General features: G+C 63.7%; 49 protein-coding genes (2 of these 49 only partly in view). 24 read left to right on the top strand and 25 right to left on the bottom strand.

Annotation, left to right across the window (positions count from 1 at the left end; all coding sequences use genetic code 11):
- The 4 genes in view from kdpC to NFJ07_RS09200 are tightly spaced (at most 9 nt apart) and all read right to left on the bottom strand, a layout consistent with a single transcriptional unit that may run on beyond the window.
- On the bottom strand, positions 1-346 hold the 5' portion of the coding sequence (kdpC, locus tag NFJ07_RS09215) for a K(+)-transporting ATPase subunit C (protein ID WP_269993803.1). The gene continues 266 nt to the left of window position 1, outside the view; 346 of the gene's 612 nt are visible here — the first part of the coding sequence; its start codon is at positions 344-346; the stop codon falls past the left edge of the window.
- A gap of 9 nt (positions 347-355) precedes the next feature.
- Positions 356-2,494, bottom strand: coding sequence for a potassium-transporting ATPase subunit KdpB (gene kdpB / locus NFJ07_RS09210; protein WP_269993802.1), 2,139 nt, complete (start codon positions 2,492-2,494; stop codon positions 356-358).
- Positions 2,491-4,158: a potassium-transporting ATPase subunit KdpA gene (gene kdpA, locus NFJ07_RS09205; protein ID WP_269993801.1), complete on the bottom strand. Its 1,668-nt coding sequence runs from the start codon at positions 4,156-4,158 to the stop codon at positions 2,491-2,493. The genes kdpB and kdpA overlap by 4 nt, the downstream gene beginning before the upstream one ends.
- A 6-nt stretch (positions 4,159-4,164) precedes the next feature.
- Positions 4,165-4,263: a potassium-transporting ATPase subunit F gene (locus tag NFJ07_RS09200; RefSeq protein WP_078107172.1), complete on the bottom strand. Its 99-nt coding sequence runs from the start codon at positions 4,261-4,263 to the stop codon at positions 4,165-4,167.
- A 357-nt stretch (positions 4,264-4,620) separates the two neighbouring features.
- Between NFJ07_RS09200 and NFJ07_RS09195 the strand changes: the two genes are divergently transcribed.
- Positions 4,621-6,597, top strand: a complete 1,977-nt coding sequence (locus NFJ07_RS09195) for an amino acid transporter (RefSeq protein WP_269993800.1) — start codon at positions 4,621-4,623, stop codon at positions 6,595-6,597.
- A 33-nt stretch (positions 6,598-6,630) separates the two neighbouring features.
- Here NFJ07_RS09195 and NFJ07_RS09190 read toward each other — a convergent pair whose 3' ends face one another.
- Positions 6,631-6,867, bottom strand: coding sequence for a hypothetical protein (locus tag NFJ07_RS09190; protein ID WP_269993799.1), 237 nt, complete (start codon positions 6,865-6,867; stop codon positions 6,631-6,633).
- Positions 6,868-7,007: 140 nt separating this feature from the next.
- Between NFJ07_RS09190 and NFJ07_RS09185 the strand changes: the two genes are divergently transcribed.
- From NFJ07_RS09185 to NFJ07_RS09145, 9 genes are all read left to right on the top strand, one after another.
- The gene (locus NFJ07_RS09185; RefSeq protein ID WP_269993798.1) at positions 7,008-7,691 is read left to right on the top strand and encodes a hypothetical protein; all 684 of its coding nucleotides are present in this window, start codon (positions 7,008-7,010) and stop codon (positions 7,689-7,691) included.
- Between the two features lie 136 nt (positions 7,692-7,827).
- Complete coding sequence (locus NFJ07_RS09180) at positions 7,828-8,508, top strand: hypothetical protein (RefSeq protein ID WP_269993797.1); 681 nt, start codon at positions 7,828-7,830, stop codon at positions 8,506-8,508.
- Between the two features lie 68 nt (positions 8,509-8,576).
- Positions 8,577-9,341 carry a hypothetical protein gene (locus NFJ07_RS09175; protein ID WP_269993796.1) on the top strand — a complete coding sequence of 255 codons (765 nt, stop codon included), beginning with the start codon at positions 8,577-8,579 and terminating at the stop codon, positions 9,339-9,341.
- Positions 9,342-9,747: 406 nt separating this feature from the next.
- Positions 9,748-10,131, top strand: a complete 384-nt coding sequence (locus NFJ07_RS09170; RefSeq protein ID WP_269993795.1) for a hypothetical protein — start codon at positions 9,748-9,750, stop codon at positions 10,129-10,131.
- Between the two features lie 300 nt (positions 10,132-10,431).
- Positions 10,432-14,085 carry a beta strand repeat-containing protein gene (locus tag NFJ07_RS09165; RefSeq protein WP_269993794.1) on the top strand — a complete coding sequence of 1,218 codons (3,654 nt, stop codon included), beginning with the start codon at positions 10,432-10,434 and terminating at the stop codon, positions 14,083-14,085.
- Entirely contained in the window at positions 14,082-15,551 is a 1,470-nt protein-coding gene (locus tag NFJ07_RS09160; protein WP_269993793.1) for a SpaH/EbpB family LPXTG-anchored major pilin, read from the top strand. Before NFJ07_RS09165 ends, NFJ07_RS09160 begins: the two co-directional genes overlap by 4 nt.
- Positions 15,552-15,652: 101 nt before the next feature.
- A complete protein-coding gene (locus tag NFJ07_RS09155) occupies positions 15,653-16,681 on the top strand; it encodes a class C sortase (protein ID WP_269993792.1) in 1,029 nt (342 codons plus the stop codon).
- 63 nt (positions 16,682-16,744) lie between these two features.
- Positions 16,745-18,331, top strand: a complete 1,587-nt coding sequence (locus NFJ07_RS09150) for a zf-HC2 domain-containing protein (RefSeq protein WP_269993791.1) — start codon at positions 16,745-16,747, stop codon at positions 18,329-18,331.
- A 157-nt stretch (positions 18,332-18,488) separates the two neighbouring features.
- Positions 18,489-18,743 (top strand): YegP family protein, encoded by a 255-nt coding sequence (locus tag NFJ07_RS09145; RefSeq protein WP_269993790.1) that lies wholly within the window; start codon positions 18,489-18,491, stop codon positions 18,741-18,743.
- Between the two features lie 22 nt (positions 18,744-18,765).
- On the opposite strand, the gene NFJ07_RS09140 is transcribed toward NFJ07_RS09145, so the two are convergent.
- Positions 18,766-19,800, bottom strand: coding sequence for a LacI family DNA-binding transcriptional regulator (locus NFJ07_RS09140; protein WP_269993789.1), 1,035 nt, complete (start codon positions 19,798-19,800; stop codon positions 18,766-18,768).
- A 287-nt stretch (positions 19,801-20,087) separates the two neighbouring features.
- On the opposite strand from NFJ07_RS09140, the gene NFJ07_RS09135 reads away from it, so the two are divergent.
- The 7 genes from NFJ07_RS09135 to NFJ07_RS09105 are packed head-to-tail and all read left to right on the top strand — an operon-like array spanning position 20,088 to position 27,333.
- On the top strand, positions 20,088-21,407 hold the full coding sequence (locus NFJ07_RS09135) for an extracellular solute-binding protein (RefSeq protein ID WP_269993788.1): 1,320 nt from the start codon (positions 20,088-20,090) through the stop codon (positions 21,405-21,407).
- A 3-nt stretch (positions 21,408-21,410) separates the two neighbouring features.
- Positions 21,411-22,313 carry a carbohydrate ABC transporter permease gene (locus tag NFJ07_RS09130; RefSeq protein ID WP_059388769.1) on the top strand — a complete coding sequence of 301 codons (903 nt, stop codon included), beginning with the start codon at positions 21,411-21,413 and terminating at the stop codon, positions 22,311-22,313.
- Positions 22,313-23,236 carry a carbohydrate ABC transporter permease gene (locus NFJ07_RS09125; protein WP_269993787.1) on the top strand — a complete coding sequence of 308 codons (924 nt, stop codon included), beginning with the start codon at positions 22,313-22,315 and terminating at the stop codon, positions 23,234-23,236. The genes NFJ07_RS09130 and NFJ07_RS09125 overlap by 1 nt, the downstream gene beginning before the upstream one ends.
- 35 nt (positions 23,237-23,271) lie before the next feature.
- Positions 23,272-24,465: a Gfo/Idh/MocA family protein gene (locus tag NFJ07_RS09120; RefSeq protein ID WP_269993786.1), complete on the top strand. Its 1,194-nt coding sequence runs from the start codon at positions 23,272-23,274 to the stop codon at positions 24,463-24,465.
- A 12-nt stretch (positions 24,466-24,477) separates the two neighbouring features.
- The gene (locus NFJ07_RS09115) at positions 24,478-25,482 is read left to right on the top strand and encodes a sugar phosphate isomerase/epimerase family protein (RefSeq protein ID WP_269993785.1); all 1,005 of its coding nucleotides are present in this window, start codon (positions 24,478-24,480) and stop codon (positions 25,480-25,482) included.
- Between the two features lie 46 nt (positions 25,483-25,528).
- A complete protein-coding gene (locus NFJ07_RS09110; protein WP_269993784.1) occupies positions 25,529-26,227 on the top strand; it encodes a ThuA domain-containing protein in 699 nt (232 codons plus the stop codon).
- Entirely contained in the window at positions 26,212-27,333 is a 1,122-nt protein-coding gene (locus tag NFJ07_RS09105; protein ID WP_269993783.1) for a Gfo/Idh/MocA family protein, read from the top strand. Before NFJ07_RS09110 ends, NFJ07_RS09105 begins: the two co-directional genes overlap by 16 nt.
- Here NFJ07_RS09105 and NFJ07_RS09100 read toward each other — a convergent pair.
- The 5 genes from NFJ07_RS09100 to NFJ07_RS09080 form a co-directional block, all read right to left on the bottom strand.
- Entirely contained in the window at positions 27,315-28,511 is a 1,197-nt protein-coding gene (locus NFJ07_RS09100; protein WP_269993782.1) for an ROK family transcriptional regulator, read from the bottom strand. The two genes, NFJ07_RS09105 and NFJ07_RS09100, sit on opposite strands and share 19 nt — an antisense overlap.
- Positions 28,512-28,647: 136 nt before the next feature.
- Positions 28,648-31,266, bottom strand: a complete 2,619-nt coding sequence (locus NFJ07_RS09095; protein ID WP_269993781.1) for a glycoside hydrolase family 78 protein — start codon at positions 31,264-31,266, stop codon at positions 28,648-28,650.
- A 101-nt stretch (positions 31,267-31,367) separates the two neighbouring features.
- Positions 31,368-32,645 (bottom strand): ABC transporter substrate-binding protein, encoded by a 1,278-nt coding sequence (locus NFJ07_RS09090; protein WP_269993780.1) that lies wholly within the window; start codon positions 32,643-32,645, stop codon positions 31,368-31,370.
- A gap of 103 nt (positions 32,646-32,748) precedes the next feature.
- Positions 32,749-33,570, bottom strand: coding sequence for a carbohydrate ABC transporter permease (locus NFJ07_RS09085; protein ID WP_269993779.1), 822 nt, complete (start codon positions 33,568-33,570; stop codon positions 32,749-32,751).
- On the bottom strand, positions 33,567-34,526 hold the full coding sequence (locus NFJ07_RS09080; RefSeq protein WP_269993778.1) for a carbohydrate ABC transporter permease: 960 nt from the start codon (positions 34,524-34,526) through the stop codon (positions 33,567-33,569). The genes NFJ07_RS09085 and NFJ07_RS09080 overlap by 4 nt, the downstream gene beginning before the upstream one ends.
- Positions 34,527-34,785: 259 nt before the next feature.
- Between NFJ07_RS09080 and NFJ07_RS09075 the strand changes: the two genes are divergently transcribed.
- Positions 34,786-35,865 carry a LacI family DNA-binding transcriptional regulator gene (locus NFJ07_RS09075; protein ID WP_269993777.1) on the top strand — a complete coding sequence of 360 codons (1,080 nt, stop codon included), beginning with the start codon at positions 34,786-34,788 and terminating at the stop codon, positions 35,863-35,865.
- Between the two features lie 41 nt (positions 35,866-35,906).
- On the opposite strand, the gene NFJ07_RS09070 is transcribed toward NFJ07_RS09075, so the two are convergent.
- From NFJ07_RS09070 to xylA, 6 genes are read right to left on the bottom strand one after another with little or no spacing between them, the layout of a single operon-like run.
- Positions 35,907-36,353: a hypothetical protein gene (locus NFJ07_RS09070; protein ID WP_269993776.1), complete on the bottom strand. Its 447-nt coding sequence runs from the start codon at positions 36,351-36,353 to the stop codon at positions 35,907-35,909.
- A 5-nt stretch (positions 36,354-36,358) separates the two neighbouring features.
- The gene (locus tag NFJ07_RS09065; protein ID WP_269993775.1) at positions 36,359-36,799 is read right to left on the bottom strand and encodes a helix-turn-helix domain-containing protein; all 441 of its coding nucleotides are present in this window, start codon (positions 36,797-36,799) and stop codon (positions 36,359-36,361) included.
- A 47-nt stretch (positions 36,800-36,846) separates the two neighbouring features.
- On the bottom strand, positions 36,847-37,164 hold the full coding sequence (locus tag NFJ07_RS09060) for a hypothetical protein (RefSeq protein WP_269993774.1): 318 nt from the start codon (positions 37,162-37,164) through the stop codon (positions 36,847-36,849).
- A 13-nt stretch (positions 37,165-37,177) separates the two neighbouring features.
- Positions 37,178-38,221, bottom strand: coding sequence for a Gfo/Idh/MocA family protein (locus tag NFJ07_RS09055; RefSeq protein WP_269993931.1), 1,044 nt, complete (start codon positions 38,219-38,221; stop codon positions 37,178-37,180).
- A gap of 16 nt (positions 38,222-38,237) precedes the next feature.
- Positions 38,238-39,737: a xylulokinase gene (gene xylB, locus NFJ07_RS09050; protein ID WP_269993929.1), complete on the bottom strand. Its 1,500-nt coding sequence runs from the start codon at positions 39,735-39,737 to the stop codon at positions 38,238-38,240.
- Positions 39,738-39,756: 19 nt separating this feature from the next.
- The gene (gene xylA / locus NFJ07_RS09045; RefSeq protein WP_269993773.1) at positions 39,757-40,947 is read right to left on the bottom strand and encodes a xylose isomerase; all 1,191 of its coding nucleotides are present in this window, start codon (positions 40,945-40,947) and stop codon (positions 39,757-39,759) included.
- Positions 40,948-41,152: 205 nt separating this feature from the next.
- Between xylA and NFJ07_RS09040 the strand changes: the two genes are divergently transcribed.
- The 3 genes from NFJ07_RS09040 to NFJ07_RS09030 are packed head-to-tail and all read left to right on the top strand — an operon-like array spanning position 41,153 to position 44,647.
- The gene (locus NFJ07_RS09040; RefSeq protein ID WP_269993772.1) at positions 41,153-42,418 is read left to right on the top strand and encodes an FAD-binding protein; all 1,266 of its coding nucleotides are present in this window, start codon (positions 41,153-41,155) and stop codon (positions 42,416-42,418) included.
- A 13-nt stretch (positions 42,419-42,431) separates the two neighbouring features.
- Positions 42,432-43,634 carry an ROK family protein gene (locus NFJ07_RS09035; RefSeq protein ID WP_269993771.1) on the top strand — a complete coding sequence of 401 codons (1,203 nt, stop codon included), beginning with the start codon at positions 42,432-42,434 and terminating at the stop codon, positions 43,632-43,634.
- 11 nt (positions 43,635-43,645) lie between these two features.
- Positions 43,646-44,647 (top strand): aldose 1-epimerase family protein, encoded by a 1,002-nt coding sequence (locus NFJ07_RS09030; RefSeq protein WP_269993770.1) that lies wholly within the window; start codon positions 43,646-43,648, stop codon positions 44,645-44,647.
- Between the two features lie 85 nt (positions 44,648-44,732).
- On the opposite strand, the gene NFJ07_RS09025 is transcribed toward NFJ07_RS09030, so the two are convergent.
- The 5 genes from NFJ07_RS09025 to NFJ07_RS09005 all read right to left on the bottom strand — a co-directional run bounded on the left by NFJ07_RS09025 (position 44,733) and on the right by NFJ07_RS09005 (position 49,305).
- Positions 44,733-45,920: a 4-hydroxybenzoate 3-monooxygenase gene (locus NFJ07_RS09025; protein ID WP_269993769.1), complete on the bottom strand. Its 1,188-nt coding sequence runs from the start codon at positions 45,918-45,920 to the stop codon at positions 44,733-44,735.
- A 113-nt stretch (positions 45,921-46,033) separates the two neighbouring features.
- Positions 46,034-46,786, bottom strand: coding sequence for an IclR family transcriptional regulator (locus NFJ07_RS09020; protein WP_269993928.1), 753 nt, complete (start codon positions 46,784-46,786; stop codon positions 46,034-46,036).
- A 65-nt stretch (positions 46,787-46,851) separates the two neighbouring features.
- The gene (locus tag NFJ07_RS09015; RefSeq protein ID WP_269993768.1) at positions 46,852-47,415 is read right to left on the bottom strand and encodes a hypothetical protein; all 564 of its coding nucleotides are present in this window, start codon (positions 47,413-47,415) and stop codon (positions 46,852-46,854) included.
- A gap of 109 nt (positions 47,416-47,524) precedes the next feature.
- Positions 47,525-48,307 (bottom strand): GAF and ANTAR domain-containing protein, encoded by a 783-nt coding sequence (locus NFJ07_RS09010; RefSeq protein ID WP_269993926.1) that lies wholly within the window; start codon positions 48,305-48,307, stop codon positions 47,525-47,527.
- A 146-nt stretch (positions 48,308-48,453) separates the two neighbouring features.
- Complete coding sequence (locus tag NFJ07_RS09005) at positions 48,454-49,305, bottom strand: M55 family metallopeptidase (protein ID WP_269993767.1); 852 nt, start codon at positions 49,303-49,305, stop codon at positions 48,454-48,456.
- Between the two features lie 206 nt (positions 49,306-49,511).
- On the opposite strand from NFJ07_RS09005, the gene NFJ07_RS09000 reads away from it, so the two are divergent.
- From NFJ07_RS09000 to menC, 3 genes are read left to right on the top strand one after another with little or no spacing between them, the layout of a single operon-like run.
- Positions 49,512-52,910: a serine hydrolase gene (locus tag NFJ07_RS09000; protein WP_269993766.1), complete on the top strand. Its 3,399-nt coding sequence runs from the start codon at positions 49,512-49,514 to the stop codon at positions 52,908-52,910.
- Positions 52,907-53,791: a hypothetical protein gene (locus NFJ07_RS08995; RefSeq protein WP_269993765.1), complete on the top strand. Its 885-nt coding sequence runs from the start codon at positions 52,907-52,909 to the stop codon at positions 53,789-53,791. The genes NFJ07_RS09000 and NFJ07_RS08995 overlap by 4 nt, the downstream gene beginning before the upstream one ends.
- Positions 53,772-54,932 (top strand): o-succinylbenzoate synthase, encoded by a 1,161-nt coding sequence (gene menC, locus NFJ07_RS08990; RefSeq protein WP_269993764.1) that lies wholly within the window; start codon positions 53,772-53,774, stop codon positions 54,930-54,932. Before NFJ07_RS08995 ends, menC begins: the two co-directional genes overlap by 20 nt.
- On the opposite strand, the gene NFJ07_RS08985 is transcribed toward menC, so the two are convergent.
- The 3 genes from NFJ07_RS08985 to NFJ07_RS08975 form a co-directional block, all read right to left on the bottom strand.
- Entirely contained in the window at positions 54,913-56,562 is a 1,650-nt protein-coding gene (locus NFJ07_RS08985) for a PucR family transcriptional regulator (RefSeq protein ID WP_269993763.1), read from the bottom strand. The two genes, menC and NFJ07_RS08985, sit on opposite strands and share 20 nt — an antisense overlap.
- Before the next feature lie 126 nt (positions 56,563-56,688).
- Positions 56,689-57,576: a GNAT family N-acetyltransferase gene (locus NFJ07_RS08980; RefSeq protein ID WP_269993762.1), complete on the bottom strand. Its 888-nt coding sequence runs from the start codon at positions 57,574-57,576 to the stop codon at positions 56,689-56,691.
- Positions 57,573-57,671, bottom strand: partial view of a M20 family metallopeptidase gene (locus NFJ07_RS08975; protein WP_269993761.1) — the 3' end only. The gene runs 1,035 nt beyond the window's last position; the window shows 99 of its 1,134 coding nt (coding positions 1,036-1,134); its start codon lies beyond the right edge, outside the window; it ends in the stop codon at positions 57,573-57,575. Before NFJ07_RS08975 ends, NFJ07_RS08980 begins: the two co-directional genes overlap by 4 nt.

Below are 57,671 nucleotides of genomic sequence, written 5' to 3'. Positions count from 1 at the left end.
TGGCGGCACGGTTGGCTTTGACGGCGTCGAGCAGCTTGGAATCGTTGGGGCCCAGGTTGCTGGCGCTTGACGCCCCCGGGTCCCACTTGGCCGCCGAGGGGCGGGCGTGGAACCACAGCGGGTTCTGGGCGCCGGCATCGTTGGCAGAGACCTGTGCAATCAAGGCAGAAGCGGCGGGCTTGCCTGCCGTGTCTTTCACGATGGAGCCATTGGCTTGGAAGGGCGCAACGGCCTGGCCGATACCGAAAATCGCCAATGGGTAGATCAATCCAAGGACCACGGTGGCCAGGAGCAGGAAGCGCAGGGCCGTTCCTGCTTGCCGAAGGTAGCCGGGAAGGGTGTTCATGGTTGTCTCCTAGCCGATGCCGGGGATGAGGGAAATGAGCAGGTCGATGAGCTTGATCCCGATGAATGGTGCGACGAGTCCGCCAAGGCCGTAGATGGCCAGGTTTCTGGCCAGCGCGTGGTTTGCCGAGACGGCACGGTACTTGACGCCGCGCAGGGCGAGCGGAACCAGGGCGATGATGATCAAGGCATTGAAGATCACCGCGGACAGGATGGCCGAGGACGGCGTGGCCAAGCCCATGATGTTCAAGCGGCCAAGCCCAGGAAATACTGAGGTGAACAGGGCCGGAACGATCGCGAAGTACTTTGCGACATCGTTCGCCACCGAGAACGTGGTCAGGGCGCCGCGGGTGATGAGCAACTGCTTGCCGATCCCTACGATGTTGATGAGCTTGGTGGGATCCGAGTCCAGGTCCACCATGTTGGCAGCTTCCTTGGCGGCCGGGGTACCGGAGTTCATGGCGACGCCGACATCCGCCGCGGCCAGCGCGGGGGCATCGTTGGTGCCGTCGCCGGTCATGGCCACCAGCCGTCCTTCAGCCTGTTCTTCCTTGATGACGGCCATCTTGTCTTCCGGGGTGGCTTCGGCGACGAAATGATCCACCCCGGCTTCGGCGGCGATCGCCTTGGCCGTGATCGGGTTGTCACCCGTGATCATCACTGTCCGGATACCCATCCGCCGCAGTTCGGCGAAGCGGGCGTGCATGCCCGGCTTGACCACGTCGGCGAGGTGGATAGTGCCGAGGACCCGAGCTCCGCCGTCGTTCCCGACGCTGGCCACCAACAGTGGAGTGCCGCCCTGGGCCGAGATCTCCTGCACCTTGTGGTCCACCTCGGCAGGCGTGTGGCCGCCCGCCTCCGCGACAAAGTTGGCGACGGCGGTTGCGGCGCCCTTGCGGATCTTCTGTCCGTCGAGGTCCAGTCCGCTCATGCGCGTGCTGGCGCTGAATTCGACCACCGCCAAATCTTCCGAGCCCTTTAAGAGAGCAGCCAGGTCCGGACCACCGACGCCCTTTTCCGCTGCGAGATCCACGATCGAACGGCCCTCGGGCGTCTCGTCGGCCAGGCTTGAGAGCCGGGCCGCTTCGATGAGTTCGGTCCGCTCGACGTCGTGGGCAGGGAAGAAATTGACCGCGCGGCGGTTGCCGTAGGTGATGGTGCCGGTCTTATCGAGCAGGAGCGTGGTGATGTCTCCGGCGGTCTCCACGGCGCGGCCGGAAGTGGCCAGGACATTGTGCTGCACCAAGCGGTCCATGCCTGCGATGCCGATGGCGGGCACAAGCGCCCCGATCGTCGTGGGGATCAGGCAGACCAGCAGCGCCACCAGCACGATTGGCGATGGCGTTGCGCCCGGCAAGGAAGCGAAGGGCGCCAAGCTCACGGTGACGGCAAGGAACACGATGGTGAGGGAGACAAGGAGGACGTGGAGTGCGATTTCGTTGGGTGTCTTTTGCCGAACGGCGCCCTCCACGAGCTTGATCATCCTGTCGATGAACGTTTCGCCCGCTTCAGCCGTAATGCGAACCGCGATGCGGTCTGAGAGGACCTTGGTGCCGCCGGTCACCGAGGAGCGGTCGCCGCCGGATTCACGGATCACGGGCGCCGATTCACCGGTGATGGTGGATTCGTCCACGCTCGCCAAGCCTTCGACGATCTCGCCATCGGAGGGGATGACGTCCCCGGCTTCGCAGATGACGACGTCGTTCTTCCGCAGTTCCGTTCCCGGCACTTCCTTGAGGGTGCCATCCTCAAGCCGAAGCCGGGCAACAACCCCTTTCCTGCTGGCTCGGAGGCTATCGGCTTGGGCCTTGCCGCGGCCCTCTGCGATGGCTTCTGACAAGGTACCGAAGAGCACCGTCAGCCAAAGCCAGATTGTCACCGAGATGCCGAACACCGCTGGTTTGAGGATGCAGATGGCCGTGCAGAGAACCGCCCCAACCAACACGGTGAACATCACCGGCGAGTGGATCATCTGGCGTGGCCCCAGCTTCCGTACTGCGACCGGCAATGCGGTCCGGATGCTGGCAAGGTCCAACTTGGCTGGTGCCTTGGTGTGGTGCTTGTGCTCCCCGGGAGTGCCCAGGGGATTGCCGTCCGCGTAGGTCTGGGCGGCGGCGTCCTTGGCGAGTGCCGTGCTGGACCGGGTCATTTGAGGATTCCTTCTGCGAGGGGGCCCAGGGAGAGGGCCGGGAAGTAGCTCAAAGCGGTCATGATCACTGTGACGCTGAGCAAGAGGGAGCCGAAGAGCCAGCCATGGGTCGGGACGGTTCCGGACGACTCCGGGATCCGGGGTTGTTTGGCCAAGGAACCGGCCAGGGCCAGCACCAGCACCATGGGCAGGAAGCGGCCAAGCAGCATGGCGATTCCAAGCATCGAGGAGAAGTACGGTCCGGAGCTGGTGATCCCGCCGAAGGCCGAGCCGTTGTTGTTGGCTCCGGAAGTGAAGGCGTACAGCACTTCGCTGAATTGGTGCGGCCCGGAGGCCGGGGCGTTGGCCATGGCGTCCGGTAGCAGGACCGTGACTCCAGCCGTGGCCAGCACGATTGTAGGCGTCACGAGGATGTACATCGCCGTGAGCTTCATTTCCCGGGGTCCGATCTTCTTGCCCAGGAATTCCGGCGTGCGGCCCACCATGAGCCCAGCGATGAACACGGAGACAATCGCAAGGATCAGCAGGCCATAGAGCCCTGATCCCGTGCCGCCAGGGGCCACTTCGCCGAGCATCATGTTCACCATGGTGATTCCACCGGCCAGGGGCGGAATGGAATCGTGCGCGACGTTGATGGCCCCTGTGGAAGTAAGCGTTGTGGCCGTTGCAAAGATTGAACTTTGGGCCGCGCCGAAGCGCTGTTCAAATCCCTCACCCAGACCGCCCGCCGCTGCGGTTGCCGTTCCTTGGGCGCCGGCAAAGGCCCAGCCCATCAGTACCGTGGACGTCAGCCAGAGCGTACCCATGACACCGACTACCGTGTACCCCTGCCGCTGGTCCCCCACCATGCGGCCATAGGCGTACGGCAAAGCAGAGGGGATGAGAAGGATCAAGAAGACCTGGAACATGCTGATGAAGACGTTCGGGTTCTCGAACGGGTGCGCAGAATTGGCGTTGAAATAGCCGCCGCCGTTGGTGCCCAGGATCTTGATCGCTTCCTGGGAGGCCACTGGCCCACCGGGAATGGTCTGGGTGACACCTGTTGCTTGGTTGATGACGTCGGTGGACCAGAAATTCTGTACCACGCCACCGATCACCATCACGATCGCCGCGAGGACAGCCATCGGGAGCAGTACACGGAACGAGGTGCGGGCCAGGTCAACCCAGAAATTTCCCAACCTGTCCGTCCGGGTTCGTGCGATGCCTCGGATCAGGGCGACCACCACCACGATTCCGACGGCGGCAGAGAGGAAGTTCTGCACGGCAAGGAGGCACATCTGCACAAAGATGCCCATGGTGGCCTCAGGGGTGTACGTCTGCCAGTTGGTGTTCGTCGCGAAAGAGATGGCCGTGTTCATGGCCGTCCAAGGATCTACACCGGGGAGGGAATTGTTCCCAGGCAGGACCCCTTGGAGCCGCTGGAGAAGGAACACCACCAGGATGGACACGGCAGAGAAGACCAAGACACTGCGCAGGTAAATCGACCAGCTCTGTTCGGCGCCCACGTCCACTCCGGACAGCCTGTAGAACAACCGCTCCACCCGGCTCGACTTCTTGCCCTCAAAGACGCGGGCAAGATAGACGCCCAGCGGCTTGTGTACCAAGACCAATAGCAAGATTAGAACGGCCACCTGGGTGACGAAGGAGGCAATGCTGAAAACCATCCGGAATCACCACTTTTCCGGGTGGATCAAGACGGCCAGCAGGTAGCCGAACAGACACAGGCCTGCAATGAACAGGACCAACCACATCACGGCGTCCGCGCTCACTGCTCGTTCACCGGCCCATCGCCGTCGACAATTTTGCCCAGAAGGTGGGCAATCCACATCACGATCCCCATGGACACCACGAAGATCCCCACAACAGCCACGTCGGCCACTGGAACGTCCTTTCATCCGCGCCCCGTTTGCGGGGCTGCTGCCAGTCAACTCCTTGGCAGGCGGGAAAAAGCGGTTCCTAATGGTTCCTTAACACGGCAGGGCCGAATCTTGACGGCTTCTTAACAGACCGTCCGGTCACGGACGTTAAGGATTCATCAAGATCGGCTTAAACCAGCAAAAAGACGTGCAGTCGGTGCTATGTTCAGCAATGATCGCGGTGCCTGCGCGTCGCGCGGAAAGGACACCATGACTACCTTGAGCAGGCCGCCGGCTGATCCTTCGGCACCACGGCCCGGGGGCATGGCCTCCTTGCGGACATGGCTGCTGTTCGGACTGCAGGACTCCAAAGGATCGCATCAGGGCCCCGGCGCGGCGAGCGACGCCCATTTGAAGAAGCATTCGTGGTGGCAGGTCATGTGCCTCACCGGCGTCGACTACTTCTCCAGCCTGGGTTACGCGCCGGCGATTGCGGTCCTGGCCGCGGGGTTGATTTCCCCGATCGCCACCTTGGTCCTGGTTGGACTCACTTTGCTTGGCGCCCTGCCTGTCTACCACCGGGTTGCGGGCGAAAGCCACCGCGGTGAGGGATCCATCGCCATGTTGGAGCGCCTGATGCCGCGCTGGACCGGCAAATTCTTCGTCCTGGTGCTGCTGGGCTTCGCCGCGACCGACTTCATGATCACCATGACCCTATCCGCAGCGGATGCCACTGCCCACCTGATCCAGAACCCGATTGCGCCCGGCTGGCTGCAAGGTCAAAATGTCGCGGTCACGCTGTTCCTGCTAGCACTGCTCGCCGCCGTGTTCCTGCGGGGATTCAAGGAAGCGATCGGTGTCGCTGTTGCCCTCGTCGCCCTTTATCTGGGGTTGAACGTCGTGCTCGTGGTGGTCACATTGGCTGAAGTCGTTGCCCATCCCGCAGCCGTCAGCGACTGGTGGACGGCGCTGTCCACCTCCCATGGAAACCCGTTGATGGTGGTCGGCATTGCCTTGGTGGTTTTCCCCAAACTGGCACTTGGCATGTCCGGCTTCGAGACCGGCGTCGCTGTCATGCCGCAGATTAAAGGGGCCCCCAGCGACACCGACGACAATCCCGTCGCCCGCATCAAGGGCGCCCGGAGACTCCTCACCTCAGCCGCGGTGATCATGAGCTCTTTCCTGCTTGCCACCAGCTTCATCACGGTGGTGCTGATCCCGGAGCAGGAATTCCAGCCCGGCGGCCAGGCCGATGGACGCGCCCTGGCTTTCCTGGCACACCAGTACCTCGGGGTGGGGTTCGGCACCGTTTACGACTTGAGCACCATCGCCATTCTCTGGTTCGCCGGGGCCTCGGCCATGGCCGGCCTGCTGAACCTCGTTCCCCGCTACCTCCCCCGCTACGGCATGGCACCGGGATGGGCCAAAGCAGTGCGTCCGCTGGTCTTGGTCTTCACTCTCATCGGGTTCCTGATCACTTTCCTGTTCAACGCCGACGTCGACGCCCAGGGCGGCGCCTACGCCACCGGCGTTTTGGTCCTGATGACCTCCGCCGCTGTCGCGGTGACCCTCTCGGCCCGGCGATCAAGGCAAAGGAAACGCACCATAGGGTTCGGCATCATCGCCGTGGTCTTCATCTACACCACCATTGCCAACATGTTCGAGCGTCCCGAGGGCATCCGGATCGCCGCGATCTTCATTGTGGGCATCATCGTCATCTCACTCCTGTCCCGCATCCGAAGGTCTTTCGAACTGCACGCAACGCACGTCCATCTGGACCGCCAGGCTTTGGAATTCATGTCCACCAATCTGAACGGGCCGATCGCGCTCATCGCCCACGAACCGCTCCGCCTCACTGCAGAGGCCTACCGCGACAAACTCACCTCCGCCATCGAAGTCAGCCACATTCCGGTCGACTACCAGGCGCTCTTCCTGGAAGTGATCGTGGACGATTCCTCCGACTTCGAAACCGCACTCGAAGTCCGCGGGGTGGTTCGGCACGGACACCAGATCCTCGAAGTGCATGGACCCGTGGTGCCCAACACCATCGCTTCGGTACTGCTGCACATCCGCGACGTGACCGGCCTTATGCCGCACATCTACTTCCGCTGGACAGAAGGCAACCCCGTCATCAATCTCCTTCGCTTCCTGTTCCTCGGTGAAGGGGAGATTGCCCCGGTCACCCGGGAAGTCCTGCGCGAAGCCGAACCCGATGTCAGCCGCCGCCCGTGGGTCCACGTCGGCTAAGCGCGGCTACAAGGTGCCCTGACGGCGCTGCTGTCAGGGCCGCTCGGGCACCTCGCCGTTCCCTACAGCCTCGATCCAGTCGACCGCCTCGTCCGAGAAATAGAACCCCGAAGGCCCACTCTGACCAGCCCACCATGCGTCGGAAGTTATGGGGCCGCCAGCCTGGATGATCTCGGCGACCACTTCCGGCGGCACCGCATCGCCATTGTTCTCGATCAACCATTCCTGGGTCGACTGCTTCAGCTTCGGCCACCAGTGCTCGATACTCATGGCCGAAGTCTGCCACGTCTGCCGTCATCGCTCGAGCCCCGCTCATTAAGAGAGTGCTAAATCTTCACCTGCAGGCATATGGAACCCATTAAGATCCGGGAGGCCACCTCGTTTGGTGATGTGATGAAAGGGAGGAATCCATGGCCATCCGGGCTGTGGACTGGTCCTCCGCAGGAGATGAATTCACCATGAAGCGCATCGCGTTGATCAAGGGATCGGCACCAGATGCCACGGTCCCGGGAACGCGCCCGAAAGACTACGTCGTGGTCGATGACATCGGCGAGTTCACCTACTACCCGTCCGAGACCGCCATGCTGGAAGACCTCGAGTACGTGGACGAAGCAGCCTGCGTCCTTGACCGGGCCGGCAACGACTGCCGCCTCACCCTGGATAAGGACAGGAACCTGAGCCTTGGCCCCTCGTTCGGGCCAGTGGAATTCAACTGGCTTCGCCAGGCATGGATGAACAACCGACACCGGAACCTGCAGGCCCATCGTTTGCAGCGCTTCTTCCCCACAACCCGGGAAGCCCTTGTGGCCGAATTGTTTGAAACCCTCACCCTCGAACACGCCAGCAAGGCCAACGGGACACCGTGGGTGCTGGATGTTGGTGGAGAAGAAACGCACCCAGCGACGCTGAGGGACGTCGATGGGCTCCTCGCGGGGCTGGATCACCTTGAACAGGCCACGGTGCGGGACCCTTTCGGCCATGACTACCGGCCGGTCCGCCACCAGACACACCGGCGCGTCGCCCCCGGAGCGGGCTCCATCTACTACGTCGAGATCCACCCCCGCGGGCGGAACCTCCAGCACTCAGGCGCCTAAGGCTGAGGCACCACTCTCGATGGCAAGGTGGCTCCCAGCTGTTAAGAGAGTGCTAAATCTCCGTCCTGCAGCATATGAAAACCATTAAGACCGACGGCGGCCGGCCTCTTCGGTGATCTGATCGAGGGAAGAATTCATGGCCATCCGGGCCGTGGATTGGTCCTCCGCAGGAGCTGACGTAACCATGAAGCGTATTGGCTTTACTAAGGGAACGGCACCCGACGCCACGGTTCTGGGCATGCGTCCAAACGGCTACGTGGTGGTCGATGAGGTCGGTGATTTCTCGTACTATCCGTCCGAGGCCGCCATGCTCAAAGACTTGGAATACGTTGACGAAGCAGCATGCATTCTTGACCGGGCGGGCAACGACTACCGCCTGACGATGGACAAAGACCGGAACCTGCGTCTTGGCCCTTCATTGGGCACGGTGGAATTCAACTGGCTCCGCCAAGCGTGGACGAACAACCAACATAGGAACATGCAGACCCATCCCTTGCAGCGGTTCTACCCGACGACGCTGGAAGCCCTCCTCGCTGGATTGTTTGAAATGCTTTACCTCGAACATGCCGGCAGGACCACGGACGCGCCGTGGATCTTGGATGTGGACGGCGAAGTAGCCCACCCAGCGACGCTCCGGGAAGTCGACGCCCTCCTCACCCGCTTGGATCACCTCGAACGAGTCACGGTGCACGACCCCTTCGGACACGACTACCAGCCAATCCGACATGCAGGGCACCGCTTCTTCTTTCCCGCCGCAGGGTCCGTCTACTACGTCGAGATTCCTGGGAGATTCAAGCGGAGCGGCGCCCACCACTGAGGCGCCATGGCACTCAAATTCTTCTGGCACTTGCGTCATGAATCGTCTGCACCCACCACACAGTAGGCATGAAGATTCAAACAGCGGCTGCGGCGGCCGTCGCGGATGGCATGTGGCAGCTTCTGGCCCGGTGGCGGGACCAAAGCTTGCGCGATGGCTGGCGGTACGTTCGGGATTGGTTCGTACCGGAAGTCGAAGGAATGGCGTTCTCAGTGATGAACGGGGCTTCTTCTGACGGCTCAGCTCGGCTCCTGGGCGCATCGCGTTCCTTCCACGGCGTGGGCATTGGTGAAACGATGGCCGATCTGAGCTCCCTTTTCGCGGCCGCCGGACTGCCCGTGGATCAAAGCGCACTTCAGGAAATCGCCGTCGGGTGGGTAGAGGCCAGTGAGCAAAACCAGCCTTCATCCTGTACGGATGTCAGAACAGGCCTGGCGACCACAGCCCATTTCGAGCGCGTACTTCAAGACGCGCGCCAGGCGGCGAACGGGGCCGGCAAGTGCATGCTAGGGACGATGTTGTTTTCTCTCATGGACAAACAACTGAAGGGCTCGTGGGCGCTATCCGCGGAAGTGGGCCGAATATGTGTCGAGGAATTCACTGGCGAATCAGCGATCCAGGTGTACCGCGATGCCAGGGTGGACTTCCTCATAAGGGGTTCAACAAAAGATCTTGCTGATGCACTCAGGTGCAAGAAGCGGCTTGAGGTGCTCCGGAACGGGGCCCTTGGCACCTGTGAACTCCAGTACCGGCCTTTGCCGTCAACGGATGCCGAGGCCATGAGCCTTGTGGCGCAGCTCAGAGGTTTCCCGGTCAGGCGGCAGTCGCGATGACATGCTACGAAAGTCCGACGAATCTGCTCCCTTCGGCCGCGAGCATGGCCCGACGCGTGGACGGGGGCTCACTACGGCTCATTGCCATCATCGATGCTGTTCGCACCCTCGAAAGCAGAGACACGGTCAGCGTTCAAGACGCCGAAACGGGCACGCGGCGATTCACATCGTCAATAGACACGGTCCCCGAACCGATAACACCTCCTGAGAACGTCGTCGACCAGGTACCCGTCCGCGGGCGCCACCGGGCGGAACGGCTGAGGAACAAATGGCTGATCACCCTTTTCGCGAGGCGGGTCTAATGCTGCATCTACCAGGCAGTCCGCAGAAGCGACTTAGACGACAACCCCACGAAACCAAACACGCGTCGCATCCATCGGATGCCACCGCTTCCAGGGTCTTCTTGGTGCGTCCGCTGAACAGTACCGGGGTACGCCTGGTTCACTACGCGGACAAGGCCACCGCGACTCCTCACGACCCCTTGGCCTATTCCGCCTGGATCATCAATGACTCCGGGGAAGAGCTCACCACCGTCGTTCTTGTCCTGCGGTCCTTCACCAACGCAGGAATGGAAAAACTGCACTACACGACCGGCCCGTCGATCTTGAGCCTCGGCCCGATACCCGCCGGAGGGGAAACCGAGCTCGTCTTCACGTATGTCGTCACCGAAAACGACCAACGACATGCGGGAGAGCTCATCAGCGCCATGGCTGTCCACGCCGAGACCGCCTCCGGGACGAAACTCTGGGATGAACACGACGCCATCACGCCCATTTCCTTGCCCGAATAGCCTCTGCATACACTCCGGATCCCACTCGGGTGCACAGAGCAGTTCGATCGACCCAGAGCTACTGGCACAGGAGTGATGCGGCCCTGCCATGCCGTTTTGCGGATGGTACGTGGCGAATCTCAGGAGCCCCCGAAAAAATTGAGAGTTTCCTACCGGACCCACGTCACGTTCTGCCGGTGCCGACACTAACCAGTCAGATTCGAAGTTCCGGGCGCAGGCCCGGTCGTGACTACTAGTGAGGTGTCCGGTGATATTGAGCAAATTCACCACAGCAAGGCCTGGGATCAGGGGCGGTTCCTGATGACTGTCTGGAATTTCCTGAAGATCTTCAAGAAGGCCTCAAGCAGGTGGCCCGTGAAGGCATTCCGAGCCCGGTCACGGTTGCACCCCAAGTCAGCGGCGTTTTTCGCTGTTATGGCGATCTTTGCGACCATGTTGTCCTTCAGCGGGCTGGGACCCGCGTATGCGACGACGCCGGGTACACCAGGGGTACCCCAGACGGGTACGCCCATCTACACCGAGGACTTCAACAATCTTCCGAATACAACGGCAACCGGGGCAAAGTCGTACTCAGCAGCCGGATCAACGACGTATGTGGGTTCGACCGGCCAGACTTATACGGGATCGCCCCAATGGATCAACGGCAGCCGCTGCAACGGTCTCATTCTGAATTACTCCAACTCGACCACCCCCTCTTGGGCTCAGTCGGGTACGAGCGCCTCTGACTCAGGGGTCAACGGCCGGTGCTCAGACTTCTCCGGGGTCCGCAGTTACCAGTTCCTTAGGATGTTGGCATTGGCGATGGGGCAGCAGTTCGCCCCGGCTTCTCCTTCGAGCTACAACGTGGTGAGCTCCTACACCGAATGCCAGTCCACCTCATCGACAGGCGGAACCTGTGACATCCTGCCTGTCGGCCCGAATGTCGCCACCGGCAGCGTCATGTTCAAGACCGTCCAGCCGATCACGACGATCCCCGGTCACTACTACGCGTTCAGCGTCAACACCGCGTACATAAACTGCGGCATGCCAGGCGCTGACCCTGGATACCAGTTCGCCACCGTGGATCCAGTCACCGGCGCGGTCATCAGCAACCTGGGCACCCCGCTCAACGGCTGTTCAACTGCCACAAGCCCCAACGTCACGACATACACCCAGTCGGTGACAAGTAATGTCGGCGGAGCGTTTGGGACCGTCACCAAAACAGTGAACCTCGCGTCGATGACCACCAACCAGTCGTTCCAAGCCACCGGCACCAGCATCGGCCTGGAAATGTACAACACGAATGGCACTACCAACGGCAACGACGGCGCATTCAGCAACATCAAACTCGTAGATGTCACGCCCCAGCTGGACAAGTCCTTCTTGCCCGCCCTGATCGCACCGGGCCAAACGTCCACGACCACACTCACAATCACCAATACCAGCGAGCTGAACGCAAAGACCGACTGGAGCATCACCGATACCCTGCCCGCCGGACTCGTGATCGCCCCGAATCCCGCCATCGGCGGAACCTGCACCCAAGTCACGGGCGCCCCATTCGTCAAAACAGGAACCGTCGGGTCGAGTGTCTTCACAGCCACGGGCGGTGACCTCGCCCAGGGCCAATCGTCCTGCACCATCACGTTCAACGTGACAGCAGCCGCGGAGGGGACGTATGTCAACGGACCCGGGAACATCGCGACCAACCTCAACCCGCCGGCGAACGCCACCCTTGTCGTCCGCGCGCCGCGGATTACCCTGATCAAGGCGCTCGGAGCACCGCGCGAGGCGGCAACGGACCAGTTCACGATGCAGATCCGCACCGGCGGGGCGACAGGCACGGTGGTCAACAACCCCGCGAACTCGACCACGGCCGGCGCGGGGTCAACCGTCACGCCCGGAACCGGCACCACAGGGGCCTACATTGCGTCGGCCGGAACAACGTACACCCTGACCGAAGCGGCCGCCGGGACGACCAACCTTGCGAACTATTCCGGCACCGTCACCTGTACGGACTCGTTCGGGCTCCAGACCGGTCTGCCCAACGGCGCCGCGTACACCGGTTCCCTTGCCATCACGCCGGTGGTTGGGGCGAACATCACCTGCACCTTGTCAAACAACGCACTGCCCATTATCAACGTCGCGAAACAGACGGGTACCGTTACCGGCCCGGATACGAACGGCACCTACCTCGCCAACTACACCATTACCATCGCCAACAGCGGCTCAGTTGCCGGCGCGTACGGTGCACTGACCGACACCCCGGCGTTCGCTTCGAATCTGGCCCCCACTGGCGCCGTCTGGACGACGTCCGGGACCGGGGCCCCTGCCGGCGGCTCGTCGTCGACCGCCGGACCCTACACGCTCGCCCCCGCGGGTTCCGGCATCGGTGCGGGGGTCACGCAGACTTTCAACCTCGCGGTGACGTTCCACTTCACGAACACCTCGCAGGCGACCGCCTGCGCCGGCCCCGGGACCGGCCTGTTCAACTCAGCGGCCCTGCCTGCGGGCCAGGAGCAGGGCCCGACGACGGACAACGCCGCCTGCGATACGCCGCCCGCTTCCAATCTGGTGGCCTCCAAGAGCGTGAATCCGACGGCCGGGACCATGGTCCAACCCGGGCAGGTTCTCACGTACACGTTGACTTTCGACAACACCGCCGGTACTGCTCCCGCTGCCATCGGTTACACCGACTGGCTCGGGAACGTCCTGGACGACACAACCTTCGTGGCCAACTCCATCACCACGACTACCACGAGCGGGATTCCCTTGGTTGTCGCGAACAACTCGGGTGCAGCAACGAAGACCCTGGGCATCACCGGCACCGTGTCGGCCGGCACGAAGAGCGTGGTGACCTATCAGGTGAAGGTCAATAGCGACGGCAGCCTGGGCAATGCCTCGATCGAGAACTACCTGACGCCCTCGACCATCATCACTCCCCCGACGTCCTGCCCGGCCGGCAGCACTACCTGCACCGTCAATCCCGTGGGCTCGTGGACACTGGGCAAGACCGCGTCCCCTGCTTCAGGAACTTACATCAATCCGGGCGACCCTAGCGCAAACCGGGTGATCACCTACTCGGTGACTGCCACCAGTTCCACCGTGAATCCCATCACCGGTGTCATCCTCAGCGATGACCTGAGCCAGGTCTTGAACAACGCCACGTTCACCGCCGGGTCGGCGAAGCTGACCATCAACGGCGGCACACCCCTCGCGGTTGCGGATCCTGGCGCCGGTAACAAGCTGATCACACCTTCTTTCACCCTCCCGGGCAACGGCACGGCGGTGTTGACCTACTCGGTGACGGTCAACACGAATGCGTGGCTCGTCACCCTGAAGAACGGGGCAACGGGCAACGGTGTCATCCCGCCGGCACGATGCGTCACCGGAAACCCGGCGCCGCTTGACCCGGCGTGTTTCACCACCAACCCCACCACGGGCCACCTGTTCGTGCAGAAGGCAGGACCTGGTCCAACCCAGGGTTCCACCGTCCCGCTGACCGGCTCGAGCTTTGAGATCCACAACGATGCTGCCGGGCAAATGGGCACAACCCTGATCGGCGTCAACAGCACTGTGTCCGGATCTCCCGGACTGGTAGAGGCCAGGAACCTGCTTCCGGGAACGTACTGGCTGCTTGAGACCACGGCCCCGAACGGCTACTCGCTGCTGGCGACTCCCGTGAAGTTCACCGTAGCGGCCAACGGCAGCATCACCTTGGACCCGGCCACCGCGGGCACCTCCGTGACAGCAAACGGCGTGACCATCACCGTCCTGGACATGGCGGCCGTCAAGCTTCCAGCCGCCGGCGGCCCAGGCTATGCCGGCCCCTTCGGGGGCGCCCTTCTGGGGATCCTCCTCCTCATGATTTCGCTCGCCCTCATCGTTATCAGGCGAGCGGACAAAACCCCACATACCCAGATTGCTGAGAGTATCTCCGTGCATCTCCCTGGGGACAACACGAAAGGAACACGATGAAATCATCGAAGGTGAGGCGCACAATCGTTGCTTCGCTGGCTGCAATTGCCTCAGCAGCAATGCTTGCCCTCGGGGCCGGGGGTGCAAACGCGGCGAACATTGCCAACGTCGATCCGTCCCAGACGGGTACGCTGACCATCCACAAGTACCAGACGCCGGCCACGCCGACCAACCTGCCCAACAACGGAACGGCCCTGACTCCCGCCCAGCTAGCGGGCCTGACGCCCATGGCCGGGGTCACGTTCACGGTGCAGAAGGTCAACAACATTGACCTGACGACGAATGCGGGCTGGGCTACGGCGGCGGCCCTGACACCGGCCCAGGCCGCGGCGCAGGCGTCGACCCCGGGCTCGACGGTCACGACGGACGCGAGCGGAACAGGGACTCTGGGGAACCTTCCCCTGGGCCTGTACCTGGTGACGGAGACCGGCTACCCTGCCGGCGTCACTCCCTCGGCTCCGTTCCTGGTGACCCTTCCCCTGACGGACCCCGTGAACGAGAACAACTGGATGTACAACGTCAACGTCTACCCCAAGAACGCCGTCACCACCGCGACGAAGACCGTCACCGATACCTCCGCCATCAAGCTCGGCGACAGTGTGAAGTGGACCATCACGGGCGGCATCCCCAACGTCAACCCGATCGATGGCTACCGGATCACCGACCAACTCGACCCTAAACTGACGTACACAAACTCGACGGTCGCGCTCTCCAACGGCGCCACTCTCACGTTGAACACGGACTACACCATCGCGTTCAACGCGGCCACGAACACCCTCACGGTCGACTTCACCGCCAGCGGCCGCGCCATCCTCGCTGCTAACCCCACGGCCAAGGTCGTCGTTACCGTGAACACCACAGTGAACGCGGTCGGCCAAATCTCGAACACGGCCAACGTCTACCCGAACGCGGCCAGCTTCAACATCACCCCGGGCCAGCCCGGCGGTCCGGTCGTCACTCCCCCGGTGATTACCAAGTGGGGCGACATCGTCCTTCACAAGCAGGACTCCAAGAGCTCCGCGGCCTTGGCCGGCGCCGCGTTCTCGGTGTACCCGACCCAGGCCGATGCCCTGGCCGGCACCAACGCGATCACCGTCGCCGGCGTTAGCTCCTGGACCACCGATGCGACCGGAAACCTCGTGATCTCCGGCCTGCGCTACTCCAACTGGGCCAACGGGGTTGCGGTAAGCCCCGGCCAGACCGGCTACCAGGCGTACTGGCTGGTGGAGACCAAGGCCCCTGCCGGGTACGAGCTGCTCGCCCAGCCGGTTCAGACCACGGTCACCAGCTCTGACCCCGCGGTCGTGACAGTGACCATCGGAAATGTCCTGGCGAACGCCGGATTCCAGTTGCCGTTCACCGGTGGTGTGGGAACCTGGGCCCTGACCACCGGCGGGATTCTCGTGCTGGCAGGTGCCGGTCTGTTCTTGGTCACAGGCCGTCGGAGGCGCACCGAGGCAAAGTAAGCATCCCTCGGTGATCTGCACCCCTTGATGCAGGGTGTGGGGCATCCACCAACGCGGTGGATGCCCCACACCGCTCCCGTCCATCAAAGCAAGAGGCCCCAATGACTCAAACCCTCGAAGAATTCATGGAGGGTTCCGAACCCGGCCCAGAAGGCCCCCCTCGTCGCCGCAGAACCCGCAAGGTACTCCGCGGGCGCACAAGCATCCGGCGCGGCCGTATTGACCGGAGATTCGTGACCATGATGGTCATCGCGGCCATCGGGCTGGGCCTGGTCCTCTACCCGCAGGCAGCGGACTGGTTCAGCTCCATATCCCACAACAGCCAACTATCCGGATACGCGCAGGACGTCGAACAGCTTGACCCCTCGGCTAGGACGAAAGTGTTGGACCGTGCGCGCGAATACAACTCCCGGATCCCCGCCGGACAGCTGCGTGACCCCTACTCCACCCAAGCCCCCACCCCGGCGTTGGAAGGGCAACTGAAGGACTACCAAAGCCAACTGAACGTCGCCAACGACGAGGTGATCGGCAGACTCCGCTACCCCTCCCTGAACATCGATCTGCCGATCTTCCACGGAACCAGCGACGACGTCCTGGCCAAAGGAGTCGGCCACCTCTACGGATCCTCCCTTCCCGTCGGAGGACCGGGTACACAGAGCGTCCTGACATCACACTCGGGAATCCCCAACGCTGAACTCTTCACCCCGCTCCACAGCGCCAAAATCGGCGACATCTTCTCCACCGAAGTCATGGACCACACCTTCCTGTACAAGGTGAACAAGATCGAGGTGGTCAAACCGGACGACATCTCTTCCCTGAAAGTAGTCGCCGGCGAGGATCAAATCACCCTGATCACGTGCACCCCCATTGGAGTGAACTCCCACCGGCTCTTGGTCCATGCCTCCCGGATCGCAGACATCCCCAAAGACGCGCCGGAACAGAAAACCCTCGCAGGACGCCAAACCAACATCGGATTCCCGTTTTGGGCTGTCTACTTCATCGGGGGCCTGCTCGCCTTCTACTTGGCCCCCGCTATCTTGAGATATGCGCAGGGACCTCGACATCGTGAACACCCCGTGAAGTCGGCGTCCCGTGCCCCCTTGAGAAAATATTCCAAAACTGCGTCATAAGTTCCGGGTCCGGCCACTGTGTCTATATGGTCGGAAATATTTATGCTCGTAGGGAAGCCGGTTATGGCGCCTAGTACTACCTCTTCAAAGGCCGACGCTGTCAGCGACGGTCAACTAATCGCCATGGTCCGCGGTGGAAATCTGGATGCCTATGACGGGCTCTACGCTCGCCATGTCTCCATCGCTTCTACCGTCGCCCGCAAAAACGTTGACAACCTCAGCGATGCCGACGACGTCGTCGCCGAAGCATTCCGGTCGGTCCTGCAGAGCCTTGTCGCGGGCAAAGGGCCCGAGCAATTCTTCCGCGGGTACTTGTTGTCCGCGGTGACACGGCTTTCCCACCATAGGAACCGGAATGCCCGCCGCTCCCTGCCGACCGGCGACGAGTCTGTTCTTGACCACAAAATGACACCGGACGATCCCGTCATCCAGGCCTTCGAATCTCACACCGTGGCCCGTGCCTTCCGATCACTGCCGGAACGATGGCAATCGGCGCTGTGGTACCTGGACGTGGAACGGATGAAACCCGCCGTCGTCGCTCCGATCCTCGGGCTCTCCCCCAACGCTGTCTCCGCACTGGGCGTGCGGGCGCGGGAAGGGTTGCGCAGACAGTATTTGCAGATGCACGTCAACGAGACTCCGCAAGGTGCCTGCACGAAGGTCGTCCCCCAGCTCGGATCTTATGTTCGCGGAGGCCTGTCCAAACACGCCGAGGCAAAAGTCCGGGATCACCTTGACGGGTGCGCCAAGTGCACGGCCGTGCTGCTGGAGCTCGGGGACGTGCAGGCAACCATGCGGGCCGTGCTCCTGCCATTGATAACAGGCGTCCCGTTGGCTGCCTGGGGAAGCGGCGCCTCGGGACTGGGCGTTGCAGGGCAGTTTCATTCGGTGCCGGCGGCACCCGGGGTGGGCAAGCTCTCACAGCCCTTGTTTATGTCTGTCCTCGCTACCCTCGCCGTGGGGCTGGTCGTGGGAGCTGTCGGCTTGGTCCAGGTCCTGACCGGCCAGCCGGCACCACAGGGGTATCAGGACGCCGAGATACAAACAACCCGGTCTGCCCGGCCGACACCTGCGCCGTCACAGGCCCAGTCGCCCACCCCCGCTGCCTCCGAAGCGCCCCCGCCGCTTCAGCCGCTGCCGGACGAGCCGGCGTCGCCTGTGATCACTGAACCCCTCTTTGCGGCGCCGGTGCCGGCACGAGTGCCCGCGCCCACCGGCACGCCCATACCCGTTCCCGTTCCGGTGCGGACCCCGTCGCCGACGCCGACACCGACGCCGGCTCCCACGCCGACGGCAAATCGTGGGAAAGTCAGCGGTAAAGCGAGCCGGACGGACTCGGGCGCGGAACCCACGACGGCAACACTCGAGACCGTATTCACCCTGTCTCGAGGATTCGGGAATGCCACCGCCGACTTCTCGATCAACGCCCCTGGCACAATTTCAAGCGGCTCCGTAACTGCCCCTGCGGGATGGAGCTGCTCGGCGAAGCCACTGGATCCCTCCAGCATCAGCTGCGCGACAAGCTCGGTGCAACCCGGCGAACTGAAGTTCGGGCTCACCGTCAGAATCGTGGACCAGGACGTCCACACCTTGACGTATGGCTTGAATGGACCTGGGATTGCAACGAATTCCTTCCACTACGACTTCTGACAGATGTAGCGGCCCAAAAACTACCCAACACCCGCGGCGTCACGAAGTACCCCTCCGACGCACTCATGAAGTGGCAGCGTCGAACGGCTGCCTTCGCAACATAAGACCCTGACGCGCGGAACACCAAGTTGAGGGGAAGAACCAAGGGAGAACCGCAATGACCTCACAATTCAATCTCCACGTTGACGCGGACGCTGGTCTGCGGTTCGAACTCGTCACCGGAAATGGTGAAGTGCTGCTCACCTCCAAGGCTTTTGAGGACGAAGACGCGGCAATCGCAGCGATCTGGTCAGTGCGCGAGGCCGCGGCCAACGGGCGCATCGTTGATCTCACTGGATCGGTGCCGGAAAACCACCCCGCTGTTGGGCTTGAAGATGTGAGCGAGCGTCCGCGAAAAACGCCCCAAAAGTGAGCGAGCGTCGGATGGGACATGCCTACGCCGGCGGCGCCGTGGATTCGCGGACCACAAGGTGCGTAGCGAGCTCCACTCGCCGCGAGTCCAACGCGTCACCCCGCATTTGGCGCAGGACGAATCGCAGGGCGGCGCGGCCCATTTCCTGCAGCGGCTGGGATACGGACGTGAGCGGCGGGACCGATTCCTCCGCTTGGTAGGTTCCGTCGAATCCCACCACGCTGATGTCCTCCGGGATGCGGATCTTTTGCCGACGCGCCTCGGCGAGCACGCCCAAGGCGATGCTGTCGCTTGCGGCGAAGATCGCCGTTGGGCGCTCTTCGAGTTGAAGCAGGGTCTTCATTCCCGCAACACCGTTGTCGGAACGGAAGGGTCCTGACAGGATGTAGCGCTCCTCCACGGGCACCCCCTTCGCCATCAGCGCGGCCATGTACCCGTGCAGCCGGGCCTGGTTGCACTCGGCTGCTTCCGGCCCACCCAAGTAGGCGATCCTGCGATGTCCAAGATCCAGCAGGTGGGCCGTGGCAGCCTTGCCCCCAGCCCAGTTGCTGGCGCCGACGCTGACCACGTCACCTGGTGGCGGATTGAGCGGGTCGATGACAACGATAGGAATCTGCCGCCGTCGAAATGGATCCAGCTGGGCCGAACTGAACGCCGAGGTCACCACGATCATGCCGCTGCGGCCTTCGTCGACGATTCGCTGCGCCCTCTGCTCTAGGCTCAGCTTCGACGCCGACTGCTGGCCGGTGATGTTGAGCAGGACTTCAACATCGGAGGCGGCCGCATGCTCCAGCACGCCATTGAGCACTTCCACCCCATAGGCCGAATTCAAGGTGTCGAACACAACTTCCACCACGGGCCGGCGGCTGGCGGTGTTCTTTCGCTGAAGCGGTGACTTGTACCCCGTCCGCTCCAAGGCGGTCAGAACTTTGGCGCGGGTACCAGCTGCAACGTCCTCGCGCCCATTGACCACCTTCGAGACGGTCGGCATCGAGACGCCCGCTTCCCGGGCAATGGCGGCCAATGTCACCTTGGCGGAACCTTCATTGCTGGCCACGGATCCTCAACTCTTTCGAAATATTTCGTTGACACAAGTCTGGACGGCAAGGCCAGCAGAGTCAATCTCCATTTCGTAAAAGAGTTGAACTTTATGTCCAAATCGCCTTGACGGTGACCCACACCACAGCTAAATTTGCCTAACGGACCGAAAAGATTGTCGAAATATTTCGAAGATTCGGATCAAGCATATTCAGCGGCAGTGCAGCCTCGCTCCCCGAAGGCCGGACTCCCGAAACCAATAGCCGGGCAATCAGCGTCGAGCCCGGAGGACGAATGGAATTGCAAATGGTAAAACTCGCGTTGCGCTCAGCAGCGATCGCCGTCACTGCTGCGGCCGTATCGATCTCCCTCGCAGCTTGCGGATCAAGTGGACCGGCAAGTTCGGTAGGAAACGCCGACTCGGCGAGCATGTGGGGCCTGACGGGCGGTAACCAGCCCGTACTCCAGAAGTCCATCGATGCATGGAACAAAGCCCACCCTGACGAGGCCGTCAAGCTTGATTTCTTCGCGAATGACGCTTACAAGACCAAGGTGCGCACCGCCGTCGGCGCCGGTCAAGGACCCACCTTCATTTACGGTTGGGGCGGTGGCGTCCTGAAGTCCTATGTCGACGCCGGGCAGGTGGCCGACCTGTCGGACTTCGTATCGTCAAACCCCGATGTCAAGAACCGCTACCTGCCGTCCGTGCTCAAGAACGGCGTGATCGACGGCAAGACGTATGCCCTGCCCAACAACAACGTTCAGCCCGTCGTCCTGTACTACAACAAGGAAGTCTTCGATAAGATCGGCGCCCAGGCCCCCAAGACGTGGGACGAGCTGATGGCATTGGTGCCGAAGTTCAAGGCTGCAGGCATCGCTCCGTTCTCCCTAGGCGGCCAGTCCAAGTGGCCGGACTTGATGTGGCTCGAATACCTGGTGGAGCGCATCGGCGGACCCGACGTCTTCGCGAACATCGCCGCCAACAAGCCCGGCGCCTGGTCCGATCCCGCCGTTAAGGAAGCCCTGAGCAAGATCCAGGACCTGGTGGACGCAGGCGGATTCGCCAACGGCTTCTCCTCCATTGCCGCCGACAGCAACGCGGACCAGGCCCTCCTCTACACCGGCAAGGCCGCCATGATCCTGCAGGGTGGCTGGATCTACCAGAGCATGAAGAAGGACGCCGCGGACTTCGTCAAGAACGGGAAGCTAGGCTACGTCACCTTCCCCACCGTTTCCGGAGGCAAGGGCGATCCGGCCAACGTCGTGGGCAACCCTTCCAACTTCTGGTCGATCTCTTCCAAGGCCACTGACAGCCAGAAGAAGGCAGCACTCGACTACGTCAAGAGCGGAATGTTCACCGACGCCGACACGCAGGCCTTGATCGACTCCGGAGCCGTTCCCGTGACCACGGGCATCGAAAGCAAGCTGGCCGCATCGCCGGACAAGGACTTCCTGAGCTACGTGTACGGCATGGCCAAGAACGCCCCCAGCTTCACCCTCTCCTGGGACCAGGCCCTCAGCCCCGCCCAGGGAGACGCCATGTTGGCGAACCTGGACCAGATCTTCCTGAAGAAGATCAGCCCCGATCAGTTCGTCTCGACCATGAACGCAACGATCGGAAAGTAACCAGTGTCTACCTCAACCGGTTCTTCCCGGCGGGTCCTTGAAAAGGGCCCGTCGGGGTGGCTGGCCGCACCAGCCCTCGTCTTCTTCCTCCTCTTCGCCATCATTCCGCTCTTCGGCGTGCTCTTCCTCAGCTTCACCAAATGGGACGGGTTGGGCGAAATCAAGCTGGACGGCTTGTCGAGCTGGACCACGGTCCTGACGGATCCCGTCACCGGCAATGCGCTGTGGGTCACCGCCAAGATCATGTTCTTCTCGTTCATCGTCCAGGCTCCCATCAGCTTGCTCCTCGGAGTCTTCACGTCCGCATCCCAGAAATACCGCGCGGCCCTCGCCGTCCTTTATTTCGTGCCGCTGCTGCTGTCCTCGGCGGCCGTCGCCATCGCCTACAAGGCCCTCTTGGACCCGAACTTCGGCCTTGGCCCGGGCTTGGGCCTTCCATTCCTGGCCCAGGACTGGCTCGGCAACTCGGATCTGGTGCTGTTCGTCGTCGTGTTCGTCATCGCCTGGCAGTTTGTCCCGTTCCACACGCTTATCTACCAAGGCGGCGTACGCCAGATCCCGGCATCGCTGTACGAAGCGGCCCAAATCGACGGCGCCGGGCGCGTCCAACAGTTCTTCGCCATCACCTTGCCCCAGTTGAAGTACACCATCATCACGTCCTCCACCCTCATGGTGGTCGGCTCACTGGCCTACTTCGACCTCGTCTTCGTCCTTACCGGCGGAGGCCCCGGCTACTCCACGCGGCTGCTTCCGCTGCACATGTACCTGACCGGCTTCAAGGCCAACGACATGGGAGCGGCGAGCGCCCTGGGCGTCATCCTCGTGGTGATCGGCCTTGCCCTGGCCCTCCTCCTGCAAAGACTCGGTGGCAAGAACCGCAACGCAAGCCAATTGGAAGGTGCCTGATGGCTTCCACAACCCAGATTCCCGCACCCCCGGCAAGGCGCACCGCGCTAAGCAACAAGCAAGGCCGCAAGCAGGGCCCCCGGGCAAAACGGACCAAGGGCCCTGGACGCTTCCGTCCCAACTACCTGGGCGGCTTGGGCGGCTGGCTTTGGCTGGCGATCATCATCGTTCCCATCTACTACGTGGTGGTGACGAGCCTCAAGAACCAGGCCGGGTTCTTCACCTCGAACCCGATGATGCCGCCAACGGAGCCGACCCTCGACAACTACAAGCTCGTCCTGGACAACGACTTCGCGATGTACTTCGCCAACAGCCTGATCGTCACGGTGGGCAGCGTTGTACCGGCACTCTTGGTCTCGTTCATGGCCGCTTACGCAATCGTTCGGGGCAAGGGCCGGTTCCTGACGTGGACGAACAACACGTTCCTCCTTGGCCTGGCGATTCCCTTGCACGCCACGATCATTCCGATCTATTGGATGATCACCAAGGCGCATCTCTATGACACGTTGTTGGCGTTGATCCTCCCCTCCATCGCGTTCGCCATTCCCATTTCCGTCCTCATCCTGAGCAACTTCATGCGCGATGTTCCCAACGAATTGTTCGAGTCCATGCGGCTAGACGGCTGCTCGGACTGGGCCATGATGTGGCGCCTCGCGCTGCCCATGACCCGGCCCGCCGTCGTGACCGTTGGTATCTACAACGCGCTGGGAGTCTGGAACGGCTTCCTCTTCCCGCTTATCTTGACCCAGAGCCCGTCCACCCGGGTGCTTCCGCTGTCCTTGTGGACCTTCCAGGGCGAATTCAGCGTGAACATCCCCGCCGTGCTGGCTTCCGTGGTGCTCGCCACCTTGCCGCTGCTGGTCATCTATGTGGTGGCCCGCCGCCAGCTGCTCAGCGGATTGACCGCCGGATTCAGCAAATAGCCAACGCTCTTTTGAAGAACACGAAAGGAAACACAATGACCACCGCAAAGCCCTTGCGCGTCGGCATGGTCGGCTACGCGTTCATGGGCGCCGCCCACTCCCACGCCTGGCGGACAGCGCCGCGGTTCTTCGATCTCCCGCTGGACCCCCAGCTCACCGCCCTTTGCGGCCGGAACGACGACGGCGTCCGCGCCGCCGCGGCCAAGCTCGGCTGGGGGTCGGTGGAGACTGATTGGCGCCAGCTCCTCGAGCGCGACGACATCGACCTCATCGACATCTGCACCCCGGGCAACACTCACGCCGAGATCGCGATCGCAGCCCTTGAAGCCGGCAAGCACGTGCTCTGCGAGAAGCCCCTGGCCAATTCGGTGGCGGAAGCAGAGCACATGACCGAAGTCGCCCAAGCCGCGGCGCAACGCGGAGTCTTCTCGATGTGCGGCTTCAGCTACCGCCGCACCCCCGCGTTGGCGCTGGCCAAGCGAATGGTCGAACAGGGCCAGCTGGGAAACATCCGGCACGTGCGGGCACAGTACCTGCAGGACTGGCTCAGCGACGAAAACGCGCCCATGACCTGGCGGCTGGACAAGTCCAAGTCCGGATCAGGCTCCTTGGGAGACATCGGAGCGCACAGCATCGACGCAGCGCAATGGGTCACCGGGCAGCAAATCACGGGCGTTTCCGCGCTCCTGGAAACCTTCGTCCACGAGCGTCCGCTGGCCGGCGACCTCGTGGGCCTCGGCGGCCACGGCGATGTCGGCGCGGATGCGCCGCGCGGCAGGGTCACCGTTGATGACGCCGCCATTTTCACCGCAAGGTTCGACGGCGGCGCTACTTCCGCGGGCGCCGTCGGGGTCTTCGAGGCCACCCGTTTCGCACTGGGACGGAAGAATGCCATGCGCCTGGAGGTCAACGGCACCAAGGCGTCTCTCGCATTCGACTTCGAGGAGATGAACGTCCTGTCCTTCTACGACGCCGCCGAATCTCCCGACGCCGGCTTCCGGCGGATTTTCGTCACGGAACCCGAGCATCCTTACGCCGGCAATTGGTGGCCCACCGGGCATGGCCTCGGATACGAACATGGCTTCACGCACCAAGTGGTGGACCTCGTGACCGCGATCGGCGCAGGCGAGCAGCCCTCGCCGTCGTTCGCTGATGCCTTGCAGGTGCAAAAAGTGCTGGCTGCCGTGGAAGGCAGCGCCGCAGAGTCCAGCCGCTGGCAGAAAGTCTAGGAGGGAATCCCGATGACAAGACCCATCACACTGTTCACCGGCCAATGGGCCGATCTGCCCTTCGAAGAGGTCGCCCGGCTCGCGGGCGAATGGGGCTTCGACGGGCTCGAAATCGCCTGCTGGGGCGACCACCTTGACCCCTATCGCGCCTCCGTGGACGACAGCTATGTCCAGGAACGCCTCGACATCCTCGAGAAGAACGGCCTTCAGGTCTTTGCCATCGCCAACCACCTCACAGGTCAGGCCGTATGCGACGATCCCATCGATGAACGCCACCGGGACATCCTGTCCGATGAAGTCTGGGGCGATGGTGATCCCGAAGGGGTGCGTCAACGCGCGGCGGAGGCAATGAAGGTGACGGCACGGGCCGCGGCACGCCTCGGCGTCAAGACCGTCACGGGATTCACCGGCTCCTCCATTTGGAAAGCCGTGGCCATGTTCCCGCCCGCCTCGGAGTCGATGATCGAGCGCGGCTACCAGGATTTCGCGGACCGCTGGAACCCGATCCTCGACGTGTTCGACGAGGTAGGAGTCCGCTTCGCCCTGGAAGTCCACCCCTCCGAGATCGCCTACGACTATTGGACGGCAAAGCGCGCCTTGGAGGCAGTGGGGCACCGGGAGAGCTTCGGCCTGAACTTCGATCCGTCTCATTTCATCTGGCAGGACCTGGATCCGGTGATGTTCCTCCAGGATTTCGCGCCGAAGATCTTCCATATGCACGTCAAGGAATCCATCCGCCAGCTCAATGGCCGCAATGGCCGGCTCGGATCCCACTTGCCTTGGGCCGATCCGCGGCGGGGCTGGGACTTCGTCACCGCGGGCCATGGAGACGTGAAGTGGGAGCCGATCTTCCGCACCCTCAATGCCGTCGGCTACGACGGACCCACCAGTGTCGAGTGGGAAGACGCAGGCATGGACCGACTCGTGGGCGCTCCGCAATCCCTGGCCATGGTCCGGGAACTTGCCGCCATCGCGCCTCCGGTCGCCGCTTTCGACGCCGCCTTCTCAAGCCGCTGACCATTCGTTTTCGGCTGTCCGGCCGTATTTCTAAGCAAAGGAAATCATGACTGACAACAAGACCGCCCTGGTGGTCCGTGGCGGCTGGGATGGCCACCAGCCATTCGAAGCCACAGAGCTCTTCATCCCGTTCCTCAAGGACAACGGCTACGACGTCCGGGTGGAGGAATCCCCCAAGGTATATGCCGATTCGGCATATATGTCCGGCGTGGACTTGATCGTGCAGTGCATGACCATGTCCACCATCGAGAAGGACGAATTCGAGGGGCTCCGCACCGCCGTCGAAAACGGCACGGGACTTGCCGGCTGGCACGGCGGCATCGCCGATTCCTACCGCAACAACTCGGACTACCTGCACATGATCGGCGCACAGTTCGCCTGCCACCCGGGCAAACATCCGGACGAACGCATCGGCGAGCAGTCTGACAACTACGTGCCGTACACAGTGAACATGCTCCCGGCCGCCGCGATCCATCCCATCACGCACGGGCTTAGCGACTTCGAGTTGGTCACCGAGCAGTACTGGGTACTCTCGGACGACTACATCGACGTCCTCGCCACCACCACGCAGAAGGTCAGGGACTGGGACCAATGGAACCGGGAAGTCACCTCACCCGCCATCTGGACCCGGCAGTGGGCCGAAGGCCGGATCTTCGTCTGCACCCCGGGACACCGCGTGGAAATCCTCCAGGACAGCAACGTCCGCACGATCATCGAAAGGGGCATGCTTTGGGCAAGCCGTTGAAAGTAGGAATCGTTGGTTGCGGCGCCATCATCGCCCAGTACCTGGCCAACTTCCGGAGGCTGGAAGCGATTGATTTGGTGGCCGTGGCGGATCTCGATCCCGCGCGCGCCCAGGCGGTTGCGGATTCTTACGAGGGTGTCCGTGCGGTGACCGTCGACGAACTCCTGGCGGCGGACGACGTCGAACTCGTCCTGAATCTCACCATTCCGGCCGCGCATGCACCGATCGCTTTGAGGGCGATCGCTGCCGGCAAGAGCCTGTACGGGGAGAAGCCGCTCGCTGCGACTACCGCCGAGGCGCGGCAAGTGCTCGACGCTGCGCGGGAGGCCGGCGTCGTGGTCGGCTGCGCGCCGGATACGGTGCTCGGCACCGGGATCCAGACCGCCCGCAAAGCGATCGACGACGGATTGATCGGCGCACCGATCTCAGCCACTGCAACGATGGTGACACCGGGTCACGAGCGCTGGCATCCCAATCCTGATTTCTACTACCAGCCCGGTGGCGGACCGCTGCTAGACATGGGCCCCTATTACGTGAGCGCGCTGGTCACGCTGCTGGGTCCGGTGGTCTCAGTCATCGGAGCCGCAAGCCACACACGGAACACTCGCACCATCGGCTCGGGCCCTCGTGAGGGCGAGGCTATTCCGGTGACCATCGATTCGCACGTAACCGGGGTCCTGGTCCACGCCTCGGGCGCCCTGTCAACGCTTGTGATGAGTTTTGATGCGGTGAAAACCAAGTCGGCCAACATCGAGATCCACGGCGCGGCAGGGTCACTTGTTGTTCCTGACCCGAACCACTTCGAAGGCGACGTTGAGCTCTTCACGCTCGGCGCCGACTCCTGGCAGACCCTCCCGGTCTCGGCCGGCTACATCGATTCGGGCCGAGGCTTCGGCATCGCCGACCTCGCCGCCACCCCGGCCGGCGCCGAGCCGCGCGCGGGCGGCCAACTGGCGTATCACGCCTTGGAGGTCATGGAATCGGTGCTGGCATCCGCCCACAGCGGCTCAGCGGTGTCGATCAAAAGCACGGTCGCACGCCCGGACCTCGTGGAACTGACCGCGTTGGCGGCCCCGCTCGCAGAGGTTCAGGGAATCAGCTCGTAGGCCTGGCCCAAAATTCTCCGGACTGCGGTGGCTGCGGCACCCCTAAGGGACCCAGTCTGCCCCAGTCCGGAGAACACCACGTTTCCTTCCGGGATCAGGCCCGGTGCGTGGTGGTCCAAACTCCGGCGCAGCGCGGGAGCAATCCACTCCTCCAGTACGGCGAAATGACCGCCCAGCACGACGGCGGAAATGTTCGCCACCCGTGCCGTGGAGGCCGCCGCGATTCCGAGGTAGTGCCCGGCCTGTTCCACTGCTGAAACCGCGCGCCCATCGCCGTCGTGGGCGCGTTGCAGCAAGTGGGCCATATGCCGCGTGGCCGAATCCCGATCTATTCCTGCAGCGGAATATATGGCGTCCTGGCCCGCGAAAGTTTCAAGGCAACCATGACCACCGCAGGCGCACAACGGGCCGTCGGGATGCACCACCACATGCCCGATCTCACCGGCATGGCCTTGCGGGCCGGCGAAAAGCTGGGAATCCATGACCAACCCGCCACCGACGCCCACTTCGCCGGAAATGTACAGGAAGTCCCGGAACCGGCCGCCGTGGCCAAACCAGAGTTCCGCGAGCGCGGCGCTATTGGCCTCGTTCGAGAGGGAGACTCCGAAGGGGGCCTCGGGCAGGAGCCGGCGCAGCTCTTCGGAGAGCTCGACGTCGGCCCAGCCCAGGTTCGGTGCGGCCAGCACCACATTGCGTTCCGTATCCACCAGCCCCGGCACCGTCAGTTCCCCGCCAAGAAGTTCGACGCCGGCGTCCGCCGCCCTTGTCGCTGCCAGCTGCGCCATGGCGACGAGGACCGGCAGGATGTCGGAGGGCCCGCTTCCGCGGTTGTGCCGTTCAAGCGTTTCGTGGAAGATCAGTTCCCCTGCGAAATCCAGGACTCCCACGGCGAGGTAGTCCACATTGATTTCCACGGCCAAAGCGCCGCGGGCCGGGTTGAGGACGAGGCCGGTTCCGGGCCGTCCGCGTTCGCCGTCGCGGGTGACACTTGTTTCCTGCACCAGGCCTGACTCAAGCAGATCGGTGACAAGGCTCGAAACGGAGGCCTTCGTCAGGCCGCTTTCCGCGGCAAGCTGCGCGCGCGTGGCCCCGCCGTTCCCCTGGATCCCGGCGAGCACGAGCGCAAGGTTCTGCCTGCGGACATCGCCCACTCTTCCTGGCGACGGCGTGGCGGGCATGTTTCCTCCAGGATCCTGTTTTGACTGCGTGAGTTACATCATCATTCAGGGATCCGAGGTTGCTGGCTATTTGGACCGTGCCGCGCGGCTGGCGAGGGTCCTGCGCCGGAACCGGGTGGCTCCGGCGCAAGAGTGCTCACTTAACCGGTGCTGTTAGGTGGTGTTTGCCGGGGCCCAGCTCGCTGGGGACGCCCCCCGGAAGCTCGACTGTCGCCGTCGTCCCCGTCGGTACAGTGGCGTCGAGGTGCATCGTCCCGTTCTCGATCCGCCATGCGACTTCAGCCATGCCGTACGGGGTCAAGTGGCGCGTAGTAGCGTGGGTGATCCCCCCGCCAGGGAGCGGTCGGATGCCGATCTTCCGGTAGCCGGGTTCGAGGGGTGAGAGGCCGCCGATGACGCGGTGCATCCAGTCAGCTACTGCGCCGAGGGCGTAGTGGTTGAACGAAGTCATCTCACCTGGGTTGATAGTGCCGTCGGGCAACATGGAGTCCCACCGTTCCCAGATGGTGGTTCCTCCTTGCTTCACGGCGTAGAGCCACGAGGGGCATTCTTCTTCCTTGAGCAGGTCGTACGCCGTCCCGACATGGCCGCCGAGGGTGAGGGCGTCGCTAATCACCGGAGTGCCGGCGAATCCGGTGGCGATGCGGTTCCCGGATTCGGCAACGAGCTCTGCGAGGCGCCCGGCGGCACGGCTTTTCTGACCTTCCGTGGGCAGGAGGTCGAACACTAGGGCGAGTGCGTAGGCGGTCTGCGCGTCGCTGGTCATGGTTCCGTCCTCGTGGACGTAGCGCCGGGCGAATGCCTGCCGGACCTTTTCGGCCAATTCCGCGTACCGGGCCTCGTCGTCGACATTGCCGAGGACGCTGGCAATCCGGGAGAGGTGGCGGGCGGACCAAGCGAAGTAGGCGGTGGCGACGAGGTAGCGGTCGGTGCGGGCGTCGGCGGGGTCGTGCGGGGGTGCTGCGGGGTCCAGCCAGTCGCCGAGCTGGAAGCCTTCGTCCCAGAGGTGGGTTTCGCCGGCCCGTTCGGCCATGAGGTCGACCCATGCTTTGGCGCTGGCGTACTGGTCTGCGAGCACGCCCTTGTCTCCGAAGCGCTCGTACAGGGTCCAGGGGGTGAGCACGGCGACATCGCCCCACACGGCGCCGGGGATCGTCGCGTCCCACGAGCCGGCCTGGACCCAGGGGACATACCAGGGGATTGTCCCGTCCGGAAGCTGCTCGTCGGCGACGTCCTTGAGCCATCCGCTGAGCATCCCCGAGCAGTCGTAGAGGAAGGAAGCCGCGGGGGCGAAGACCTGGATGTCTCCTGTCCATCCGAGGCGTTCGTCACGCTGGGGGCAGTCCGTGGGAATGCTGACGAAGTTCCCGCGCATGCTCCACCGGACGTTCTCGTGCAGGCGGTTGATGAGCGGGTCAGAGCATTCGAACCAACCGGTGCGTTCCATGTCGGTGTGGTGGACCCTGGCAGTGAGGGCGTCGAGCTTGACGGCGTCGACGGCTCCTGTGATTTCGACGTAACGGAAGCCGTGCATGGCGAACCGAGGCTCCCAGGTGTGCTCGGAATCGTCCGCGAGGGTGTATTCGTCGGTGGAGGCGGCCAGGCGCAGCGGCCTCGTGTACAGCTCGCCGTCCTGGAGGACCTCGGCGTGGCGGATGGTCACGGTGTCGCCGGGCTTGCCCTGGACGGTGAGCCGGAGCCGGCCGACGAGATTTTGGCCGAAGTCGATCAGGGTCTTGCCTGAGGGCGACGTCCAGACGCGTTGCGGGGCGAGCTCCTCGGTGCACCGGACGGGCGGTCCTGCGGGGGCCTCGAGGGTGGACTTGGCCAGGCTGACTGTCAGCACCCCGGACCACGCACTGTCATCAAAGCCGGGCTGCGACCAGCCGGGTTGCTCGAGGCGGGCGTCGTGGCGTTCGCCGTCGTAGAAGCTCGCGAAGGTGATGGGGCCGTGGGAGGTTCGCCATCCGTCGTCGGTGGTGATGACGTCCCGCCGGCCGTCGTCGTAGATGATTTCGAGCTGCGCGAGCAGGGAGGTCCGGTGCCCGTAGGTGTTGCGGGTGCCTCCCTGGAATCCGATGCGTCCCCGGAACCAGCCGTCGGCGAGCCACGCGCCGACGGTGTTCTCGCCGTCGACGAGGAAGCCGGTGACGTCGAAGGTTGAGTAGATCAGGCGGTGGTCATAGCTCGTCCAGCCCGGGGCGAGAACTTCGTCCCCGACCCGCCGGCCGTTGATCTCCACCTCATACACGCCCTGCGCGGTGACGTAGAGCCTGGCCGAAGCAATGCTTGCTCCAGTCGTGAAGGAGCGCCTGAGCAGGGCAGGCGGGTTGTCTTTCTCACGGTCGTTCTCCAGATCCGGTGTGATCGCCAGGGCCGTCCAGTCCTCGGGGACGAGTAGGCCCGCTTCGATGAAGAATGGGACGCTCCACGGAGACGGGGTTTCATCGTTCCCCCAGACCCGTACCCGCACCTCGACGCGCTCACGCGACTCCAACGCGGGGAATGGCCACTCCACCAGGACGGACTCCGGGGACAAGACTTCCGTTGTCACCCGGGCCTTCCCGACCCGTTCGACGGTGATCTCGTACTTGCGCTGTTCCCATCCGGCCGGGGCTTGTGTCTGCCATGAAAGACGGGGGCGTGCTTCGCCGATGCCGAGGGCAACTGTCCGGTGTTCGGTCTGCAGACGAACCACCCGGGCGGTGGTTGCAGTGGTCTGTTCTGTCGCTGTGGCTGTTGCCGGGATTGTCATGTGGTTCTTCCCAAGTGTTCTCGAGGTGTGAGTGCGGTGGCGGTCCTGGGACCGCCACCGCAAGGTGATCCAGTGTCGGCTCGCGCGGCCGGTCCGGGAGGCTAGGAGCCCGAGGTGTAAGCGGTGTCCATTTGCTTCAGGGCTCCGTTAGCGTCCGTTTTGCCGGCCAGGAGATCCTGCACTACCTGGAAAAGGGTCTGCTGGACGCGGGCGTTGGGCCAGTTCTGGTCCATGAAGGCGTCCGTCTTGCCGCCCTTCTGGTATTGCTGCAGCGTGCTCAGGGCCGGGTCAACCTTGAAGGAGTCGTTCGGGACCGCCGGCAGGGCCTTGTTGGTTTGCGCGTACAGGTTCATGCCGTCAGGGCCTTCGAGGAAGTTGACGAACTTGATGGCCAGGTCCTTGTTTTTCGCGTGTGCGTTGACGCCGTAGGTCGATCCGGCTGCGCCGGCCATGCGGGTATCAGCCGCGTTGTCGCTCGCAGGGACCGGAAGCATGTTCAACTCGGTGCCTTTCGGCGCCTGCGTGCTGATCGCGGCCACGGCCGAGTTCACCTGCACCACGCTGAGCGCGTCGCCCTTGGCGACAGCGGCAAGGCTGGCGTTGTAGTCAGTGCCGAGGGGATTGGCCTGGAAGCAGCCGGCCTTTTGCATCTCGACGTACTTGTTGAGCGCGTCGGTCCACTTCGAGTCGCTGAAGGTGGCCTTCTTGTCGGTCATGTCCTGGGGGAAGTTCGGGTTCGGACCGTAGACGAGGGTGGGGGTAAGTGCGTATGGGATGAGCTGGGTGACCCAGTTTGTCTGCGCGCCCAGCTCAAAGGCTGTCTTACCCTTGACCTTCGCGGCGGAGCAGAACTGCAGCAGTCCGCTCCAGGTGGTCGGCGGAGTCAGGCCCGCCTGGGTCATCGCGGTCATGTTGTAGACCGCGCCGATGCCCGAGAACGTGACTGAGGCACTGTAGGTCTTGCCGTTGTACTGGGTGACAGGCTTGATCCCGGCCGGGAAACTGTTCGCCCAGGACTGACTGGAAAGGTCTTCGAGGAAACCGGCTTTGCCGACCACACGGGTGGCCATGGGGTTGCCGTCCCCCGGCCAGACGAAGACGACGTCCGGGGCAGTTCCCGAGGAAAGCTGGGTGCGGGTGGTGGTCTGGTACTGGTCCAGGGCCGACGTCGTGTACTTCACGTCTACGCCCGGGTTCTGCTCCTTGAACTTGGCCACGACGGCGTCGAGGGCGGGCTTTTCGTTGGTCGTGGCCGCGAGGGTCAGGGTCTTTCCGTCCCCTCCGCCGGCACCGGCGTTGGAACTGCCTCCGCTGCAGGCGGTGAGGCCGAGGGCCGCGGCGACGGCGACCGAGAGGGCCAGAAGGCTCTTCTTGTGCATTGTGTTGCTCTCCTTTGAACTGCAGCCGGGGCGCTGCTTGATACGGGCGTGGAAGTTGGTACCGGCGTGGAAGCCGACGGCGCCACGCTGGTTATATGCGGGCCTAGCCTTTGAGGCCGCTGGCGAAGCCCTTGATGATGGTGTTCTGCATCGCGAAGTAGGCGATGAGGATCGGTGCGATGGTGATGACCAGGCCAGCGAAGACCAGGTTCCACTGCGAGACGTACTGGCTGACGAACGAGAACAGTGCGACCGGCACGGTCTGCTGGTTGCTTCCGCTCAGGTAAAGCAACGGGGTCAGGAAGTCGTTCCAGACGTGAAGAACGTTCAGGATGATGACCGTACCGGTAATCGGACGCACCAACGGGAAGATCACCGAGAAGAAGCTCCGCAGCGGACCCGCGCCGTCGATCGCGGCGGCCTCCTCGTAGTCGAGGGGAACCGCCCGGATGAACCCCGTGTAGAGGAATACCGAGAACGGGACCTGCAAACCGGCGTAGTACAGCACCAGGGAGATCGGGTTGCCGAGCAGGCCCAGGTCCCGGATGGTCGTGTACAGCGGGATGAGGGCAAGCTGGAAGGGCAGGAGCAGCCCCAGCATGAAGACGAAGAACAACCACTTCGACCATCTCTTCGTCACCCGAGCCAGGGGGTAGGCGGCCAGTGCCGAGATGGCGACGATAATCAGCACGCTGAACACGGTGACGAAAGCGCTGGTCAGCAAGGCCTGGCCCAGGTTGGCCTGACTCCAAGCGTCGGAGAAGTTCTGGAACGTGATGTTGGTGACCGGCGACAGGGGGGAGGACTGGTCGTCCGGCGTCTTCAGGGCAAGGTTGACCAGGATGTAGACAGGGAGGAAGAAGAGGACGCCGACCAGGACCATGACGGCCTCGAGGATGAACGTCCGCCAGGTGTAGCGGTTCACTTGGTGCCTCCCTGCTTGCCGAGGAGCTTGTATTGAGCGGTGGAGAGGATCGCGACGAACGCGGTCAGGACCAGGGCCATGGCAATGCCGTAGCTGAAGTCGCCGAACTGGAACGCGTTCTTGTAGATCAGGGTCGACATGGTGTCCGTCGAGGTTCCGGGGCCGCCGGAGGTCATGACCCACACCTGGTCGAACAACTTCAGGCCGCCGATGATCGAGAGCATCAGGTTGATCGTGATCGCCGGAGCCAGCTCCGGGCGGACCACGTACCAGAACCGGCGGAACGGGCCTGCCCCGTCGATCCTGGAGGCCTCGAGGACATCTTCAGGGACTCCCTGCAGGCCTGCCAGGAAAATCACCATGGAGTAGCCGGCGAATTGCCAGACCACGGTCGCGACGATGGACCATAGGGCGATGTCGGCATCCCCCAGCCAATCGTGCTGCAGGGCGCCGAGACCGAAGAACCCCAGGAGCTGATTGATCGCCCCGTCGGGGGTCATGAGGTACTTCCACAGGTAGCCGGTGGCCACCGGCGTAATCACCGCCGGCGTGAACAGGGCCACGCGCAGGATGTTGCGGCTCTTGATCTTGCTGTGTACGCCCAGCGCCAGCAGCAGCCCGATCAGGTTCTGCACCACGGTGATCGCCACTGCGATCAGGAGCGTGTGAACCACCGCGCCGACGCCCCCGGGGTCTTTGAGGAGGCGCTCGAACTGGGCCAGGCCCACGAAGTCTTTGGTAGCCGAGAGTCCGTCCCAGTTGGTGAACGCGTAGGCGGCGCCCTGCACGCTCGGCCACAGGACCACGAACAGGAAGAACACGAGGGCCGGAACCACGAACCACCACGGGACCGTACCGATGCGTCGCGCGGTGAACTTCCGGGTGCTGCGGCTGACGGGCGGAACGGGCGCGGCGGCCTCCGCCACTGCCAGCGACTGGCTATCCGCCGTGCTCATCGTGTCCCTCTAAGCAATGCCGGCACCGGAGTGCTGATCCATCGAATCACGGGAATCTCTCCATCGAGTAGAAACTTTGCTAAATTGAAGCGCTTCATCTGGATTCAGATTAGGGGCCGGATGTGATGTACGTCAATAGCTTTTGAAACGATTTAATTCAGGCCCTGTCAGGGACCGCCGGCTTGACCGCGTCCGCGCGGCCTTCTATTCTTGCGTGAAGCCACAAATGAAGCGCTTTAGGATTGAGGAACGAAACCGCGTGACTAGCCAGACCGCAGACGGGGGCCGTGCCCCCAGCATGCAGGACGTCGCTCGCCTCGCCGGAGTATCCCTTGGGACTGTCTCGCATGCGTTGAACAAGCCGGAGAAAGTCTCGGCGCGTTCGCTCCAGAAAGTCCTCGCCGCCGTCGAGCAGCTGGGCTTCGTCCCGAACAGCGCCGCCCGCTCGCTCGCGGCGGGCAGTAGCAGCACCGTCGGGCTAGTCCTCACCGACATCGACAACTCACTCTTCGTCGACATTGCCAGGGGTGCCGAAGACGAGGCCCGGACCTCGGGCCATGCCCTCCTGCTGGCCAACAGCGACGTCGACTTCAAGCGTCAGGAGTCATACCTGGACATCTTCGATGAGGCGCGGGTGGCTGGCATCCTGTTCACGCCTTTGAACGCAAGCCTTGAAGGTGTCGACCGAGTCCGCCGGCACGGGCGCAGGATCGTCCTGGTCAACTACGCCGGTGGGCGTCAGGACTGCTGCGCGGTCCTCTCGGACGAGGAGTACGGCGGTTACATGGCCGCGCGGCATCTCCTTGAACTCGGCCGGCGCCGCCTGTTGTTCGCCGGCGGTCCCGAGGAGTTCCACGCCGTCAAGGAGCGGCGCAACGGCGCCCTGCGGGCTGTGATGGAGGCCGGCAACGCCACCTTGGAGATCATCTCCTCCCGTCGCCTCAAGAGCGATGAAGGGCGCAAGATCGCTGCCGAAGTAACTGGCCGGCCTGCGGATCGCGTGCCGGACGGAATCCTTTCGCCCTCAGACCGCATCGCGGCGGGGGTCATCCACGAGCTCATGGCAAGAGGCCTGCGCGTGCCCGAAGACGTTGCCGTCATCGGGTACGACAACAACCACTTCGCCACCGAAGTCGCCATCTCCATGTCCACCGTCGCCCAGGACGGACACAAGATGGGCGCGGAAGCAATAAATCTCCTCCTCGACGAGATCCGGAATCCCCGCCACGAACACCGCATCCTGACGCTCAAGCCCCGCCTCATCCCCCGCGAGAGCACCCTGGGGCCCAGCGGAAGGCCCGTCCCGGAAGAAGACGGCAGGCTTCCGCTCGAAGCATGAGCCGGCAAGCCGCGCGGGGTCCAGGGTGGTTGCCTCTGCAGTTACTGCTCGGCTGGAGTGACTTCAAAACCGATCTGGCCACGTTGGGCGACCGGCAGCGTGATCGGCGTTCCGAAAACCTTGGACGTAATACTCGCGATACCTTCCCGCAGATACGGGAAGAGGGTCATAATAGCGACTTCGTTGGCGAAGAGTTCGACTAGGCGCTGGGGCGGAAGATCTCCGCGAAGAACTTTGTATTCAGCTGCCGCGACGACCCGCGCTTCCCCCATCGGGATCGCGATATCGCCGACGATGCGTATGCCGAACACACCTGTTTCGGAGCGCTGCTGGAAGCCAAGAGTCAGCCCCCCGTCACGGGACTCACCGAAATCTTCGACTCCGTCGAATCTTCTTGCTGAAACTTCGTGGAACTCAATTGATCCCAGCTCAGATCGCTCGATCAGATCCTTGACGAGCCGAGCATCGACCGCTGATAGTTCATTCACTCTACTCACCGCGCCAAGTCGAAATCGGTCTGTTTGGATGTCGGAGTAGACCAAGCAGCCGGGCCAAGCCGAACTGCTCGGGTGTGAGCGCCCCGGACAGGAAGGGAGTTGACGACGTCCATTTGCACCCAATCGGATTTTGCCGCAGCGAGGAAGACCGATTGGCCCTGGTCACGCTCAATTCGATGCTCTATCAATGCCCCAACGGCGTTGGCGTACCGTCGCACTGTCGACAACTTCGGATCAGAGTCATAGCGTTCGAATTTCGAGACGGCCTGTTGCGAGACGCCCATACGCTCAGCAACGTCGCCTTGGGTTAGACCTCCTTCGCGGCGAAGGCGGACAAGTTCGGAGCGCATCGTTCGATGCTCCCGGGCCAGAACCTTTGCTCGGGCCCTCACTAATTCCGGGGTCACCATCGGGACGGCGGTTTGGGCTGTGGACATGACGCCATCATAGCCGCACAACCTTAAGGTTGTGCAGTTCGCCTGAATCAAGATTTGGTCCAGCCGTTAGGACGGCCAGACCCATACCGGTCCACGGCAAAGTCGATCTCTTCCTGCTGCGAGACCGCTCCTTTCATGTGCTTGTGGAGCGCCAAGAGTCCATCAGGAAGGTCGTCGGGTTCAGCGTGATAGAACCGAAGTTGTTTCGATAGCGCCTTTCGTCGCAGCTCATAGACCTCGGGATCCGACCGGATCGGCTTAATCGGCGTTCTCGCGTCACCGGTGTCCTCCAACTCGCCCAGAGCCGCAGCTTCGAGAAGGTCATCGATTTCACCTAGTTCATGGCTACGGCTGATCAACGCCAAAGCCCCGCCGCCCCTAGTCCCCTGGGTAGCTGATTCCCGCTTGGCTGCGTGCTTCATCCAGCAGGGACATGGTGGTCAAGGTATCTGCCAACGGCATCGTGGGGCTCTCGAGAAGGCCCTGCTGCAGGCAGCGGATCACTTCGCGCAGCTGGTACGTGTATCCACGGCCGACCGGGATGAATTTCTCCACCCTTTGTTCGCCGGAGCCGGAGGTGATGTTCAGCTCGGTCGGATTGAACAACGGCGCATTGCACCGCAGCATCCCCTTCGTGCCGCATACGGTGGCATTTTGTGGGGTGGCCGCGGTCAACGAGGTCATGGCTTGGACCTGCGCCCCGGAGGAATAGGACAGCGTCAGGGCGGTCTCGGAATCCACTCCGCCATCGCTGAGATGCGCTGTGGCCGTCAACGAGTCGGGGCGCCCCAAGCTGATCAGCGCCCACGTCAAGGGATAAACACCCACGTCCATCAAGGCGCCTCCCCCGTCGTCGCGCCTCCACAGCCGGGATTCGGGATGGTGCGGCGCCGGAAATCCGAGATCTGCCTGCACCCACCGAATCTCGCCGAGTTCTCCGGATGCGATGATTTCCGCCGCCCGCTGCACACTGGGCAGGAAGCGGGTCCATACGGCTTCCATCAGGAACAGGCTTTTCTCCCGGGCCAGCCGGACCAGCTCTTCTGCTTCGCGGGCGTTGATGGTCAGCGGTTTCTCGCACAAGACGTGCTTCCCGGCTTCGAGGGCAGCCTTCGCCACCGAGTAGTGGCTCGTGTGCGGCGTTGCCACGTAGACAACATCCACTGCAGGATCCTGGAGCAGACGCTGATATCCCGGAAGCCCACCGTCGTCGCCGTAGGCGCTTTGGAAGCCGTGTTCGGAGGCAAACGCCTCCGCGTTTTCCTGGGTCCGGGAACTGACGGACTGCAGGACGGCGTCAGGCAGCAGGGCGAGGTCCTGCACGACGGTCGACGCGATCCGTCCGGTGGAAATGACTCCCCACCGGACGGGATCGCCCGATGCAGGCACCGGATCCTGGTTCAGGGAATCAAGAAGCGGCATCCTGGCGAGCAGCGGTTCAGTTGCCGGTATCAACGCTGGCACTGACCTTCCTGTAGTTCTGTCCGATGGAGGACCGGAAGTCCGGTTCGGGTGTGGCATCCAGGGCCACGGGCCAATCCGGGCGATACCCTGTGAGCGCCCACGCCGCCTGAACGGCCGCCCCCCGGGCAACGTATTCGCCTGGGCTCGGAACCACCACAGGGAGGTCGAACACCTGTGCCGCAATCCTTTGGACAGCAGGGTTCTGTACGGCACCGCCAATCAGCAGCAATCGCTCCGCACGGCCACCCTGGTCACGCAGTGCATCCAGGCCTCCCGCGAGTCCGCACAGCATGCCCTCGATAGCCGCCCGGGCGATATTCGGCCGGGTGGTGGAGGCAATGCTGAGACCGTGGAAACTGGCCTTCGCATGGGGCAGATTGGGAGTCCGTTCCCCTTCGAAATACGGCACCAGCACCACACCTCCCGAGCCCGGCTCGGCCTCGAGGGCGAGCCGGGAAAGCTCGTCGAAGTCGACGTCGAGCACTTCGGCAACCGAACTGAGCACACGGGCGGCGTTCAGCGTCACGGCGATCGGCAAGTACTCCCCACTCGCATCCGCGAAGCCCGCCACGGTCCCGCTCGCATCGTTCCCCGGCGAGGAGTCGACGGCGAACACCGTGCCACTGGTGCCCACGGACACGACGACGTCGCCGGGTTTGGCTCCAAGGCCCAGTGCGGCGGCGGCATTGTCCCCCGCCCCGACACCGAGCACGGTCCCGCCCTCGGCAGCGCTGCTTGCGCTAGGCCCGCCGAAACACGCCGGGTGCACGCGCCCTGCGGTTTCACCGGGGCCGAGCACACGGGGCACGACGACGCCGGGCGTCGGCGCCGCCGCCCCGCCCAAGGCTTCCCGGGCGTCCCGGCCGAACGCCAGTTTGAACAAGTCCAGATCGTAGCGTCCGGTCAGCGGACTCCAGTAGCCGGTGCCGCTGGCGTCCGAACGGTCAGTGGTGAGTTCGTCCAGGTCCGGCCCCAGCGGGCTGGAGCCAGCTGGACCGAAACCGCGGAGACGCCACGTGAGCCAGTCGTGAGGGAGCGCGACGGCGGCCACCTTGGCCATGCTTTCGGGTTCGTGGTCCCTGATCCAGCGGATCTTCGTGATGGTGAAGGAAGCCACTGGCACCAGCCCGGTCCGGCGGGCGAAGTCCTCCGCCCCTACTTCTGCGGTGAGGTCTTCAGCGGATCCGGCCGAGCGCGTGTCGTTCCACAGCAACGCCGGCCGCACCACGTTTCCGTCGCGGTCCAGCAGCACCATGCCGTGCTGCTGGCCCCCTACGGACAGTGCCCTGACATCGGCCAGGCCGCCGGCGTCGTCGAACGCTTCGGAAAGCGCCCGCCACCACTCGTCCGGATGGACTTCCGTTCCATCCGGATGGCTCGCCCGGCCCGAACGCACGAGCGCACCGCTTTCAGCGTCCAGGACCACCACTTTGCAGCTTTGAGTAGAGGAATCAACCCCGGCAACAAGGTTCAAGGAAGCAGCGGCCACGGGATCAGCGCGCTCCGAGGAGGTGCTCGATGAAGAGCTGCTGGAGCTTCACGAATCCGAAGCCCTTGCCGCCAAAGTAGGCATCGGCGTCGAAGTCCTCGTAGGCGGATTTGTCCGCACGCAACTGCTCGTAGCCTTCGCCCGGATTCAGGGTGGGCTCGTTGATTTCGGCCACGCGTGAAGCCTGGAGGGCTTCCTGGACCTCGGGGTCGGCACGGAATGCCTTGGCGCGCTCCTTGAGCAGCAAGTAGGTCTGCATGTTCGCGGCCGCGGAGTCCCACACGCCGTCGATGTCTTCGGTGCGGCTGGGCTTGTAGTCGAAGTGGCGCGGGCCCTGGTAGGACGGGCCGCCGTCGGGACCGCCGTTTTCGAGCAAGTCCACCAGGGAGAAGGCGTTCTGCAGGTCACCGTGGCCGAACACCAGGTCCTGATCGAACTTGATGCTGCGCTGGCCGTTGAGGTCGATGTGGAAGAGCTTGCCCTGGTACAAAGCCTGGGCGATGCCGTGCGTGAAGTTCAGCCCGGCCATCTGCTCGTGGCCGGTTTCGGGGTTGATGCCAACGAGTTCCGGGCGTTCCAGCGTTTCGATGAACGCCAGGGCGTGGCCGAGGGTGGGGAGCAGGATGTCGCCACGGGGTTCGTTCGGCTTCGGCTCGATCGCGAAGCGGATGTTGTAGCCCTTGTCCGTGACGTAGTCGCCTAGCAGGTTGACGGCCTCGCGGTAGCGCTCGAGCGCTCCGCGGATGTCCTTGGCAGCGTCGTACTCGCTGCCTTCGCGGCCGCCCCACATGACGAAGGTTTCGGCGCCGAGTTCGGCGGCGAGATCGATGTTGTCCAGCACTTTGCGCAAGGCGAAGCGGCGGACGCCGCGATCGTTGCTCGTGAAACCGCCGTCCTTGAAGACGGGGTGGCTGAACAGGTTGGTGGTAACCATGGGAACGATCATCCCCGTGGCTTTGAGCGCTCCCTGCAACCGGTCGATTTCGCGCTGGCGATCGGCAGCCGAGCAACCGAAGGGGAACAGGTCATTGTCGTGGAAAGTGATGCCGTAGGCGCCAAGGTCGCTGAGCCGGTTGACGGCTTCCACGGTGTCCAGGGGAGGGCGGGTGGCGGAACCGAATTGGTCCTGCGCCTCCCAACCCACGGTCCAAAGGCCGAACGAGAACTTGTCTTCACGGGTGGGCTGAATCGTCATTGAGTGCTCCGGGTAGTCGATGTGGAGTTTGTTTTGCTATCCAACATATTACGAATCTTCGTGATGTCAACCACTTGGAGCCAAGAAGATTTTTCACCCAAGCAACGAAAAATTAGCAAAAGGATCTGGCGCCGCGACTGTCCAGCCATTATGTTGTTATGGACATCAAATAAGGCCGCGGGGCCCTTGAACGAAGGATTCAACAGTGACTGATCAGCTGGTGGCGGAACGCAATTGGGCAGGAAACTACAGCTACCAGGCACCGCAGCTCGCCCATCCCGCCAGCGTGGAGGAACTCCAGGAGCTCGTGGCAGGCGCCAAAAAGATTCGTGCGCTCGGGTCCCGCCATTCCTTCAACTCCATCGCGGACACGTCCGGCACTCTCGTGGTGCTGGACCGTCTGGATCCTGGCATCAATGTGGATGCGGCCAACATGACCGTCACCGTGAGCGGCGGCACGCGTTACGGGACATTGGCTGCAGAACTCCAGCGCCAGGGTTTCGCCCTTCACAATCTGGCATCGCTCCCCCACATTTCGGTGGCAGGAGCTGTCGCTACCGCCACTCATGGCTCCGGTGCCGCCAACGGCAACCTGGCCACCGCCGTCGCGGGCCTTGAACTGGTCACGGCGGACGGCAGCATTCTCAGCGTGCGCCGCGGCGACGAGGATTTCGACGGCATGGTGGTGGGACTCGGCGCACTCGGCATCGTCACCAAACTGACGCTGGACATCCAGCCAAGCTTCGATGTCGCCCAGAGCGTCTTCGAAAACCTCAACTGGGATCTCGTCCTGGAAAACTTCGACCAGATAGCCTCCTCCGCCTACAGTGTCAGCCTGTTCACCGACTGGAGCGGAGAGACAGTGGGTCAAGCGTGGCTCAAGAGGCGCAGCGGCGATCCGGCGCCGGAAACGTCAGGTTTCTTCGGCGGGACTCCGGCAACGGAAGCACGGCACCCTCTTCCCGGCGTGTCAGGCAGCAACTGCACGCAGCAGCTCGGCATTGCCGGGCCGTGGTCTGACCGGCTGGCCCATTTCAGGATGGAATTCACTCCGAGCCAAGGCGACGAGCTGCAGAGCGAGTACCTCATCCCCCGGGAACACGCCGTAGACGCCCTCCGAACTGTGCGCAGGCTCTCCGACGTCGTGACTCCACTGCTGCTGGTTGGCGAAATCCGCACGGTGGCTGCCGACCAGCTCTGGCTGAGCGCCAACTACGGCCGCGACGGCATCGGTTTGCACTTCACCTGGCGCCAGGATCAGCAAGCGGTCGAAGCCATCCTGCCGCTGCTTGAGGCGGAACTGGCTCCGTTCGCCGCGAGGCCGCACTGGGGCAAGCTGTTCGACGCCGGTGCTGCCGCCGTCGCGCCCTTGTACCCTCGTTTCGGCGACTTCATCGCCCTGGCTGATCGGCTGGATCCTTCCGGAAAGTTCCGCAACGACTTCCTGGACCGAACGGTGTTTGGGAGCTGATATTGTCGCGATGATGCCCTCCCCCACCCGAAATCCCGTCACCGCCAGCGAGCCGGATCCGTCGCGGCGCAACAACTTGGCACTGCTGACCTCCCTTGTCCATCACAACGGTGTACTCAGCCGCGCCCAGCTGACCAAGCGCACGGGCCTGAACCGGTCCACGGTAGGCGCGTTGATAGGGCAACTCGTGAACTTGGAAGTGGTGTATGAGACGGCGCCCTCCGGTGAAGCCCAGGTGGGCAGGCCCAGCCCCATCGTCCATCCGCGGCCATCCATAGCCGCCCTTGCGGTCAATCCGGAGATCGATGCTGTCACCATCGGTCTTGTCGGCCTCGGGGGGAAGGTCCAGAAGAAGATCCGTTTCGACACCGAACGGATCCCGACGGCCAAGGAAGCCGTGAACATCGCGGCCGCAGTGATCGCCGGAATGCGGTCCGAGCTCGACGCTTCGTATCGGGTCATGGGCGTGGGCATCGCCGTGCCCGGGCTCGTCAACCGCGACGACGGCGTGGTCCGGCATGCCCCGCATCTGGGCTGGCGCGATGAGCCCGTGGCCCGCATGCTCGGCGAGGCCACCGGATACCCCTGCCACGCGGCCAACGACGCATCGCTCGGCGCTGAGGGCGAGCTCCTCTTCGGCGCCGGCGCGGGCCAGAAGAACCTGATCTTCCTCAACGGCGGAGCCAGCGGCATCGGCGGCGGAATCATCGCTGACGGGGAATTGCTTCGCGGAACATCCGGCTACGCCGGGGAACTTGGACACACCTTTGTCCGCTCGTCCGGCAAACCTTGCCACTGTGGGGCCACGGGCTGCCTTGAAACCGAAGTCTCCCAGTCACCGCTTTTTGAACTGGCCGGGATCGGCGGCGGGGATGCCGGCCAACTCGAGCAGGCGCTCCGTGCGAACAGCAGCGAAGCGGTGGCCGCGGAAGTGGCACGCCAGCTTGAGTATCTCGGCATCGCCTTGCGGAATGCAGTGAACACGTTCAACCCTGAAGCGATCGTCCTCGATGGCTTCCTCGGCGTCTTGCACGCGCTGTCTCCCGGGACATTGGACAACTCGCTCCGGTCCCAGGCGCTGGACGGACCGGCTGGCCAGGTAAAGATCTACCGGGCTGCCCTCGGCTCGGATCTCATGATGATCGGAGCAGCGGAACTGGCCTTTGCGCAGTTCCTCGCGGACCCTGCCGGCGCATTCCCTTCCCCTACTTCTTAGTCAGGTCAACCATGCCGAATCAGGCCCCCTCGCTCAATCAGGCACCCTCGCTTAATCAGGAACCGCGTCACCGCGCGGCATCGCCCATGGGCGAACACTTTGAACTCATGGCCAGCATCGGCGGCCGCAGCCAGCGCGTTGTGGTGACGGAAATCGCCGCGAGCCTGCGGGAGCTCGACGTTGACGGCGTGGCCCTGGTCCAGGACTACCCCTCCGACGCCCAACCGCCGTGGTGCGCGGGCTGGGTCCTGGTCCCGTGGCCCAACCGGGTGGCTGGAGGCACGTGGAGCTACGACGGCGTCGCCCAGCAACTGGACATCACCGAACCGGACCACGGCAATGCCCTGCACGGATTGCTGACGCACACTCCATACAGCGTCAGTGCACTGACCGCGGACAGCATCACGCTCGGCGCCGGGCTCTCGCCGCAGCCGGGATACCCCTTCGAGCTGTCGACGTCGGTCCGCTATCAACTCGTGGGGGACGGGCTGCTCGTCACTCACCGCCTGGAAAATACCGGACCCCGATCCGCGCCCGTCGCGCTCGGTGCCCATCCTTTCCTCCGTTTGGGTAACGTACCCACGGAAGAACTCACGCTCTACATCAACGCCGATACCCACATCGAGGTGGACGAACGCCTGAACCCGAGCGGAATCACCACGGACGTCAGCGGAACCCCGAACGATTTCCGTAACGGGCAGCTGGTGGGCGCCGTTGACCTCGACGACGCCTGGGGCGATGTCCGCCGCGAGGACGACGGAAGCTCCGCGCACTATCTCGAGGCGCCCGACGGTAGCCAAGTCCAGATGTACATGGATGCCTCCTTCGGCTACGTCCAGGCCTTTACCACCACGGAGTTCGCAGCCGACGGCGGCATGGTGACCGCCGTCGCGGTCGAACCGATGACGGCGCCGGCCGACGCCTTCAACAGCGGCGAAGGCCTGCGCTGGCTGGAACCCGGCGAGGTCTGGGAAGCGAGCTGGGGAATCCGTTACCTGACGACGCGCAAATAACCAGGCGCGGCGGAGAATGCCTGACGACACCGGAATACACGCCGCGCCAGGCATTCAGCGTGTCGCCAAGCCGCGCGCGGCGGAGCTACTTCGCCCCCGGCCACCCCGTGTACGACTCTGCAAGGTAAGCCCGCGCGTGCCAGGAGGAGACCACGGAATGGAGTTCGCCAAGCTGGCGGGCACGGCCGAAGTCATCCGAACCGGGGACAGTGTGCAGCATGGACGTCATCCAGTAGGAGAAGTGCTGGGCCTTCCAGACGCGTTCCAAGGCGCGGTCGCTGTAGGACTCGAGGAGCGTGGAAGACCCGCCGCTGTAGAAGGACTCGAGGCCTTCGAAGAGCACCTTGACGTCGTGCAGGGCCAAATTGAGACCCTTGGCACCCGTCGGCGGGACGGTGTGGGCGGCGTCGCCGGCCAGGAACAGGTTCCCGTGGCGCATCGGGGTGTGGACGAAGCTGCGGAACGGCAGGACCATCTTTTCGAGGACCGGCCCCTCCTTGAGCTCAAAGCCGTTTCCGTTGACGCGTTTGCGGAATTCGGACCAGATGCGCTCGTCGTCCCAGTCGGCCACGTTTTCCTTGGGGTCGCACTGGAAGTACATGCGCTGCACATTCTCCGTGCGCTGGCTGATGAGGGCGAAGCCGTTCTCGGAGTTGGCGTAAATCAGTTCGTCTGAGCTGCGCGGGGCCTGGGCGAGGATGCCGAACCAGGCGAAGGGGTATTCGTGGAAGTACCACTTGCGGTTGGCCTCGGGGACCTGGAAGCGGCAGTGGCTGCGGGAACCATCGGCGCCCACCACGAAGTCGGCTTGGATCTCGAATTCCTGGCCCTCGGCGTCGGTGAACCAGACTTTGGGTTTTCCTTCGAGGTCGTGGATGGTGGTGTCCGTGACGCTGTACCGGACGTCACCTCCGTCGTCCTTGCGCCGTGCGGCGAGGTCGAGGAAGACGTCCGTTTGCGGGTAGAGCCACACCGATTCCCCCACGAGCTCCTTGAAGTCGATCCGGTGGCTTTCGCCGTTGAAGCGCAGTTCGATCCCGTCATGCCTGTCGCCGTCGCGAAGCACGCGGTCGGAAACGCCGCTTTCCACGAGCATGTTTACGGAGCCGTGTTCCAGGATGCCAGCACGGACTGTTTCGGCGATCTGCTGGTGGCTGCGGACCTCGATGACGGTGGATTCGATCCCCGATGTGGCCAGCAGGTGGGAGAGCATGAGGCCGGCCGGGCCCGCTCCCATAATGGCCACTTGGGTGGTGATGATCTTACGTGCCATGGCGTTCCTCGCTTCATTGCGGAACCGCGCCTGGAGGGCTGCGGTGGTTCTGCTGATCAGTGTGACCCCCACCGCAGGGTTGGCGTTATATGAATTCCGTTCAACGGAAACCCTTAGATGTTCCGTTGCTCATCGAGCTGACGCCCGATGCCGCGGGCCGCCGTCTGCAGCGCGGGCACCAACGCCTGCAGGCGCATTTCAGCGAGGGGGACCACGACGCCGAGCGCGGCCACCGTGCGCCGCTTGCCGTCCGCGACCGGCACCGCGATGCCCCATGTGTCCGGATCCACCACGCCCGCAAGTTGCGCGTACCCCTGCTGGGCGGTTTCGGCCAAAAGGTGACGGACGACGTCGGCCGTCACCTTCCCGGCCGGGTCGCTGAACTGCTTGAGGTACTCGGCTTGCTGTTCCCGCGGCTGGCTAGCCATCAACGCCAACCCGGCCGAAGATATGTGAACGGGCATGCGGCCGGCTATGCGGGCGCGGTTGGCCACGGATCCCCGGCGGGACAGCCGCTCAACGAACAACGCCTCCCAACCGTCGAGCACGGCGAGGTTCACGTTCTGGTTCAGGACCTGATGGATGTCCTCCATGAATGGCAGCGCCGCTTGCCGGAGGGCCAAGGTGGGTGAATTCCGGTTGACGAGTTCCCACAGCCGCAGGCCGAGGCGGACATTTCCGCCAGCGCCGAGTTCCAGGAGCCCGTGATCGGCGAGCTGCCGAACCAGGCGATGGGCGCTTGTGAGTGGCAAGCCGGCGGTCTCTGCGAGCTCGGAGAGCCGCAGCGATGTGGAGCCTTCGGGGAAGGCCTCGATGATCCGGACGATGCGGTCCACCACTGAATCGCCGGATGCCGAGTTGGCCACTGCGCTCTCACCGCTTCCCACGGATTCCATTGAATGGTGGGCTCCAGTTTACAGCGGCTCGGAGTTTACAGCGGCTCGGAGGGATCCGCCGCGGCATCCTTGAGTTCCCGCCGCGAGATCTCCAAGCCGATCGCGTCGTAGTGCGCCAGCACTACCGGGGAGGCAAATGTACTGGGCTGGTCCAGCAGGCCAAAAGCGAAATCACTGGCAGCAAGGAGTTCTTCATCGGAGTATTTGTCCAGCGGCTGGAGTCCCGCCGCATCGATCGAGGCTGCGAATTCGCCGCTGAGCTCGATCGATTTCGATCCCGTTGCGGCCCCGGGTGGGAGACTGGCAGGCTTGTCCGTGAATTCGAGGGAAACTCCGGATCCGGTGGCGAGGCCCACTTCCGTGGTTCCGCCGTCGATCGCATTGAGGTCGTTGCGGAGTCCCGCCAAGGCCTGCGATTCGACGAGCGCGGCGTGGGAAAAGCCCACTCTGATGTGGGAGGTGATGCCCATTCGCCGAATCCGGCGAACGATGTGAACGAGCGCGGGCCTCGAATCTTGATCCAGGCTCCCCCGGACGTCGATTTCGACTGCGTCCGTGGAGACATCGAATTTTACGAGGGCGTGCAATCTGCGGTCCATAGGTACTCCAAATAAGGGTGTCTATGGCCGACGGCTCAACCTCAAGAAGGTTAGCCTCTGGCACCCCCCGTTGTACACTCCGCGCGTTGACTCACGGAAAAGGCCGGACTCACCCGGCCCGGCTGCGGCCCGGGTCCTGGCCCGGGTCCTGGGCCGGCTCTTCGAAGTGGGTCAGGGTGCCCGCTCCGTCAACGGAATCCACCAAGGACTTGGCGATATCGCGCAATTTCACGTTGCGATTGCTCGAGGCCTCGGTCAGGACCCGGACAGCGTCCTCCTGGCTGCAGCGGCTCTGCGCCATGACAATTCCTACGGCGATGTCAATGACCGTGCGGGACTCCATCGCCGCCCGGAGATTCTTTGCGCTGTCCGCATGGAGGGCGAACCTGATGGCAAGACGCAAGGCCTGCGATACCTCACGGGTGTATCCGCGGGCCCGATCTGCGGCCCTTTCGTCGAACTTGTACGGGGCCTCGGAGTACAGGTTGAGCGCGGCTTTGGCCTCTCCCTCAAGGTTGAAAGGCAGCGACAACACCGACCTCAGGCCGTGCGACGCAACGGCAGTCGCGTAGTCAGGACCCCAACGGTTCTCCTCAAGGAGATCCGGGACGTGGACTTCCCGATCCTCTTCGGCTGCCGTCAAGCATGGCCCCTGGGCCAAGGAATACTGGATCTCGTCCACTTCGCGGGCCGCATCACTGCTCCACCCAATCGTGAGCGCCTTCCGCTCGCGCAGCAGCGTGATCCCACAGAGCGCATCATCGCCGTCGCCCGCCATCTGGTGGGCAGAAAACCGCGCGAGCTCATTGAGGAAGTCCTCGAAGTCGGCACTCTCCAGGATCAGGTTCTGGATTCGGTCGATGGTGGTCGATGTGGAATCTGCAGGAAGCATGGCACGTTCTCCCGGTGAATATGCTGATTGCGGCATGTGGAAATAATAAGTCCCCTTACATAAGGTCCCACACGGTTGGCAATTGAGAAATGCCTAGCGCGTGTCTCCCAATAGGCACCTTCCGGTTCCGGCGGCGTCAGGTCTAGCTAGCGCCGCATGAAGAGTGCTGTCTTCGCGTACATGGCGCTCGCCGCGAGTTCATAGAAAACGACGATCAGTCCGAGCACTTGGCCAGCATCCGTTACTGTGCATTCGACCGAGCGGTCGCTCGTGCGTCGCGCACCCGGAATCGACATTGCAAGCTCGGCGGCGCTTGCCGTCGGCATATCTACAGCAACCGTGAACTGCTCTGGCAGTTCCGGAACTGTGAGAGTCGCCGCGTTACGCACGACGCGCGCCGCGGCTTCGCGAATGGCGTCGCGAGCCACGGAAGGCGCAAGCGATGCGGTGGAAGTGTAGCCGTGCGCGACTTTGACCTCGACTACCTCGACTCCCGCGAACTGTTCCCGTGCGATACGGCAGATCACGTCATCGCCGCTGACGAGCCCAACGGGTACACCGAGCGAAGTCGCGTACATGGCGTTGACCTCGGCCTCCGAGACCACCGCGCCGTTCACCCGTACCTCCGTGAAGTGGCTCGAAAAGGTGTGCGCAAGCACGCCGTATTCTCCTGCGGGGGCGTGATAGCCGATGAACAAGGCGACGTCGCAATCCGCGGTGAGTCCCTCGGCCATGCACTGTGCCTTCGGACTGCCGAACACGACGATGGCCCGGGGGTCGAGTAGCTCGTGAATCAGGTTGTCCATCGTGCCGTGCGAATCGTTGATGACAACCTCGTCCGCACCCCCGTCGAAGGCACCCGCGATTGCGGCGTTAGCCTCAAGCGTCATCAATTCTTGCGCACGTGGATAGCCATGGCCGCCGCGGGCGACCTGGTCAAACGTCGCGACGCCGGCGACGCCCTCCATGTCGATCGAGATAAATGTCTTGACGCTCACGAGCTCTCCTTCGAATGTGGGGCGCGCAGGCGGGACTGCGCTCATAGAACCTCAGTATTGCGGCTACACACCTAACCGCGCCTGAGTCAGCGCAACCAAACAAGGCTTCAGCATTGTGCGATCCGACGAACTGCGGGGGCGGTGGAGCGTCGAATGTAGAGGGACAAGACACCAGTGGACTCACCGCCACGAGAAGGGGAATCACCGTGACGAGCAACGCCTTTACGAACCGCCCGCTTGAGCTTGAAGATATCGCGCGCTTCGTCGTGCCAGCCGAGACTGCCATCTCGCCAGATGGCACGCTCGTGGTCTTCACACGCACGGAAACGTTGAACGGCAAGGCGCACAGCTCACTCTGGGCGGTCAGCGACGGCTCCGAGGCTCGCCGTCTGACGAGCGGCCCGGCCGATTCCGCGCCGCAATTCGTTCCCGATGGCTCCGCAGTTCTCTTCCTGCGAGCATCTGACGGACCAGCCCAGGTGTACCTACTGCCAATCGGAGGAGGCGAAGCGCTGGCACTTAGCTGCACCGCCGACTTCCCCCTGGGTGTTGCTGCCGCCCGCGTCAGCCCCGACGGCCTCCGGCTAGCCATCACCGCACCAGTTTCGCGCAACGTAACGGTATCCGCGGTGGAAGAGCCGATCGTGATCGACAGGCTCGGCTTCAAGACCGATGGGGTCGGCTGGAACGCAGCCGTTCGGCTGCACCTCTTTGTGAGTGAGATCGCATCCGGCCGAGTGCGGCGCCTCAGCGACGGCGACTGGAATGCGAGCGAGGCAAACTGGTCGCCCGACGGCCTGCTGATCGCCTTCACGGCCGCCATCGAACCAAGCAGTGACGTCCATTGGACGAGCGGCGCCTACGTGCTCGACGTCGACGCCAAAATGCCGCTGCCGCGCCGCATAGGCCAGGCCGACAGCGTCAGCGGGGCACTCGCATGGTCACCGGATGGTGGCTCCGTGGTCGCGGTCGGGAATCCCACCCCGCGCATCGGAAATGCCGAGCTCCTTCGTCTTTACGTCGGCACGGATGCGGCCGACGCCTCGTTAACTGCCCCGCTCGACCGCAATGTCATGGCTGGCTTCCCGGGCTACCCAGGCGGACGCCCGGCGTTTCGGGCCGACGGCTCCGAGGTCCTCTACTGCCAACGAGACCGCGGCTGGACGCAGTTGCACGCGGTCGCCCCCGATGGCACGAGCTCACGGGCACTGGTCGCAGGGCCCCACCAGATGGTGTCCGCTCTGTCCGTTGCGTCTGCTTCCGCGCGTGTCGCCTTTGTGCTCACGACCCAGCAGAGCCCCGGTGAGGTCGCGACGCTAGACCTGGCGACAGGCGTCCTCACGGTGCTCACCAGATTGCGCGAGAGCACCCTCGCCGGCATCGAGCTGTTCGAGGCCGAAGAACGCGAGTTCACAATCACGGATGGTACGCGCGTTCATGGCTGGTTACTCTCGGCCCCGGAGACGGATGGCGCGGCACCCCTGCTGCTCGACATTCACGGCGGCCCACACAACGCCTGGAGCGGCGTCGCTGACAGCGTTCATCTTTACCACCAGGTCTTGGCGGCGAAGGGCTGGCGCATCCTTATGGTGAACCCACGCGGCTCGGATGGCTACGGGGACGCCTTCTACCGGGCGGTAAACGGGGGCTGGGGCACCGCCGATGAACGCGACTTCCTCGAGCCGATCGACACGCTCGTTGCCGAGGGCCTCGCCGACCCAGATCGCCTCGCCGTGACCGGTTACAGCTACGGAGGCTTCGGCACCTGTGCGCTCACGGCAGCGACCACGCGATTTGCCGCGGCGGTCGCCGGTGGTCTGATCTGCAACTTCTCCAGCATGGCGGCCGATGGCGAGCACGCCGCGTACTTCTCCGCGATGAGCACCGGGGTTGCGCCGCTCGGCCACTACCGCGAGCTTCTCGATGCCTCGCCGATCGCCCGGGTCACCAATGTCACAACGCCGACCCTCATTCTGCACGGAGCCGAGGACGCCTCCTGTCCCGTCGGGCAGGCAGAGGAATGGTTCAAGGCCCTACGCCTCGCCGAGGTGCCAGCTCGCCTTGTTGTCTACCCGGGCGGGAGCCACCTGTTCATCCTGGACGGCCCGATCGAGCATCGCATCGACTACAACCGCCGTCTTATCGAGTGGCTCGAAAGCTACGCGCGGCCCGTATCGCGCGAGCGGCCGCGCGGTCTCACGGCCGCCGGTCAAGGTGCCGGCTTCTGGCGCCGTCGCCTAGACGTTCTTCGCACGCGCTACGGGGTGACGGCTGCGCAGTTCGGTATCGTGCGGCTCAACGAGAACGGCACCCCGATCGAGTGCACCACTGCGAGCTCGGGAGTACTCGACATCGGCTCTGGCGTATCCACGCCGGACGACGCGCTTTTCCAGATTGGCTCGATCACCAAGGTCTGGACAACGGTCCTCATCATGCAACTCGTCGACGAGGGGCGCCTGGAGCTCGATGCGCCGGTGCAGAGCATTCTGCCCGATTTCGCCCTCGCCGATCACGCCACCGCTGCCGCCGTCACTGTGCGGCACCTGCTGATTCACACAAGCGGCATCGACGGCGACCTCTTCACAGACACCGGCCCCGGCGACGACTGCGTCGAGCGCTACGTCGAGTCACTGAAGAGTGCCAAGCAGGTGCACCCGATCGACGAGCGTTTCTCGTACTGCAACGCCGGCTTCGTCGTCGCGGGACGGATCATCGAGGTGCTGCGAGGCTCCACCTGGGACGCGGCGCTACGCAAGCACATCATCGCGCCAATGGGACTCGAACACACGATCACCCTGACCTCGGACGCCCCACGATTCGCCACCGCAACGGGGCACTCTGGTTTCGGCGATGCGTCCCAGCCGGTTTCGACCTGGTCGATCACGCGCTCCATGGGGCCAGCCGGCCTGATCACGGCGAGCATCGGCGACCTGCTCAGCTTCGCCCAGACCGCGCTCCGTGGCGGTGTTGCTCCCAACGGCACACGCATACTCTCCGCCGAATCGGCCAGAGCCATGCTTGAGGAGCAAGTGAGCCTGCGCTCAGTGTCGCCCGCGACCGTTGGCTGGGGTCTCGGTTGGTTCCTCGAAGACTGGAAGGGAACATTCGTCTACGGACACGACGGGGGCACCATCGGCCAACGGGCCTATCTGCGGGTCTTCCCGGAGGACGGTTTCGCGCTCGCGCTGCTGACCACGGGAGGCCAACCGGATGGTCTCTACCGAGAATTGTTCGGCGATGCCGCTAGTGCCATCTCGGCGGCGCGGATTCCGGATGCCTTGCAGGTGGACTCGAATGGCGCGTCCGCCGGGCTTGCCGCGCTTGCCGAAGGGATTGCTCGGAAACCGGTTGGCTACGCCTCGGGCGGAGCGGCGCTCACTTTCGAGAACGGCGAGAATGGTCCGCAGCTCACAATGCGCGAACTCACCGACATCCTGCAGGACGGCGAGGAGCCCAAAGCAACCACTCTCAAGCTTGTGCCCGCTACCCAGCCCGGGGTCTTGCTCTTCACCGCGCCCGACTCCGCCGGCTGGTCACAATTCCGTCCGCTTGAGAAGGGCGCCTATCTCGGTTACCGCTACATGCCGCACGGTGATGCCTCGTGATCAGTGGTTTCCTCACGAGCGAGGCCAGTCGCGACAAGATCGCCTCACTTGCCGAGGCCGAGGCTGACGCACTAGCTGTGGCCAGCGGGGTCAGCGTTCGCACCCTACACGACCCCGCCGAAATGGAGCTGGCCTCTGCTCTTCTGGCGAAGATCTGGAAGGTCGAGGGTAACGAGCCGCACATCGACCCGGGCCTTCTTGTCGCGCTCGCCCACGTGCACAACTACGTGGCGGGCGCTTACCGCGGCGCGGAACTGATTGCCGTGTGCGTCGGGTTCTTCCACCCGCCGCCCGACCGGGCGCTGCACTCACACATCGCGGGCGTCGTCGGCGGGAGCGACGGGGCAGGGGTCGGCAAGGCGCTCAAATACCATGAGCGGGCCTGGTGCCTTCGCCGCGGGACCGACACCATGACGTGGACCTTTGATCCACTCATTGCGCGCAACGCCTACTTCAACATTCACCGGCTCGGGACAGCCGCAATGAAATACTTGCCCAATTTCTATGGAGAGATGACCGACAGCATAAACCGCGGCCAGGACAGTGACCGGATGCTACTGGTCTGGGATCTGCTGCGGGAGCCCGGGGCCCGCATAGCGGCGGGCACCTCGGAGCCGGAGGCCTGTGTCCTCTACAACGAGGACGGTGTGCCGCGTCTCTCCCTCGACTCCCTGGGCTCAGCGCAGCGCGTCCGGGTCGAGATCCCCTCCGATATCGAAACGATGCGGATCGAGCATCCCGATCGAGCCGCTTGCTGGCGCCCCGCGCTCCGCGACGCCCTCGCAACACTCATGAACGACGGTTGGCAGGTCACCGACTTCGCCCGCCGAGGCCACTACAGTCTCGAAAGGACCCCCACACGTGCGCATTCTCAGCATTGATCTCATCAATATCACCCTGCCCCTTGTCTCGCCATTCACCACCTCGTTCAGCACCCAAACCTCGCGCGCACCGCTACTCGTCAGGGTGACGGCCGAGCACAATGGCCGTGAGGTGACTGGCTGGGGCGAGTGTGTGGTTCTCGACGAGCCCGTTTACTCACCTGAGTACCTCGATGGCGCGCGCGAGGTGTTGCAGCGCTTCCTGATTCCGGCGCTCTACGCCTGGCAGGATGCGGGCAAGGCGCTCACCGCCGAGCTTGTCGGCCACGTGCTTGAGCACTTCGTTGGCCACCGCATGGCGAAGGCCGCGCTCGAGATGGCGATCCTCGATGCCCAGCTGCGGGCGACGGACGTCTCCTTCGCCTCCTATTTCGGCGCGACTGTCGGCGCAGTCCCGTCCGGCGTTTCCGTCGGAATCCAGAAGTCAATCCCGGATCTGCTTTCCGCGGTAGGCGGCTATGTCGACCAGGGTTACGTGCGCATCAAGCTCAAGATTCAGCAGGGCTGGGACATCGAGCCCGTCCGTGCAGTGCGCGAGCGCTTCGGCGATATCCCGTTGCAGGTTGACGCGAATACCGCCTACCGGCTCGTCGACGCCCCGCACTTGCGCAAGCTCGACCCCTTCAACTTGCTGCTGATCGAGCAGCCGCTTGCTGAGGACGATCTGCGTCAACACGCCCTCCTCGCCCGCGAAATCTCGACACCGATGTGCCTGGACGAGTCGATTGTCTCTGCCGCCTCTGCCGCCGACGCCATCGCCATGGGAGCCGCAGCCATCATCAACATCAAGCCCGGACGCGTTGGCGGATACCTCGAAGCCAAACGCATTCACGACATCGCCGTTGCCAATGGGGTCGCTGTGTGGTGCGGCGGGATGCTCGAGACCGGCCTCGGCCGCGCGGCAAATGCGGCGCTTGCCGGCCTGCCCGGATTCACCTTGCCCGGAGACATCTCGGCATCCGATCGCTTCTACAAGCAGGACATCACAGAGCCGTTCCGCATCGAAGACGGCCAGATCCGGATCCCGAGCGGCGCGGGCCTTGGCGTCGAACCGATCCCTGCGGTGCTCGCCGAAGCGACGACACGGACCGTGACGGTCGCCCCGCGGCGAACTCAGACCGCTACGGCGAGCGCTCGGTAAGTAGGCGCAACTGGATCATGGCTGCGAAGCGCGCTTCCGGGTCGTTCAGGTCGATCCCTCCAATTGCGGAGAGCCGGCGTAGGCGATAGCGGAAGGTGTTCGGGTGGGTGTACACCAGCGCGGACGCCGCGGCAACGTCGCCGAAGGCATCTAGCCAAGCGCGGAGAGTTTCAACAAGTTGTGCGTTGCGTACCCGGTCGTACTCAAGCAGCCGCGCGACCGGGCCGCTGGGGCGGTCGCCGCGAGCGGCGGCAAGATCTCCGAGTTCGACGAGAAGCGCCTCAACCTGCACATCGTCGAAGATCACGACCTGCGCATGCGACTTACCGAGTTGAAGCACGCGCAGGGCGCGATCCGCGCTGACGCGGGAAGTGGGGAGTGCCGCATGGTCGTCCGCGATTGTGCCAATACCGAGCAGCAGGCGCCGGTCGCCGCCGATGCGCGCCAGGAATTCGTTGGCGACTCGTGCGGCGCGTCGGTCGGCATCCGCTTGATCCGGGCGAACACTGACGACACCGTAGACAATGTTGCCGATGAGGGCGGCTGCGGAGCGGGGGTATACCGCGCCCAGGTGCATCGAGAGGGCGTCGGCGATGCGTTGCCGTGCGGTGAGAAGACGCGCGTGTGCGGCCCCGCCTTCCTCGTCCTCTTCGGAATCTGCGGCAGCGAGCGCAAGCACAACACACCGGTGATCGGTGAGGCGCAACCGTGACGCGGCATCGGCTGCGCCCGACCCGCCCTCAAGCACCGTGGCAAGTAGATCGGCCCGCAGCCTGCGCTCAACGTCGGCACCGGCGCGTATCCGCAGCATATGCAACGCGACGAGCTTCGCGGCATCCTTGAGCGCCCCGATCCGATCTTTCGGCATTGGTTCGCGCACCGCAACCCAGATGGAGCCGAGAATCTCGTCGCCCGCACGCACCGCGAGCGCCACACGAGGGTAGGAGGCCACTTGGGCGTCGACGTCTACGGGAGCGACCTGGATCGGGTCGGTGCTGCGATACAGCTCGCGGAACACACCGCGCTGTTCCAACTGGCGCATGTAGCGCTCGGGAACCTGACGGCCGAGGATTGTCTCGACGCGGGCGGGATCGGCTTCGTCTTGCTTGCCGGAGAAGGCGACGACTCGGGAGTTGCGGTCCTCGATCGTGACGGGCGCATTGAGAAGTGTCGAAATTGCATTGGCGAGCGAGAAGAGGTCACCGGCGGGCATTCCACCGAGGCCGCTCTCGCCGACATCGCCCTCCGCGATAAGAGAGCGCAGCATCGAAGTGAGTTGGGCCCAGGATGCACCGCGGGTCAGCGCGAGTACGGGAATGCCGGATTCTTCGGACGCGCGTATGATCGCCGGGTCAGCACTCACTGGCGCCCGGAGCACGAGGCCGGCGGCGTCTTGCGTGGCGAGTGTTGTGAGCAGCTGGACGATCTCTTCGGTCTCGCGCATCCCAACGCCGAGCACGAGCGCCCCGTGTGAGGGGATCGCATCGTCGAGGGAGTCGTGGATGATGACCGTCTCGATCTGCTTTTGGCCCTCCGCGTTTCCGCAGACGAGCTCAAGAAGGGTCGTTCCGAGGTCTTCGAGCACCCGGCCAAGGCTTGAGCGCGGCCGCGTCGTCACTGACATGAGCATGCCTCCGACACTACGGGCGGACGGTACGACTCGACATTGTTGCGCACGACGAAATCGTACCCCGATTATGTCGGGCGTTACGGAATGTAGCCCGACTGTGTTCCGCGGACGACCAGGGTGCTCGAGTTAGGACCGCGCCTCGGTGTCGATGACATAGCGGCGCGAGGAATCGAATCCAAGCACACGCCCACCATCATCCATGAGCGCGCCCAGGCTGTCGCGCAGGGCGGCCCGCCAGCGCGAAGCGGTCTCCGGCCGACTGCGGCGGAGCCCCTCGATGTCATTCGGGAGGCGAACAATCACGAGCCCCGCATCCGTTTTCCGCACGGTCGGTTCGTCGTCCGCTGAGGGCTCGAGCAGCGTCTGGGCGTCATCGGCCCGGTGTGCGCTCGACTCGATAGCAGCGGGCTTTCCGTGGCAGGCCGCGGCCACGCTCGCCGAGAGTAGGTCCCACGTCACGAGTAACCTATCGGTGTCATCGCCACCGTTTAGAACATCGCTCATCTGCCCGTAGTAGTTGGGGTGGTATTTGCTCGCGCGGGCGCCGAGCTTCACGAGGTTGAAGTGGGCATTGCGACTGATGAGCGGGTCGAAGGTCCACGAGATCTCATGGATGCCCTCGCCCAACGCCCAAGCCCGCTGGTGCGCCTTGACCGCGAAGCCGACATTGCGGCCACGCATTCGACCATCGACGCCCGCGATATGGCTGTGCAGTGCCTGTTGCGAGGGTGCGGCAAAGAACCCTATGCACGCACCGACCAGTTCGTCGCCGTCGTAGGCGCCAGCGAGATAGCTTCCCGCCTTGGAAATTGCCCGCAGGGTTTCCCTATTGACCGGCCCCTGAGTGACATCCGAGGTCCAAATGCGCTCGAAGAGCGCCACTACCTCGGAGAATTCCTCGACCTGGTGCAGCAGACGGATCGTGATGCCCGCAGAGTCCGCCGCGGCCCGCGCCGCCTGACGTGCGTCCTCGACGAGGTCTTCGCTTGTGCCGATGGCGCTCAGGGTGGTCATCGTGCCGACACCGATGCGGCGGGATCCGTCTGTGCAAACTCGTGTATGAGCTCGGCGATGAGCGCGTGGACGAGGCCAGTACGTTCGATCCATGC

Origin of the sequence: Arthrobacter sp. B2a2-09 (genome assembly GCF_027587375.1) — a bacterium.
Taxonomy (GTDB): domain Bacteria; phylum Actinomycetota; class Actinomycetes; order Actinomycetales; family Micrococcaceae; genus Arthrobacter.
Note: the sequence above shows the minus strand (reverse complement) of the source record. Positions and strands in the feature narration are given on the sequence as shown.

Excerpts from the sequence above, each read along its gene's own strand:
- kdpB (WP_269993802.1), bottom strand. The coding sequence starts at position 2,494 with ATGACCCGGTCCAGCACGGCACTCGCCAAGGACGCCGCCGCCCAGACC.
- kdpA (WP_269993801.1), bottom strand. The coding sequence starts at position 4,158 with ATGGTTTTCAGCATTGCCTCCTTCGTCACCCAGGTGGCCGTTCTAATC.
- NFJ07_RS09195 (WP_269993800.1), top strand. The coding sequence starts at position 4,621 with ATGACTACCTTGAGCAGGCCGCCGGCTGATCCTTCGGCACCACGGCCC.
- NFJ07_RS09190 (WP_269993799.1), bottom strand. The coding sequence starts at position 6,867 with ATGAGTATCGAGCACTGGTGGCCGAAGCTGAAGCAGTCGACCCAGGAA.
- NFJ07_RS09185 (WP_269993798.1), top strand. The coding sequence starts at position 7,008 with ATGGCCATCCGGGCTGTGGACTGGTCCTCCGCAGGAGATGAATTCACC.
- NFJ07_RS09180 (WP_269993797.1), top strand. The coding sequence starts at position 7,828 with ATGGCCATCCGGGCCGTGGATTGGTCCTCCGCAGGAGCTGACGTAACC.
- NFJ07_RS09175 (WP_269993796.1), top strand. The coding sequence starts at position 8,577 with ATGAAGATTCAAACAGCGGCTGCGGCGGCCGTCGCGGATGGCATGTGG.
- NFJ07_RS09165 (WP_269993794.1), top strand. The coding sequence starts at position 10,432 with ATGACTGTCTGGAATTTCCTGAAGATCTTCAAGAAGGCCTCAAGCAGG.
- NFJ07_RS09160 (WP_269993793.1), top strand. The coding sequence starts at position 14,082 with ATGAAATCATCGAAGGTGAGGCGCACAATCGTTGCTTCGCTGGCTGCA.
- NFJ07_RS09155 (WP_269993792.1), top strand. The coding sequence starts at position 15,653 with ATGACTCAAACCCTCGAAGAATTCATGGAGGGTTCCGAACCCGGCCCA.
- NFJ07_RS09150 (WP_269993791.1), top strand. The coding sequence starts at position 16,745 with ATGGCGCCTAGTACTACCTCTTCAAAGGCCGACGCTGTCAGCGACGGT.
- NFJ07_RS09145 (WP_269993790.1), top strand. The coding sequence starts at position 18,489 with ATGACCTCACAATTCAATCTCCACGTTGACGCGGACGCTGGTCTGCGG.
- NFJ07_RS09135 (WP_269993788.1), top strand. The coding sequence starts at position 20,088 with ATGGTAAAACTCGCGTTGCGCTCAGCAGCGATCGCCGTCACTGCTGCG.
- NFJ07_RS09125 (WP_269993787.1), top strand. The coding sequence starts at position 22,313 with ATGGCTTCCACAACCCAGATTCCCGCACCCCCGGCAAGGCGCACCGCG.
- NFJ07_RS09120 (WP_269993786.1), top strand. The coding sequence starts at position 23,272 with ATGACCACCGCAAAGCCCTTGCGCGTCGGCATGGTCGGCTACGCGTTC.
- NFJ07_RS09115 (WP_269993785.1), top strand. The coding sequence starts at position 24,478 with ATGACAAGACCCATCACACTGTTCACCGGCCAATGGGCCGATCTGCCC.
- NFJ07_RS09110 (WP_269993784.1), top strand. The coding sequence starts at position 25,529 with ATGACTGACAACAAGACCGCCCTGGTGGTCCGTGGCGGCTGGGATGGC.
- NFJ07_RS09100 (WP_269993782.1), bottom strand. The coding sequence starts at position 28,511 with ATGCCCGCCACGCCGTCGCCAGGAAGAGTGGGCGATGTCCGCAGGCAG.
- NFJ07_RS09095 (WP_269993781.1), bottom strand. The coding sequence starts at position 31,266 with ATGACAATCCCGGCAACAGCCACAGCGACAGAACAGACCACTGCAACC.
- NFJ07_RS09090 (WP_269993780.1), bottom strand. The coding sequence starts at position 32,645 with ATGCACAAGAAGAGCCTTCTGGCCCTCTCGGTCGCCGTCGCCGCGGCC.
- NFJ07_RS09080 (WP_269993778.1), bottom strand. The coding sequence starts at position 34,526 with ATGAGCACGGCGGATAGCCAGTCGCTGGCAGTGGCGGAGGCCGCCGCG.
- NFJ07_RS09065 (WP_269993775.1), bottom strand. The coding sequence starts at position 36,799 with ATGTCCACAGCCCAAACCGCCGTCCCGATGGTGACCCCGGAATTAGTG.
- NFJ07_RS09055 (WP_269993931.1), bottom strand. The coding sequence starts at position 38,221 with ATGCCGCTTCTTGATTCCCTGAACCAGGATCCGGTGCCTGCATCGGGC.
- xylA (WP_269993773.1), bottom strand. The coding sequence starts at position 40,947 with ATGACGATTCAGCCCACCCGTGAAGACAAGTTCTCGTTCGGCCTTTGG.
- NFJ07_RS09035 (WP_269993771.1), top strand. The coding sequence starts at position 42,432 with ATGCCCTCCCCCACCCGAAATCCCGTCACCGCCAGCGAGCCGGATCCG.
- NFJ07_RS09030 (WP_269993770.1), top strand. The coding sequence starts at position 43,646 with ATGCCGAATCAGGCCCCCTCGCTCAATCAGGCACCCTCGCTTAATCAG.
- NFJ07_RS09025 (WP_269993769.1), bottom strand. The coding sequence starts at position 45,920 with ATGGCACGTAAGATCATCACCACCCAAGTGGCCATTATGGGAGCGGGC.
- NFJ07_RS09015 (WP_269993768.1), bottom strand. The coding sequence starts at position 47,415 with ATGGACCGCAGATTGCACGCCCTCGTAAAATTCGATGTCTCCACGGAC.
- NFJ07_RS09010 (WP_269993926.1), bottom strand. The coding sequence starts at position 48,307 with ATGCTTCCTGCAGATTCCACATCGACCACCATCGACCGAATCCAGAAC.
- NFJ07_RS08985 (WP_269993763.1), bottom strand. The coding sequence starts at position 56,562 with ATGCTCATGTCAGTGACGACGCGGCCGCGCTCAAGCCTTGGCCGGGTG.
- NFJ07_RS08980 (WP_269993762.1), bottom strand. The coding sequence starts at position 57,576 with ATGACCACCCTGAGCGCCATCGGCACAAGCGAAGACCTCGTCGAGGAC.